Source organism: Olleya sp. NP1-10 (assembly GCF_055804415.1).
The window spans coordinates 1,097,745-1,155,415 of sequence record NZ_CM147840.1 but is presented as its reverse complement, the minus strand read 5'-3'; the positions used below and the strand labels follow the sequence as shown (position 1 = coordinate 1,155,415).

The 57,671-nt window shown below is 31.2% G+C and carries 45 protein-coding genes and 4 pseudogenes (1 of these 49 only partly in view); 13 read left to right on the top strand and 36 right to left on the bottom strand.

The annotated features are described in order from the left end of the window. Positions 1-14: 14 nt before the first annotated feature. From gldD to mutY, 4 genes and pseudogenes are all read right to left on the bottom strand, one after another. On the bottom strand, positions 15-593 hold the full coding sequence (gldD, locus tag AC0L4B_RS05270; RefSeq protein ID WP_473438855.1) for a gliding motility lipoprotein GldD: 579 nt from the start codon (positions 591-593) through the stop codon (positions 15-17). A gap of 35 nt (positions 594-628) precedes the next feature. Next, positions 629-1,933 (bottom strand): gliding motility-associated protein GldE, encoded by a 1,305-nt coding sequence (locus tag AC0L4B_RS05265; protein ID WP_473438854.1) that lies wholly within the window; start codon positions 1,931-1,933, stop codon positions 629-631. 9 nt (positions 1,934-1,942) lie between these two features. After that, entirely contained in the window at positions 1,943-2,386 is a 444-nt protein-coding gene (locus AC0L4B_RS05260) for a single-stranded DNA-binding protein (protein ID WP_473438853.1), read from the bottom strand. Between the two features lie 34 nt (positions 2,387-2,420). Beyond that, positions 2,421-3,517 (bottom strand): annotated as a pseudogene (mutY, locus tag AC0L4B_RS05255) (A/G-specific adenine glycosylase). A 137-nt stretch (positions 3,518-3,654) separates the two neighbouring features. Here mutY and AC0L4B_RS05250 point away from each other — a divergent pair. Both AC0L4B_RS05250 and AC0L4B_RS05245 read left to right on the top strand, forming a co-directional pair. Next, complete coding sequence (locus AC0L4B_RS05250; RefSeq protein WP_028283181.1) at positions 3,655-3,945, top strand: HU family DNA-binding protein; 291 nt, start codon at positions 3,655-3,657, stop codon at positions 3,943-3,945. 344 nt (positions 3,946-4,289) lie between these two features. After that, a complete protein-coding gene (locus AC0L4B_RS05245) occupies positions 4,290-5,834 on the top strand; it encodes an Rne/Rng family ribonuclease (protein ID WP_473438852.1) in 1,545 nt (514 codons plus the stop codon). A 220-nt stretch (positions 5,835-6,054) separates the two neighbouring features. Here AC0L4B_RS05245 and AC0L4B_RS05240 read toward each other — a convergent pair whose 3' ends face one another. The 6 genes and pseudogenes from AC0L4B_RS05240 to AC0L4B_RS05215 all read right to left on the bottom strand — a co-directional run bounded on the left by AC0L4B_RS05240 (position 6,055) and on the right by AC0L4B_RS05215 (position 16,607). Then, the gene (locus tag AC0L4B_RS05240; RefSeq protein ID WP_473438851.1) at positions 6,055-7,962 is read right to left on the bottom strand and encodes an OmpA family protein; all 1,908 of its coding nucleotides are present in this window, start codon (positions 7,960-7,962) and stop codon (positions 6,055-6,057) included. Between the two features lie 21 nt (positions 7,963-7,983). Next, positions 7,984-8,889 (bottom strand): PorP/SprF family type IX secretion system membrane protein, encoded by a 906-nt coding sequence (locus AC0L4B_RS05235; protein ID WP_473438511.1) that lies wholly within the window; start codon positions 8,887-8,889, stop codon positions 7,984-7,986. Positions 8,890-8,916: 27 nt separating this feature from the next. After that, positions 8,917-13,524 (bottom strand): T9SS type B sorting domain-containing protein, encoded by a 4,608-nt coding sequence (locus tag AC0L4B_RS05230; protein ID WP_473438850.1) that lies wholly within the window; start codon positions 13,522-13,524, stop codon positions 8,917-8,919. Between the two features lie 137 nt (positions 13,525-13,661). Then, a pseudogene (locus AC0L4B_RS05225) lies at positions 13,662-14,695 on the bottom strand (aldo/keto reductase). Between the two features lie 180 nt (positions 14,696-14,875). Beyond that, on the bottom strand, positions 14,876-15,829 hold the full coding sequence (locus tag AC0L4B_RS05220; protein ID WP_473438849.1) for an OmpA family protein: 954 nt from the start codon (positions 15,827-15,829) through the stop codon (positions 14,876-14,878). Positions 15,830-15,846: 17 nt separating this feature from the next. Further along, positions 15,847-16,607, bottom strand: a pseudogene (locus AC0L4B_RS05215) (exodeoxyribonuclease III). A gap of 174 nt (positions 16,608-16,781) precedes the next feature. On the opposite strand from AC0L4B_RS05215, the gene AC0L4B_RS05210 reads away from it, so the two are divergent. Together AC0L4B_RS05210 and AC0L4B_RS05205 are read left to right on the top strand one after the other, a co-directional pair. Next, entirely contained in the window at positions 16,782-17,006 is a 225-nt protein-coding gene (locus AC0L4B_RS05210) for a hypothetical protein (RefSeq protein WP_473438848.1), read from the top strand. Between the two features lie 761 nt (positions 17,007-17,767). Next, a complete protein-coding gene (locus AC0L4B_RS05205) occupies positions 17,768-20,224 on the top strand; it encodes a hypothetical protein (RefSeq protein ID WP_473438847.1) in 2,457 nt (818 codons plus the stop codon). 66 nt (positions 20,225-20,290) lie between these two features. Here the strand turns inward: AC0L4B_RS05205 and AC0L4B_RS05200 are convergent, their stop codons facing one another. From AC0L4B_RS05200 to AC0L4B_RS05190, 3 genes are all read right to left on the bottom strand, one after another. After that, complete coding sequence (locus tag AC0L4B_RS05200; RefSeq protein WP_473438846.1) at positions 20,291-21,832, bottom strand: glycine--tRNA ligase; 1,542 nt, start codon at positions 21,830-21,832, stop codon at positions 20,291-20,293. 48 nt (positions 21,833-21,880) lie between these two features. Beyond that, positions 21,881-22,438, bottom strand: a complete 558-nt coding sequence (locus tag AC0L4B_RS05195) for a class I SAM-dependent methyltransferase (protein ID WP_473438845.1) — start codon at positions 22,436-22,438, stop codon at positions 21,881-21,883. A gap of 113 nt (positions 22,439-22,551) precedes the next feature. Beyond that, on the bottom strand, positions 22,552-23,292 hold the full coding sequence (locus tag AC0L4B_RS05190; RefSeq protein WP_473438844.1) for a hypothetical protein: 741 nt from the start codon (positions 23,290-23,292) through the stop codon (positions 22,552-22,554). A 612-nt stretch (positions 23,293-23,904) separates the two neighbouring features. Here AC0L4B_RS05190 and AC0L4B_RS05185 point away from each other — a divergent pair. Genes AC0L4B_RS05185 through AC0L4B_RS05175 form a run of 3 tightly spaced genes read left to right on the top strand, consistent with a single transcriptional unit; the run spans position 23,905 to position 26,030 of the window. Continuing rightward, positions 23,905-24,105, top strand: a complete 201-nt coding sequence (locus tag AC0L4B_RS05185; protein WP_473438843.1) for a ComF family protein — start codon at positions 23,905-23,907, stop codon at positions 24,103-24,105. Then, positions 24,090-24,359 carry a ComF family protein gene (locus AC0L4B_RS05180; protein ID WP_473439401.1) on the top strand — a complete coding sequence of 90 codons (270 nt, stop codon included), beginning with the start codon at positions 24,090-24,092 and terminating at the stop codon, positions 24,357-24,359. The genes AC0L4B_RS05185 and AC0L4B_RS05180 overlap by 16 nt, the downstream gene beginning before the upstream one ends. 57 nt (positions 24,360-24,416) lie before the next feature. Next, positions 24,417-26,030, top strand: a complete 1,614-nt coding sequence (locus AC0L4B_RS05175; RefSeq protein ID WP_473438842.1) for an Ig-like domain-containing domain — start codon at positions 24,417-24,419, stop codon at positions 26,028-26,030. On the opposite strand, the gene AC0L4B_RS05170 is transcribed toward AC0L4B_RS05175, so the two are convergent. From AC0L4B_RS05170 to AC0L4B_RS05150, 5 genes are read right to left on the bottom strand one after another with little or no spacing between them, the layout of a single operon-like run. Continuing rightward, entirely contained in the window at positions 26,017-26,796 is a 780-nt protein-coding gene (locus tag AC0L4B_RS05170) for a nitrilase family protein (RefSeq protein WP_473438841.1), read from the bottom strand. The two genes, AC0L4B_RS05175 and AC0L4B_RS05170, sit on opposite strands and share 14 nt — an antisense overlap. A gap of 4 nt (positions 26,797-26,800) precedes the next feature. After that, on the bottom strand, positions 26,801-27,403 hold the full coding sequence (locus tag AC0L4B_RS05165) for a hypothetical protein (protein WP_473438840.1): 603 nt from the start codon (positions 27,401-27,403) through the stop codon (positions 26,801-26,803). 57 nt (positions 27,404-27,460) lie between these two features. Continuing rightward, on the bottom strand, positions 27,461-28,147 hold the full coding sequence (locus AC0L4B_RS05160; protein WP_473438839.1) for a LytR/AlgR family response regulator transcription factor: 687 nt from the start codon (positions 28,145-28,147) through the stop codon (positions 27,461-27,463). Next, positions 28,147-28,761, bottom strand: coding sequence for a sensor histidine kinase (locus AC0L4B_RS05155; protein WP_473438838.1), 615 nt, complete (start codon positions 28,759-28,761; stop codon positions 28,147-28,149). The genes AC0L4B_RS05160 and AC0L4B_RS05155 overlap by 1 nt, the downstream gene beginning before the upstream one ends. Beyond that, positions 28,743-29,114 carry a hypothetical protein gene (locus AC0L4B_RS05150; RefSeq protein WP_473438837.1) on the bottom strand — a complete coding sequence of 124 codons (372 nt, stop codon included), beginning with the start codon at positions 29,112-29,114 and terminating at the stop codon, positions 28,743-28,745. The genes AC0L4B_RS05155 and AC0L4B_RS05150 overlap by 19 nt, the downstream gene beginning before the upstream one ends. Positions 29,115-29,299: 185 nt before the next feature. On the opposite strand from AC0L4B_RS05150, the gene AC0L4B_RS05145 reads away from it, so the two are divergent. From AC0L4B_RS05145 to AC0L4B_RS05135, 3 genes are all read left to right on the top strand, one after another. Next, the gene (locus AC0L4B_RS05145) at positions 29,300-30,196 is read left to right on the top strand and encodes a thioredoxin family protein (protein ID WP_473438836.1); all 897 of its coding nucleotides are present in this window, start codon (positions 29,300-29,302) and stop codon (positions 30,194-30,196) included. Between the two features lie 112 nt (positions 30,197-30,308). After that, the gene (locus AC0L4B_RS05140; RefSeq protein ID WP_473438835.1) at positions 30,309-32,396 is read left to right on the top strand and encodes a S46 family peptidase; all 2,088 of its coding nucleotides are present in this window, start codon (positions 30,309-30,311) and stop codon (positions 32,394-32,396) included. A gap of 257 nt (positions 32,397-32,653) precedes the next feature. After that, positions 32,654-33,313, top strand: a complete 660-nt coding sequence (locus tag AC0L4B_RS05135) for a hypothetical protein (protein WP_473438834.1) — start codon at positions 32,654-32,656, stop codon at positions 33,311-33,313. Here AC0L4B_RS05135 and AC0L4B_RS05130 read toward each other — a convergent pair. The 14 genes and pseudogenes from AC0L4B_RS05130 to AC0L4B_RS05065 all read right to left on the bottom strand — a co-directional run bounded on the left by AC0L4B_RS05130 (position 33,310) and on the right by AC0L4B_RS05065 (position 51,489). Beyond that, on the bottom strand, positions 33,310-35,079 hold the full coding sequence (locus tag AC0L4B_RS05130; RefSeq protein ID WP_473438833.1) for a MutS-related protein: 1,770 nt from the start codon (positions 35,077-35,079) through the stop codon (positions 33,310-33,312). The genes AC0L4B_RS05135 and AC0L4B_RS05130 overlap by 4 nt on opposite strands. A 5-nt stretch (positions 35,080-35,084) precedes the next feature. Further along, entirely contained in the window at positions 35,085-36,032 is a 948-nt protein-coding gene (locus tag AC0L4B_RS05125; RefSeq protein WP_473438832.1) for a M28 family peptidase, read from the bottom strand. 164 nt (positions 36,033-36,196) lie between these two features. Further along, the gene (locus AC0L4B_RS05120) at positions 36,197-36,478 is read right to left on the bottom strand and encodes a VWA-like domain-containing protein (protein ID WP_473439400.1); all 282 of its coding nucleotides are present in this window, start codon (positions 36,476-36,478) and stop codon (positions 36,197-36,199) included. Positions 36,479-36,630: 152 nt separating this feature from the next. Then, positions 36,631-37,380 (bottom strand): annotated as a pseudogene (locus tag AC0L4B_RS05115) (DUF2201 family putative metallopeptidase); the annotation flags it as partial. 142 nt (positions 37,381-37,522) lie between these two features. Continuing rightward, on the bottom strand, positions 37,523-38,347 hold the full coding sequence (locus tag AC0L4B_RS05110) for an AAA family ATPase (protein WP_473439399.1): 825 nt from the start codon (positions 38,345-38,347) through the stop codon (positions 37,523-37,525). Positions 38,348-38,487: 140 nt separating this feature from the next. After that, the gene (locus AC0L4B_RS05105; RefSeq protein ID WP_473438831.1) at positions 38,488-40,056 is read right to left on the bottom strand and encodes a leucine-rich repeat domain-containing protein; all 1,569 of its coding nucleotides are present in this window, start codon (positions 40,054-40,056) and stop codon (positions 38,488-38,490) included. Positions 40,057-40,058: 2 nt separating this feature from the next. Then, positions 40,059-43,430, bottom strand: coding sequence for a leucine-rich repeat domain-containing protein (locus AC0L4B_RS05100; RefSeq protein WP_473438830.1), 3,372 nt, complete (start codon positions 43,428-43,430; stop codon positions 40,059-40,061). 312 nt (positions 43,431-43,742) lie between these two features. Continuing rightward, on the bottom strand, positions 43,743-44,489 hold the full coding sequence (locus AC0L4B_RS05095) for a succinate dehydrogenase/fumarate reductase iron-sulfur subunit (RefSeq protein ID WP_473439398.1): 747 nt from the start codon (positions 44,487-44,489) through the stop codon (positions 43,743-43,745). A gap of 11 nt (positions 44,490-44,500) precedes the next feature. After that, the gene (locus tag AC0L4B_RS05090) at positions 44,501-46,513 is read right to left on the bottom strand and encodes a fumarate reductase/succinate dehydrogenase flavoprotein subunit (RefSeq protein WP_473438829.1); all 2,013 of its coding nucleotides are present in this window, start codon (positions 46,511-46,513) and stop codon (positions 44,501-44,503) included. A gap of 16 nt (positions 46,514-46,529) precedes the next feature. After that, on the bottom strand, positions 46,530-47,204 hold the full coding sequence (locus AC0L4B_RS05085; RefSeq protein WP_054852150.1) for a succinate dehydrogenase cytochrome b subunit: 675 nt from the start codon (positions 47,202-47,204) through the stop codon (positions 46,530-46,532). 106 nt (positions 47,205-47,310) lie between these two features. After that, entirely contained in the window at positions 47,311-48,198 is an 888-nt protein-coding gene (locus tag AC0L4B_RS05080; RefSeq protein WP_473438828.1) for a hypothetical protein, read from the bottom strand. Continuing rightward, entirely contained in the window at positions 48,177-48,569 is a 393-nt protein-coding gene (locus tag AC0L4B_RS05075) for a hypothetical protein (RefSeq protein ID WP_473438827.1), read from the bottom strand. The genes AC0L4B_RS05080 and AC0L4B_RS05075 overlap by 22 nt, the downstream gene beginning before the upstream one ends. Positions 48,570-48,682: 113 nt before the next feature. Next, positions 48,683-50,581: a hypothetical protein gene (locus AC0L4B_RS05070; protein WP_473438826.1), complete on the bottom strand. Its 1,899-nt coding sequence runs from the start codon at positions 50,579-50,581 to the stop codon at positions 48,683-48,685. Continuing rightward, on the bottom strand, positions 50,578-51,489 hold the full coding sequence (locus AC0L4B_RS05065; protein ID WP_473438825.1) for a WD40/YVTN/BNR-like repeat-containing protein: 912 nt from the start codon (positions 51,487-51,489) through the stop codon (positions 50,578-50,580). The genes AC0L4B_RS05070 and AC0L4B_RS05065 overlap by 4 nt, the downstream gene beginning before the upstream one ends. A gap of 218 nt (positions 51,490-51,707) precedes the next feature. On the opposite strand from AC0L4B_RS05065, the gene AC0L4B_RS05060 reads away from it, so the two are divergent. Together AC0L4B_RS05060 and AC0L4B_RS05055 are read left to right on the top strand one after the other, a co-directional pair. Continuing rightward, positions 51,708-53,003, top strand: a complete 1,296-nt coding sequence (locus AC0L4B_RS05060) for an aminopeptidase P family protein (RefSeq protein ID WP_473438824.1) — start codon at positions 51,708-51,710, stop codon at positions 53,001-53,003. Between the two features lie 73 nt (positions 53,004-53,076). After that, complete coding sequence (locus AC0L4B_RS05055) at positions 53,077-53,727, top strand: peroxiredoxin-like family protein (RefSeq protein ID WP_473438823.1); 651 nt, start codon at positions 53,077-53,079, stop codon at positions 53,725-53,727. 58 nt (positions 53,728-53,785) lie between these two features. On the opposite strand, the gene AC0L4B_RS05050 is transcribed toward AC0L4B_RS05055, so the two are convergent. Further along, positions 53,786-55,114 carry an aspartate kinase gene (locus tag AC0L4B_RS05050; RefSeq protein WP_473438822.1) on the bottom strand — a complete coding sequence of 443 codons (1,329 nt, stop codon included), beginning with the start codon at positions 55,112-55,114 and terminating at the stop codon, positions 53,786-53,788. A 114-nt stretch (positions 55,115-55,228) separates the two neighbouring features. Here AC0L4B_RS05050 and AC0L4B_RS05045 point away from each other — a divergent pair, with 114 nt between their 5' ends. Then, the gene (locus tag AC0L4B_RS05045) at positions 55,229-55,642 is read left to right on the top strand and encodes a hypothetical protein (protein ID WP_473438821.1); all 414 of its coding nucleotides are present in this window, start codon (positions 55,229-55,231) and stop codon (positions 55,640-55,642) included. Between the two features lie 242 nt (positions 55,643-55,884). Here AC0L4B_RS05045 and AC0L4B_RS05040 read toward each other — a convergent pair whose 3' ends face one another. The 3 genes from AC0L4B_RS05040 to AC0L4B_RS05030 form a co-directional block, all read right to left on the bottom strand. Next, on the bottom strand, positions 55,885-56,238 hold the full coding sequence (locus tag AC0L4B_RS05040; RefSeq protein ID WP_473438820.1) for a hypothetical protein: 354 nt from the start codon (positions 56,236-56,238) through the stop codon (positions 55,885-55,887). 55 nt (positions 56,239-56,293) lie between these two features. Further along, entirely contained in the window at positions 56,294-57,505 is a 1,212-nt protein-coding gene (locus AC0L4B_RS05035; RefSeq protein WP_473438819.1) for a branched-chain amino acid transport system II carrier protein, read from the bottom strand. A gap of 76 nt (positions 57,506-57,581) precedes the next feature. Continuing rightward, positions 57,582-57,671, bottom strand: the final stretch of a protein-coding gene (locus AC0L4B_RS05030; protein WP_473438818.1) for a serine hydrolase. 1,458 nt of this gene lie beyond the right edge of the window; the window shows 90 of its 1,548 coding nt (coding positions 1,459-1,548); its start codon lies beyond the right edge, outside the window — the gene reads right to left on this strand; the stop codon is at positions 57,582-57,584.

Sequence of the window (57,671 nt, the reverse complement as noted above, 5' to 3'; positions counted from 1 at the left end):
ACAATAAAACTTATTTATTGCCACCTTACACTTTCCATGATGCGTTTGATATCTTTTTGCAAGTAATTTGCTGCAGGTAATATCGAGTCATAGTTAGGCTTTGCATAAAAATAAAGTGATCCTGTTAAAAAATGATTGATACTATCTGTAATATAAAACTGTGATTGTGATGCTGCATTACCTCCTACTTCATAAAACATTCCGTAAACTTTATTTTCTGGGTTTTCCCAAACCACTTCCTCTATAGCATCAGCTTTTTTTGTGTGCTCTTGTGTAAAATTTTGCGCATTTTTAAGGTATTTAACCAATCGGTCTTGACCATCAATAGCTTTATAAGTTAGGTAAATGGTCCCTTTTAATTTTTTATACTCGATGTTTAAACCAAAACTTGTTACATTGTCTTGTAAGCTTTTAAACTTAATAGTATCACTTAAGGTATTTCTATCAAATGTAAATGGTAAACTCTTATTGTAACTAGTATATTCTGCCTTAGGGTACTCTAAGCGTAAATATCCTTTTGGTTTTGGTAATGGGTCATTACCACAACTAGTTAATGTGACAAAAATTAGTAAGAATAGAATTATATTTTTCATAGATAAGACCAAGCTACTTCATGTAGCTTTATATTTTATGGTAATGTTATTTTAACTCTCTTGATGCGTTTTTTATCTAAAGCTTCAATAGTAAATATGTAGTTTTCAAAATTGATTTTACTGTTTCTTTTAGGAAATCCACCAGAATTTTCTAAAATAAAACCAGCTATAGTTTCAGCTTCACCTTTATTATCTTCAAAAACGGTATCGTCTTCAAGTTTTATAATTTTATAAAAATCTTTTAAAGCTGTTTTTCCTTCAAAAACATAATTTTTGTCATCAAGTTTAGAATAAATTAAGTCCTCATCATCAAACTCGTCACTAATATCACCAACAATTTCTTCAATTATATCTTCTAAAGACACCAATCCAGAAGTCCCACCATACTCATCAACCACTACAGCTAAGTGCACCTTTTTCTCTTGGAACTCTGCCATCAAGTCATCCAATTTTTTGTTTTCAGGAACAAAAAATGGTTCTCTTAATAAAGTGGTCCAGTCAAAGTTTTTCTGATCTATGTATGGTAATAAATCCTTGACGTATAACACACCTATTATAGTGTCCATATTTTCTTTATAAACAGGTATTCTAGAATAACCGTTACTTATTATATCTGGTATAATTTGGTCGTATGGCTGTTCTACATTTAAAGCAAATACATCAATACGTGGTTGCATGACTTGCTTAGTATCTGTATTACCAAAGCTAACAATACCTTGTAGTATTTTTTGTTCTTCTTTAGTAGTATCATACTCACTTGTCAGCTCTAATGCTTGTGATAATTGGTCTACGCTAATATTTGACTTTTGTTTTCCTAACCTATTATGTATACCTAAGGTTATACTTCTCATGGGTAAACTTAAAGGAGCAAACAATACATCCAACACGCGTAATGGATAAGCCATAAAAGTTGAAAACTTTAAGTTATTGCGACTGGCATATATTTTGGGTAAAATTTCACCAAAAAGTAATATCAAAAAAGTTACTACAACCACTTCTAGTATAAATTTAGCTACTGGTGAAATAATATTAGCAAACATATAATTACCTAAAAAGGCAAACAATATTACTATACCAATATTTATAAAGTTATTTGCAACTAAGATGGTGGCTAATAGTTTTTTGGGACGAGCTAATAATTTGGATAGTATTTGTATTTGTTTTTTATCCTGTAGATTTTCGTCTTCTAAATCTGATTTTGTTAACGAAAACAATGCAACTTCTGCTCCAGATATCATTGCAGAACAAATTAATAGTACTATTAAAAGTACAAAGCCAAATATAATATTTAGGTTATCTGTTTGAATAAATGCTAAAAAACTCGTGGGTTCTGGGTCCATAATTAATTATTAAAACGGAAGATCGTCGTCACTGGATACAGGTTTTGGCGATGTGTTTTGTATATTTTGTTGGGTTTGCTGTGTTGTATTAGGTTGTGGTGCTGCTTCTGGATCACGTTTTGTACTTAAAAATGTAAAATCAGACACCTGTATTTCTGTACTATAACGATCGTTACCAGACTCGTCTTGCCATTTTCTGGTTTTAATACGTCCTTCCACATATACTTTATCTCCTTTGGTAAGGTATTTTTCACATACCTCTGCTCCTTTATTGCGGACAACTATATTATGCCATTCTGTATTAGTCACACGTTGGTTAGTTTGCTTACTAACATAAGTCTCGTTAGTAGCTAACGGAAAACGTCCCACGCAACCACCTCCTTCAAAATAGTGCATTTTAACTTCATCTCCCAAATGCCCAATTAGCATTACTTTATTTAATGTTCCTGACATAAATTTATTGTTTTACTGATACAAAATTACAGCTTTACACGTCAATGTAAATAAATTTAAGAAAAAATAACCAAGTCAGACCTGTTAAGGTTTTAAAATTAAATTTTTCTATAAAATTACCTATTAATATAGGAACAGGGTAATTTGTTATTTCATCAAATAATATACCTGATTCTAAATCGTCATTTAAATTAACAATCCAAAACTTAGTATATAAATGTTGATGTGATAGTTTATGAATAATTGCCTTATCATTATATAATGACAACTCTATATTACGACCTTTAAATACATCAAGGTTTTTAATCTGCGATTCAATTATAGTATGTGATGGGCTTTTATATGTTTCAATTAACGGAAATTGATATAAGTTTTGCCAAATACCACTTCCTGTACGCTGTTCTAAAATGGTTTTATTGTCTCTTGACAAGGTTACAATAAAATTAAAATACTTTTTTTGACCTTTACCGTTTTCAGCTTGACTGGTAAATCACTTATTATATTTTTTTGAAGCGCTATACATATAGTATTAAAAGGACAACTATTACAATCTGGATTTTTAGGTTTGCACAACCTTGCACCAAACTCCATTATGGCTTGATTAAAAGTTGCAGGTTGTTTAGGATCCATTAGTTGTTGTGCTAAAGTTTTAAATTCTTTAAAACCTTTACTTGTATTAATAGGTGTGTCGATTCCATAAATTCTAGACAATGCTCTGTACACATTTCCATCTACAACAGCAGTAACTTCATTAAAACAAATAGAGGCTATTGCACTTGCTGTATAATCACCTACACCTTTTAATTTTATAATTTGATCAAAGGTATTAGGGAATTTTCCGTCCAATTCTTTGACAATATACTTAGCAGAAGCATGTAAATTTCGTGCTCTGGAGTAATATCCTAGTCCTTGCCACAATTTTAACACTTCTTGTTCTTCGGCATTGGCTAAGTCATATACAGTAGGAAAAGTAGCGGTAAAACTATCATAATAAGGACGTCCTTGTACGACTTGTGTCTGTTGTAAAATGATTTCGGAAAGCCAAATAAAATAAGGGTTTGTGGTGTTTCGCCAAGGCAAATCTCGTTTATTATCTGTATACCAATTAATTAGTTGTTTAGAAATGTTCATTAAGTAGAAAAAAGTAAGAAAAGCAAAAGTAAAGTTTATCACATTAAATTTTAATGAATTAGGTTTGAAATATTGAATATTAAATGACTATATTTGCCAACCCTTAGAAAAATTAATAACGCAAACAAGAAAAGAAAATGACTAAAGCTGATTTAGTAACAAAGATTTCTGAAAAATTAGGAATAGAAAAAGGAGATGTTCAGGCAACTGTAGAGACTTTCATGGAAGAAGTTAAAACATCTTTAGAAGGTGGTGATAATGTATACCTTAGAGGTTTTGGTAGCTTTATCATTAAAACAAGAGCAGAAAAGACAGGAAGAAATATTTCAAAAAATACGACTATCAAGATTCCTGCTCATAACATACCAGCGTTTAAACCTGCAAAAGTATTTGTAGAGGGTGTAAAAACTAACGTAGACGTAAAGTAAATTTATTATTATAAACGAATTATTAATTTAAAAACATTAACCCTATGCCAAGTGGTAAGAAACGTAAAAGACACAAGGTTGCAACGCATAAGCGTAAAAAACGTAGACGCGCTAATCGTCACAAAAAGAAAAAATAATTCAGAAAAGTAGTTTTTTAACTACTTTTTTGGTTTATTAGAAGTATCGTTCTTTGAAAACAGAGTTTATTTATAATTCGTATAACCTTGCGTAATTATTAAACTCAACCGGATTTAAAAATCCTGTGAAATATTATGACTAATTTTAAGTTATAATATAATGTATAATCCATCTATACTATAAAGTATGGATAAAAATTAACCTAAATGGATAAAGAATTAATTATTAGATCTAGTCCAGATGCTGTTGATTTTGCCTTATTAAAAGATGGAAAATTAATTGAATTACATAAAGAAGAAGATGGGAACAACTTTTCAGTTGGTGATGTGTTTATCGCTAAAATAAGAAAAGCTGTTCCTGGCTTAAATGCTGCATTTGTTAATGTAGGTTATGAAAAAGATGCTTTTTTGCATTATCATGATTTAGGACCAAAAATATCTTCTGTTTTAAAATTCACAAAAAGTGTAAGCACAGGTAAACTAAAAGATTTTTCTTTAAAAAATTACCCATTTGAAAAAGATATTGATAAAGGCGGAAAAATTAATGACGTCTTAAAATCAAATCAGTCTATTTTAGTACAAATAGTAAAAGAACCTATATCTACAAAAGGCCCAAGGATTAGCTCAGAGCTATCTATTGCTGGTAGATATATTGTTTTAGTGCCTTTTTCTGACCGTATTTCTATTTCTCAAAAAATAGAAAGTAAAGAAGAAAAAGAGCGTTTAAAACGATTAGTGAGAAGTATTACTCCTCAAGGTTTTGGAGTTATTGTACGTACAGTAGCAGAAGGCAAAAAAGTAGCCGAACTAGACAAAGATTTACAAAATTTGCTAAGTCGCTGGACTGCAATGTGTAAAAAATTACATAAAGCGCACCATCCTACCAAGGTATTAGGCGAGTTAAATAAAGCCTCTTCTATGTTAAGAGATATATTTAATGACACCTTTACTGGGATTCACGTAGATGATGACGCTTTACATGTACAGGTAAAAGATTATGTGCAAAAAATTGCACCAAAAAAAGAATCAATTGTAAAATTACATCAGTCTAATGTTCCGATTTTTGAAAAATTTGGAATTGAAAGACAAATAAAAACTGCATTTGGTAAAACAGTCTCTATGGCTAAAGGTGCTTACCTTGTTATAGAACATACCGAAGCACTTCACGTCATTGATGTAAATAGTGGTAATAGATCAAACAAATCAAACTCACAAGAAGACACAGCTCTAGAAGTTAACCTTATATCTGCAACAGAAGTTGCTAGACAACTAAGACTTAGAGACATGGGTGGAATAATTGTTGTAGATTTTATTGATTTAAATACTGCTGAACACAGAAAAAAACTATTTAATCATCTTCGTGACGAAATGAAAGATGATCGTGCCAAACACAAAATACTACCTCCTAGTAAGTTTGGATTGATTCAAATTACACGTCAAAGAGTAAGACCAGAAATGAATATTAAAACCAGAGAGGAAAATCCTAACAGTTTTAATGGAGAAGAGGTCGAAGCACCAATTAATATTGTGCCTAAAATAACTCATGACTTAGAACAATTATTAAAAAAAGACTATAAAAAGGTGACCTTAAACACACATCCTTTTATAGCAGCCTTTTTAACCAAAGGTTTTCCATCTATACGTTCAAAATGGTTTGTTGAACACAAAAAATGGGTAAAAATACAACCAAGAGATGCTTACACATACCTTGAATATCATTTTTTTGATAAAAATGGTAAACAAATTAAATAATAAAAAAAGCCTACTATATAATAGTCAGGCTTTTTTTATGCCTAAAAACTAGTTTTAAACATCAAATTAAACCATTTAAGCTACTTTAAATTGTTTTTCTACGATTAATAGACAATTGAATTTAAGTGATATTAAATATCATATAAAGAAAGCTAAAAATAAAATAGCCTTACAAATTGTAAGGCTATTTTTTGGTTTTTTGGTTTGGTTAATCTATAATTTATTGTTGTTCTGGACCACCACTAACTATAGTAAACTCAGATCTACGATTTAATTGGTGTTCTTCTTCTGTACATTTGGACTTACAATCCACTAAATGTTCAGTTTCTCCTTTTCCATCACCACTTATTCTACTTTGATCAATTCCTTTAGATACCACATAAGCTACAGTAGACTTAGCCCTTCTGTCAGATAAGCTTAAGTTATAACTATCCTTACCTCTACTATCTGTATGAGAGGTAGCATAAATTACCATTTCTGGATATTTAGTCATCACTAACACTAACTTGTCTAATTCTAAAGCTCCCTGAGGTGTGATATCAGATTTATCAAATTCAAAATAAATTGGATCTAACACTACTTTATCAGCAATTATAATTTTCTTGATAGGTGTTAAGTCTACGCTTACATTCTGTTTTTCATCTCTAGTTCCGCTTACATTTACAGAGTTATCTTCAAATTCTGATTTAGTGATTTTAAGACTAGTCTCTATCTCACAATCAGTAGTAAATGTAGCTACACCTGCTGCGTTTGTAGTTTGAGTGGCTAAAACGGAACCATTAGCATCAAATAAAGTTACTGTTGAATTTGGTAAAACCTCTCCTGTTTCAGCGTTTTCAACTGTAACAATCATATCAACTTGACATAAAGGCTTAATTTCTTTAATAGCATAAATATCGTCACTTCCCTTACCGCCTTCACGATTAGAAGATACGTAGCCGTTTTTATCTGCATCTATAGTAAAAGCAAAGTCATCTGCTTTACTGTTAATTGGAGCTCCAATATTCTTCACAACAGTATTACCTGAATATTCAGTATAAAAAACATCTAAATTCCCTAAACCTAAATGACCATTAGAAGAAAAATAAAAATATTCGTCATCTCCAGCATACGGGAACATTTCTTGCCCAGCAGTATTAATTTTGTTACCTAAATTTTCAGGTTCACTAAGCATACCGTCAGATTGTATTGTCGCTTTGTAAATATCATATTTACCAAAACCTCCTGGCTTGTCAGAAGCAAAATATAATGTTTTACCATCTTTACTAACAGAAGGATTTTTAACAGAATAACTATTTGTGTTGATGTTTAAAGGTTGAACATTTGTCCAAGAATCACCATTTTTGGTAGCCTTAAATAACTGTAAAACACTAATTTTTGTATTATCACCCTCTAGCTTTTCATACATATTCTCAAAAAAACTTTCTCTAGAAAAATATAATGTATTACCATCAGGTGTAATAGAAACAATACCTTCATGGTGTTTAGTGTTTATCTTACCTGAAAGTAAATTTGCTTCAGAAAAACCACCATCTTCAGACATATTTAATTGATACACATCTAAATATGGTTGATCATTCCAGCCATAATTACGTCTAGAATCGTTTCTTGAAGAGGTTATATAAAGCATTCCATCTTTAAATGTTCCTCCAAAATCAGAAGCTGGTGTATTAATATCTAAATTTTTTGCTGTAAATTTTTCTTCAGACTTTAATATATCATCTAAATAATTAGGATTTAAATTGTAAGCTACCGCACGATCATCGCCAGGAGACATTGCTGCAAATTTGTTCATTTGCACATTAGACGCTTCATATTTTCCATTTGCTTTTAACATTTCAGAATACTTGTAAAGCATTTCTGGTTCTGATGCTCCAGCTTCAATTGCTTTTGCATACCATTTCTCAGCTTCTACTGTATTGAATGTATTATAATTAGCTTCTGCTAGTTTAGAATAAACATAAGTAGACCCTTTACCGTCTTCTACTAACTTAGTATAAGATTTTGCTGCTTCGACAAATTCTAATTTTTGAAAATGTTTATCGGCTTTTTTTGTCGCATCACTTTGAGCAAACACACAAGTGCTGCTTAATAAGATAGCGCATATAAATAGTTGTATTTTTTTCATTGTCTTGGTTAACTTAATGGATTAGAAATAACGTGGTGAACGTGATACTTTTCTTGGTAAATTGATATCAAAATTGATAAAAATCTCATGCGAAGCATTGGTCACTACATCTAATTGTGATTGGATACTGTCATAAGCATAGCCTATTCTTAAGTTTGGTGCAACTAAAAAATTAACCATACCACTAAAAGAATCGTCTAAACGGTAACCTGCTCCTACTTCTACAACGTCATACATAAACAAGTTTAGATTGACATCAAAACTTACTGGTGCATCAAAAGCAACTTTAGCTAAAGCGTGTGGCTTTAGCTTAAAGTTTTCTGATAAATCAAATACGTATCCTGCTGCTCCAAAAAAGTGTTGTGTTTCTGACCCTATTTTGTAGCCATTAGCATCTAAATGTACCGAACTTAATATGTTTGGCATAGAGGCTGAAATGTAATACTTACTTGGCTTATAAAAATATAATCCTGCTCCAATATTTGGTGTCGTCTCATTAATGTTCTCTGAGAAAAATGGATCGTCTGGATCTGTAAGCTCTAATACTGTTAATCCAATATCATGAAAGGTTGCTCCTGCTTTTAATCCAAAAGCTAATTTAGTTGTGTTTCCTACTGGTATGGTATAAGAAAAATCTACGTAAGCATTGGTTTCTTGTACTGGTCCAATTTCGTCACTAATTAAAGAGAAACCTAAACCTACATTTTTTCCTACTGGAGAATGTATCGCTAGTGTACCTGTTGTTGGTGCGCCTTCTAATCCAACCCATTGACTTCTATAAAGTGCACCTATTGATACACTTTCTGTTGAGCCTGCGTAGGCTGGGTTTACCACATTCATGTTATACATATACTGTGTATATTGTGGGTCTTGTTGGGCTTGTACACCTATAAACACTAGGAATACAATATATACTATTTTTTTCATCTGTTGTTTTTTGGTTTTCTAGTTAGTTTATCTGTTTAAATATACCCAAGAGGCTTTTGTTTTGGTACCTTGGTACTTCATAACATAGTAATATGTTCCTACTGGTAGCATATCTCCGCTGTCTGATTGTCCTTCCCATTGGTTTGTATAATTCGTTTTAGAATATACTTTACGTCCATTACGATTAAAAATCTCTAGACTTTGAACATCAAAACTACTTAAATCAAAATTATCATTGAAACCATCATTATTTGGCGAAATACCTTGAGGTATGATACAAGTTTCTAACTCGGTTACTTCTACAAAAGCTGATTGTGAACAACCTGTGTCGTTAAAAGTTACTTCTATTTCGTATTCTCCTGCTGTTAATACAGTGTTTAGTGATAAATCATTAGCTCCTGGTATGATAACACCTTCATTATACCAAACAATACTTACCTCTGAGGCTGTATAATTTACAGCTTCTGCTACAATTGTTATTGGTGAGGTTGCACTTGGACAAACCTCATAAGTTATAGCGCTATCAAAAGTCGTTTCTGGTGCTGTACCATAAATTACATTAAAAGTAGTCGTTGCAAAGCAATCACTTGAAGCATTATTTTCAACTCTAACATAAATAACTTCAGCATCATTTCCAACGGTGTAAGACTCTGGATTAGATATAGCATCAACACCATTTAATGCATCATTTTCAGATGTATGATAAGTAATCGTAACATTTATCTGTGTGCCTAAAATAGTCGCTTCATCTTCTGTTAAATCAAAAATATTACTAACAGAACTATCATCACAGACCTCAATATCTGCAGGTTGATTAGCTTCTGGAGAAGTATTTACTACTAAATTAAAATTAGTGTTAGTTGAAGCACATCCTGACATAGATCCGACAGCATCTACATCTTCAACTCTAACATAAATTGTTGTACCATCAGTAGCCGTATAGTCAGAAACTATCGCACTAACTCCTGATTGTGCATCAGATAAAGTTTCATGATAAGTAACAATAAATTCAGCTGGATCTTGTGTTCCTAAAATTGTTGCTGTTTGACTTTCTAAATCAAAAACACCAACACCACTACCTGTACCATCATCACAAACCTCTAAATCAGAAGCCTGAGTTACTGTTGGATTATCAAAGAAGTTTATGGTTGCAACTAATGATGATGTAAAATCATCACAGATACCGCCTCCAACAATAACCATATATTGACCTGATTCTGTAGCTTCAAATGTTGGTCCTGTAGCTCCATCTTGATAAATATTATTAAAATACCAATCGTAACTATCCACAGCATAAGCTGTATCAGCTGTTAGAGTTACTGATGGATATCCACATAAATTAATATCATCACTAAATCCTTCTGCTGTCGTAGCACCTTGCTCAATTGCAATACCATCATAATCCAATGCAACGTCACAAACAACATCACAATTAGTTCCATCTAAAGGACCTGATTCTTGAGTAAAAACGTATGTACCAGATTCCTGAGAAAAGTTAGTGATTAATATAATATAAACTGAATTTGCTGGTACACCAGTTAATGTAATTGTTTCTGTTGCTGTACCAGAAAAACTACAATCTGCAATACTAGAAGGTAACAATTCAAAACAACCAGTTTCTTGACCTACAAATGGTCCCCAAACTAAAAAGTCAATATCTAATCCTACTCCGGCATCATTAGTTTGCGCTAATTGAAACACGTAATCACCTGGATCATCAAATTGAATAGTATTCCATTGTGGGTCCGGTTGACTACCTAAACAAAAATAATCAATATAAGGCGGCGCCACTTGATCACCAACAATACTTGGATAGAAAATTGTAGGATCCGCACATATTGGTAAAGCTTCTGTACAATATGTTGGTACTCCTAAAGTTTGAATACATAAATCAAAAGTTATTGTTGTTGCTGTTGTTCCAGCAGAAAACACTCTGATATAATATGTATTACCAATTACTAAAGTTGGTGTTAAACTACTATCATCTGTAGTACAGTAAAGTTCTGTTAAATTGTTACAATCAGCACCTTCATAAACTGCGTGATCGACATTAAATCCACCAACAACATTTTGAATTTGAATGATTTGCTGATCATCTATGGCGGTAAACTCATACCAAACATCATCATCTGCACTAGTAGTACAAGATCCATTTGGTACACCAGAATCCGTAGCCTCTAATAAAGTTCCAGAATAAATTACTGTACAAGTTTCATCTGCATTTACAGATGCAACGGTTGCATTACATGGATTATCATTTACTGGTGGACAAGCTGCAAGTGAAATAGAATTACTATTTATGACACAATTCACATCTTGTTCATTTGAAACTGTAAACTGAACATCAACATTAAACGGATAAGGTCCAAATTGTTGGATCCCTGTAGCTGTAATACTAACAGGAGTAGTACCTTGATTATCTTCAATTAATAAAGATGTTGCATCACCTAATGAAGTAATATCAACATCAACTAAAAATTGATCTCCATTATCACAATCATCGACAAAAACAAAAGACGCTGTAGGATTAATACAGGTAGCACAACTTACTGTCAAATTAACAGAAGTGTATCCATTACTTTGACAACTAGCACTTCCATCAGATTCAATAGCAAATGAAATTGTATCACCTGTAGATTGAAAGGTTAAACCTCCTATTTGACCACTATTTCCATATGGGGTAGCAGCATTTAAATTAGTAACCCCATCTGAGTCTAATACAATAACTTCATCAAAATTATTTTCAACTTGACCAGTATTAATAGTTAAGTTTAAAGGTGTACCGTCAGTTGAAGAAAAAGTAAATACATTAGTGTCATTGTTATCGTAACAGTAGTCGATAGTTTGTGGACCATCCGTAGCACAGTCTAATGTAAAATTAAACACTGCTAGAGTAGAAAAATTAAATGGTCCAGCCCATGTACTAGTATCTGCTCCACATACAGCCTGAACATAAACCTCATAGTCAGTTAAAGGAGTTAATCCTGTTTCTGAAATTGTTGTAGTTGTAACTGTCGTTCCTGAAGTTGGAACGCCAGTTCCTGAAGGTTGTATTACATAATTCCATTCTGTTTCGGCACCACTTGGTGTCCAAGAAATATCTGCAGCTGTTTCTGTTATACTAGTTGCTGTAATCGCTGTTGGAGCAACACAAAACGTTCCACATGCTTCAACACGGACTTGATCTATAGCCATGTCACTTTCCCAAGTATCACCTGTTCCAACATAGCTAATTTCAATATATATGACTTGTCCTAAATAAGCATCCAAATTAACACCTATTGGTACCCAAGCTTCATCTGCTGTAGATTGATAGTCTCCAATCCAAGTATATTCATTGGTAAAAGGACCTGTTTGAGAGGCACTAACTCCAATACTTAGAGTTCCCATATCACCACCAAAAGCATGCATGTAAAAAGATAATTCTGCTCCATCTACTGCTGTCGATAAATCAATAGCAGGTGTAATTGCAGAGGCTACATTTGTTGTATTACCAGAACCTTCATATTCTAAATGGGTTCCTGAATTACCATCCCATGTAATATTTGGACCTGTAGATGTTGAATTAGCACTTTCTGTTGTAATTCTCCAATTACCGTTTGAACCATCAAATCCAGTACCTGTCCATCCCGATGGTGCATTCCCCGAAACAGTTCCGAAATCTTCAGTAAATATAAATGTAGAACCTCCTGAAGCACAAGTTACTCCTGTTGGAGCTGGCGGAGGGGTGTTAAATGTTGTAAAGTTTAAAGGGCCAATCCAGGTACTATATCCATTTACTTCACAATTCGATCTGATATAAACTTCATAAGCCGTACTTGGTGTTAATCCTGTTACAGGATAAGGGTCATTTATTGTCGTAACCACGCCATCTGTAGTTGGAACCCCTGTTCCTGCAGATTGCAGCGAAATTTGCCACTCTGTCTCAGTCCCTCCTGCTATCCAAGAGATATCTACTGAGTTTTCAGTTAAACCAGCTATAGTAATAGAATTAGGGCTAGGGCACGTCGTGTTAAATATAGAAATATCATCAAAAGCAAAACCTTCGTCTACAACTGATCCATCAGATCCAAACGCAAATCTTAAAATCACATTAGACTCTCCTGCTAAACCATCTAACAAATGAGAAACACTAATCCAACCATCAGAACCAGAACCGTTTCTTCCAGACCAACCAACTTGCTGACCTCCTGGATTACCGTTAATTGTTCCGTCTGTATACCAGTTTGCATCAGTTAAAACCCCAACGTTTTGCCAAGTAGCACCTCCATCAATAGAACTTTGAAAAACTGTACCATCCCAACTGAATTCTGATTCATACCAAATATTAAATGATATCGTTGGAGCTGTCATAGATGTTAAATCAAAAACCGGACTAACCACATATGAGTCTTCAGAAACATTATATTCTCCAGTTAAATTAGTTACCCAAGAGTTAGCTCCTGATGCAGCACTATTAATAATAATATTATCTGGAAGTCCAAGCTCCCAAGACCCATTATTTGTGTTATCTGCTACCCAACCTCCATCGCCAGATTCAAAATCTTCAGAATAAGGGTATGTTGTAATTTGTGAGTTAGCTTGCCATCCAACTAATAGGAATAGCAACGCTAAAATGAACGTAGTTTTTTTCATTATTTTGAGAAATCGTTAGTTAATTAATTTCCTAAACTATAAAAAACATGTTGTAAAACTGTTAAAAATATTATTATAGACAAAAAGCGTTTTTCATCGGTAAATTGTGTTAAAAGTAAAGTAATTGCCTACATTACTTATGGAGCAGGATTTGGAATAACGCAATGAATTGCATCGATATCTTGTAATATTTCTTTACTTAATGTTAAATTAATAGAATCTATATTCTCTTTTAGTTGATTTAGGTTAGTGGCTCCAATGATATTTGACGTTACGAATGGCTGCTGATTTACGAAGGATAAAGCCATTTGAGCTAAGGAAACATTGTATTTTTCTGCTAATTCTAGATATTTTTTTGTTGCTAAAGTTGATTGCTCACTACTGTATCTTGCAAACCTTGGAAATAAGTTTAATCTTGAGTTTTCATCTTGTTTACCTTTGATATATTTTCCAGAAAGTACACCAAATGCCATAGGAGAATACACCAATAAACCTATATTCTCTCTTAGAGACACCTCAGCTAAATCACCTTCAAAAACACGATTTATTAGCGAGTAGGCATTTTGTATGGTAACTGGTCTTGGTAAATTATTGTTTTTAGATTCTTCTAAATAACGCATTGTTCCCCAAGCTTTTTCGTTTGACAAACCAACTTCTCTTATTTTACCTTGTTTTTTAATATCATTTAAGGTTTCTAAAACTTCTTTAAAATTATCTTCCCAAGGATCATTAGGGTTGTGACTATAGTCTCTAACACCAAAGGTATTGGTTTGACGTTCTGGCCAATGTAATTGATATAAGTCTATATAATCTGTTTGTAGTCTTTTAAGCTCTAAATCTACTGCTTGTTTTATAGCATTAGCTGCGAAACCTGTTGTACGTATGTGTGCTGTATAATCTCCTGTTCCTGCAATTTTAGAAGCGATTACTAAATCTTCTCTTTTTGATGTTTTAACCAAGACCCTATAATTTGACTTGTTCTACCTGATGTTTCTGCAGTTGCAGGAACTGGATACAACTCGGCTGTGTCAATAAAATTAACACCTTGTTGTACTGCATAATCTAGTTGTGCATGCCCTTCAGTTTCGGTATTTTGATTTCCGAAGGTCATTGTACCTAAACAAATTTTACTAACTTTAATATCTGTATTTGGTAGTGTTGTGTATTTCATTGATTTTAAAGATTGGTTATTTAACAAATATAAAAAGACCTTTAGTTATTATTTGTAACTAAAGGTCTTTTTTATATGTCTCTGGTTATGCGTTAAGGATAGTCGTGGCATCCTTTTTTTGCTGCCATAAATGGCAAAAAAAAGATATAACGGATAGCCTGACCCTTGGGTAACGCCCAATTAATTATTTAAAAGATTGGTAATCTTATCTAGTTTTGGTGTTAATATCACCTCTATACGACGGTTTTTTGCTTTACCTTCTGACGTTGTGTTAGTTGCTATTGGTGCATACTCACCACGTCCTGCTGCTGTTAAATTATCTGCTTTTATATTACTATTTTCTTGTAGAATATTAACTATTGCAGTAGCACGTTTGGTGGATAAATCCCAGTTGTTACTTATATTACCTTTTGGCGAATATGGTGCGTTGTCTGTGTGACCTTCTATTAACACTGATATTTCTGGATTATCTCCTAATACTGTACCAAGTTGTTTTACCGCTTTGCGACCTTGTATCCCAACTGCCCAACTACCTGATTGGAATAATAGTTTATTTTCCATGGATACATAAACTTTACCATTACGTTGCTCAACAGTTAAACCTTTTCCTTCAAAGTCTGTTAATGCACTAGATATAGCATTTTTTAAAGCTGTCATTTCGGCTTCTTTTGCTGCAATAACACTTTCTAGGTCTGCTACACGTTGTGAGCGTGATTCTAGCTCTTTTTTAAGTTGTGCTAATCTTGCGTTTTCGGTTGCTAAAGCCTGTTCTTTAGTCTCTAATTGTGCTAAAAGTTCTCGATTTTTTTTGGTGTTTGCTGCTATTGCAGAACTACTGTTTGCGTCCAATGCGTCATAAGATGCTTTTAATGTATCGTATTTATTTTTTGCGACAGTATAATCAGATTCTAATTGATCACGACGGTTTACTGCCTCATCATATTTAGATTGCAATTGTGCTAAGTCAGTTAATGCTTGATTTTTTTGTTGTAATAAATCGGCATTTTCATCTTTTAGGCTTCGGTTTTCTTTTTTTAATTCTGCATAGCTACTTTCTAACTCTTTATAAACTTTTGGAGAGACGCAACTGGTTGCAATTAATACTAATAGGATGATTGTTACTCTGTTTTTCATTTTTATTTATTTGGGGTTTAAGATTCTATTTCGACTAAAATAGGACAGTGATCGCTGTGTTTAGCTTCTGGTAATATAACTGCTCTTTTAATATTTTGTTGTAGTGGTTGACTAACCATTGCATAGTCTAAACGCCAACCTTTATTATTAGCTCTTGCATTTGCACGATAGCTCCACCATGAATATTCTTGACGCTCTGGATTTAAGTATCTAAACGAATCTATAAATCCTGAATCTATAAAATTACCAAGCCACTCACGCTCTGCTGGTAAAAAACCAGAAACCCCTTTCATTTTTGGGTTGTGTATATCTATAGCTTCATGACAAATATTATAATCACCACAAACTACTAGGTTTGGTAATGTTTTTGTAAGGTCGTTTAGATAATTGTGGATTAAATCCATGTATTCAAATTTATGTTCTAATCTTGCTGCATTGGTACCTGATGGTAAATACATACTCATGACTGAAAGCCCATCAAAATCTACACGAATGTTACGTCCTTCAAAATCCATAGACTCTATTCCTGTACCATATTCTACATGATTAGGTTTTGTTTTGCACAAGATTGCAACACCACTATAGCCTTTTTTTGAGCACTAAACCAATAATTATAATGGTAACCAGCGTCTTTAAACAAATTTAAATCCAACTGCTCTTCCATTGCCTTTATCTCTTGCAAACAAACAACATCTGGATTGGCACTTTCAAGCCATTCTATAAATCCTTTATTGATTGCAGCTCTGATTCCGTTTACGTTGTATGAGATAATTTTCATGAGTGTTTATTTATTGTTTTACTTAAGTCAACCTTTATTACAAGATTGTTTAAAGCTTAAAATATTTGTTTCGGCTAAATTAAATAATGGTTTACTTTTACAAGATAAATCACTCTGTTTTTACTGAAAAAATATTAACAAAATAATATAGTAATTATGGTGTTATACTTGTAGATGAAATTAACTTTAACCTGTTTGTTGTTTTTCTTCGGAATTTTTGCGTTTTCGCAAGAACAAACTAATGGGTCAAACCGAAAAACAGTAGCTACAAACATTAGCATACAAATTGATAGTGTTAGTATAAAACAAAATGGTTTTAAAGTTGAAACCAAATCAGGACACCTAATAAACGCTTCTCACTACAAGGTGGATTACGCAAAATCTATACTTACTTTTTAAAACCAATAGAAAGTGACAGTATAATAATTAGCTATCAGAATTATCCTGAGTTTATAACAAGAACCTACAAACAATTTGATAAAAGTATTATCGTTGAAAACACAGATAATCTTAGTAAAATAATCCAGTTAAGACAACCCAATAACAAACAAGCCTATACACCTTTTGATGGCTTAACAACTTCTGGAAGCATTAGTCGTGGTGTCACAATTGGAAACAATCAAAACTCGGTTTTAAATAGCGAGCTTGACTTACAAATTACAGGTAAACTAAACGATAAGGTATCGCTTAGAGCTAGCATACAAGATGCAAACATACCATTACAGGAAAGTGGGTATTCACAACGTTTAGACGAGTTTGATCAAGTTTTTTTAGAATTATTTTCTGACCAATGGTCTATTCGTGCAGGAGATATAGACTTAATTAATGAGCAATCCTACTTTGCTTCTTTTAGCAAACGTGTACAAGGGCTACAGGTTAAGGCTAGATTTGGAAACGAAAGTCAACAAACCAATGTTTTTGCTTCTGGTGCATTAGTAAGAGGACAATTTAGTAATTACCAATTTACAGCTCAAGAAGGAAATCAAGGACCATATAAACTACAGGGACCAAATGGCGAATTATTTGTACTTATTGTTTCTGGTAGCGAAACGGTTTATGTAAATGGTGTCGCTTTAAAACGTGGTGAAAACGAAGATTACATCATAGATTATAATGCTGGCGAAATTATTTTTAACGCGACTTATCCTGTAACATCTGAAATGAGAATTAGTGTAGATTTTCAGTACTCTGAACGTGATTATTCTAGGATAGTAGCTTTTGCAGGAGGTAATCACAACAGTGAAAAATTAAATATTAGCGCTTCTGTATACTCTGAAAGTGACTCTAAGAATAATCCGCTTCAACAAAATTTATCTGAAGATCAAGTTTCTATATTAAGTACTGCAGGAGATGATAGTCAACTTATGGTTGCCTCGTCGGAAGTTCCAGAAACGTTTAACGAAAATAGAATTTTATACAAAAAAGATAATATTAACGGACAAGACGTTTATGTGTTTTCAAATAATCCTGATGATACATTGTTTGGTGTTACTTTTACTTTGGTTGGAGATAATCAAGGCGATTACATTATAACTTCAAACAATGCCATTAATAATATTTATCAATATGTACAACCAATTGCTGGTGTACCTCAAGGTAATTACGCTCCAATTGTACAACTTGCTGCACCAACCTTATTACAAATAGCTACTGTAAATGTCGTATACCAACCGTCAATTAAAACAAAAATTGGTTTTGAAATTGCAGGTAGTAAAAACGACCTAAATTTATTTTCAAACCTTGACGATAACAATAATAATGGATTTGCAAGCAAATTAACAGTTGAGCAAAATCTTATTAAAAATGATAGCACATGGAGCTTAGCTGCTGTTTTAGACACAGATTATATACAGCAAGATTTTAAAACCATACAACGATTATACGAACCTGAATTTAATCGCGATTGGAATTTAAGTCAAACCAATTCTGAACTATTAAACACTAACCTTGGTAATCAAGCCTTAGTATCGGTTGGCCTGAAAAGTTTTCATTTAAAAAAAGGATACGCAAACTATAGTTTTCAGCACTTAAATTATTCTGAAAGTTTTTCTGGAAGCAAGCACAATATAAATGCCAATATTAATATTGGTAAATTACAATTATCAACTACCAGTAATATATTAAAAGCTAAGGGAGACCAAAACTCCTCACAATTTTTCAGAACCTATAATCGTAGCATTTATGATTTAAATAAACAATGGCTTGGTGTTGGTTTTTCGGCTGAAGAAAACAAAGAACGCATTAACGAAACTGAAGCTTTTACGGATCTGACTCAGCGTTTTACAGCTTACGAAGCTTTTACAGGAATTGGAGACAGTACAAATATTTATGCTGAAGTTGGATATAAACATCGTGTTAATGATAGTTTAAGAAATGGAAACTTAGATCGAGTTAACAGCTCCAACACTTATTATTTAGACTCTAGATTAATTAAAAACCAAAAAACCAATTTGTCTTTATATGTCAATTACAGAACTTTAAAAAATGAAGATGAAGACCAGGACAATGAAAACTCATTAAACTCCAGGTTGTTATTTAGTCAACGTTTTTTAAAAAATGGAATACTTTGGAATACTGCTTTTGAAACCAACTCAGGTACGTTACCACAACAAGACTTTACATATGTACAGGTAGAATCTGGGCAAGGTGCTTATACTTGGATTGATTATAACCAAAATGGTATTCAGGAGCTTGAAGAATTTGAAATTGCTCAATTCCAAGATCAAGGAGATTATATTAGAGTTTTATTACCTAATCAAGTCTATATTAAAACGCATCAAAACAGACTGAGTCAAACCTTGACTTTAAACCCAATTAATTGGGTTAATACAGAGCATAGAACCAAACGTTTTTTCTCTAAGTTTTATAATCAGTCCAGTTATTTAATTGATAGAAAAATACAAAGAACTACCGCTGATTTTGATTTAAACCCTTTTAGTGCAGACAAAGACAATCAACTAGGATTAACTTTAAATTTTAGAAATGTATTATTTTTTAATCGTGGAAAGCAACGCTACACAACATCATACACGTATTTATGGAACAGTAGCGAAAACACTTTAAGTTTTGGGTTTATTGAAAACAATTTAAAAAGTCATCAAATTAATTTTATACATAAAATTAAAAATAGCTGGTTAGTCACTGTAACTTCAGCTTTAGAAGAACAATTTAGCAACAGCGAAAATTTTAGCAGTAAAAACTTTGATATAGACACCAAACGTTTTAATCCAAAATTATCGTATTTACTTAATGACAACGTACAATTTGATGTGTTTTACCAGATAACAAATAAGGAAAACACAATTAATAACTTAGAAACTTTAGATCAAAATAAATATGGATTATCCTTTGCTTTTTCTCCAAAAAACAATGCACAAATAGGAGCTGTTTCTGGAGAGTTTAATGTTTTTAATAACACTTTTAATGGAAACGCTAACAGCCCTGTAGCCTACCAAATGTTAGAAGGCCTACAACCAGGAAAAAACTTTACTTGGTCACTATTAGCACAAAAAAAGCTAACCAAATTTTTGGATTTAAACTTGACTTATTTTGGTCGTAAAACAGAAACAAGCACTACGATACACACTGGAAATGTACAACTAAAAGCCTATTTTTAATAGACTATAAAAAAACGCCCAAACTGTTTAGTTGGGCGTTTTTATATAAAATAATAAAAGTGCTAATTACATTTTCATTAACCACTCTTTAACATCTACTTCTTTTTTGATAATATCACGAAGCTCTTCAATTTTAACACGTTTTTGATCCATTGTATCTCTGTGACGAATGGTAACTGTGTTGTCTTCTAAAGTGTCATGATCAACAGTTATACAAAATGGTGTTCCGTTTGCATCCTGACGCCTGTAACGCTTACCTACTGCATCTTTCTCGTCATAAAACACATTAAAATCCCATTTTAAGTCTTCAACAATTTGTTTAGCTACTTCTGGCAATCCATCTTTTTTAACTAAAGGAAAAATAGCTGCTTTTACAGGTGCTAAAACTGCTGGTAATTTAAGTACTGTTCTTGTGGTATTGTTTTCTAATTCTTCTTCAACTAAAGCTTTTGAAAATACTGCCAAAAACATACGATCTAAACCAATAGAGGTTTCTAAAACGTAAGGTGTATAGCTTGCTTTTTCTTCGTGATCAAAATACTGTAGTTTTTTACCAGAAAACTCTTCGTGTTGTTTTAAATCAAAATCTGTACGTGAGTGAATACCTTCTAACTCTTTAAATCCGAACGGGAATTTAAACTCGATATCCGTTGCTGCATCAGCATAATGTGCTAATTTTTCATGGTCATGAAAACGATAGTTATCTTCTCCTAAACCAAGTGATTTATGCCATTTTAATCTTGTTTCTTTCCAGTAATCAAACCATTCTTTTTGTGTACCTGGTTTGATAAAAAATTGCATTTCCATTTGCTCAAACTCACGCATTCTAAAAATAAATTGTCTTGCAACAATCTCGTTTCTAAACGCTTTTCCTGTTTGTGCTATACCAAACGGAATTTTCATTCGACCTGTTTTTTGCACATTAAGAAAGTTAACAAATATTCCTTGAGCTGTCTCTGGACGTAAATACAAATCCATTGCAGTTTCGGCAGAGGCTCCTAATTTTGTGCCAAACATTAGGTTAAATTGCTTAACATCTGTCCAGTTTCTGCTTCCGCTTAATGGACAAGCTATTTCTAACTCTTCGATTAATGCTTTAACATCTGCTAAATCTTCTGCTTCAAGAGATTTTCCTAATCGTTTTAAAATAGTATCAATTTTTTCTTGATAACCTAAAACACGACCATTTGTTGCTAAAAATTCTTCTTTATTAAAAGCTTCTCCAAAACGTTTTTCAGCTTTTTTAACTTCTTTTTCAATTTTGGTTTCAATTTTAGCACAATAATCTTCGACTAAAACATCTGCTCTATACCTTTTTTTAGAATCTTTATTATCTATTAAAGGATCGCTAAAAGCATCTACGTGGCCTGAGGCTTTCCATGTGGTTGGATGCATAAATATTGCTGCATCAATACCAACAATATTATCATTCATTTGCACCATTGCTTTCCACCAATAGTCGCGTATGTTTTTCTTTAATTCTGCTCCGTTTTGAGCGTAATCATATACTGCACTAAGTCCGTCGTAGATTTCACTACTTTGGAATACGTAACCATACTCTTTTGCATGAGAGATTACTTTTTTAAATTGATCGTCGTTGTTTGCCATAATAGTACAAAGATAAACGATAAATAAAAGTGTACAACCAAAAAATGATTAGTCTTTTTGACAAGTGTAAACAAAAGCAGGCGGAAGGTTTAAAGCCTCAAAACCTAAATGGACTTTGCCTTTAAATATTTGCTTTAAAGTGTTGTAATATGTTAGGCTGTATTGGAACTGGAAGAAATAACCCTTTGGCTTTAAACAAGCATAAGCACTGTTTAAAATAGAATTGGTTATTGGCTTAGGTATATTGGTTAATGGTAAGCTAGACACTATGTAATCTGTACTATCAAAACCATATTGCTTGATTACATCCATGACTTGATCTGCAGATTGATTAGTAACAATAAGTCTTGGATCATCAATTTTTAATAACGCGTTATAAAACTTATCATTAATTTCAAATGTAATTAGTTTTGCATTAGGACTTAAGCGCTGTAAAATCTGTTTAGTTATGATACCATTACCTGGACCAAACTCTACTATTAGCTTTGCCTTTTCAAAATCAATTGCACTAAGTAATTTTGAAGCTAAAAATCTTGAACTAGGAAATAAGGTTCCTGAAGTTTTTAAACTTTTGATTGATTCTTTTAAAAAATTGATTTTGTTCAAAAAAAGAGTGGTTTAATAAAATTTTCAACGAATATAAGATAATTATTTAATCGCTTACTAGTAAAACTATACCCTTTAAAGTTGTTTAGTTATAATAGAATCGTTTTTTAACTTTATTTTAATGTTATGGACGTACTCCCTAACCTTTTATTGTCATTAAAGACGTTTACAAAATAAACACCTTCTGTGAATGGTTGATCTATATCTGTGGTAATTATGGTTTCTACTTTTATGTCTTCTTTTTTATAAGCCACTTTTATTTTTTTGGTAAATATTAAAGATTCTTTTCCAAAATTAACAGAACCTTCATCTGCAACTATATTGTTGCTAGGGCTTAATATTTGCAGGTATAAATATTTATCTCCTTCTTCTACAAATTTGTTTTTAGATACTGTAAACGCAACATGTAGTTTATTTGCTTTTTTATATTTTTCAGTACTAACAATTCGTTTTTTTGTAATTCGCTTTACAGCCTGAGCCTCTAATTGTTCTATTTCTAAAAAGCTAGCATTATCAATTTTGTTAGATAACTCTGTATTAACCACAGTTAAATCTTTATTTTTTACTTTTAAATTTTTGGTTGCGCTTTTTATAGATTGGTAATTTAATTTAGCTTCTAATGCGGCTAATTGCAAACGTTTATTTTCTTCTTGAGATTTGGTCAACAAGTCTAAAACCGCATCTTTTTCATTCTGTAAATCTTTAATTTCTGCTCTATAGTAAGATAATAAGGAAGCACTTGGTGCAACAGCTTTGACTGAGTCTAATATACGAATGATTCTAATTTTAGACTGGGTTAATCTTTCGTTTAAAATTTCGTCTTCGGTTCTAATATTTTCATAACGTATTATCATTTCTGACAATTCGTTTTCTAGCAGTTTTTTTCTTGAGAGATATAACTATTATATTCATCTAATTTAGATACACTTACATAACTATAGACACCTAATGCAATAAAGGCGACAAATAGAGAACCAATGATTAACCTATAATTGTAGGCATGTGGGAAAATTATCATATGTCTGTTAGTTACTAAAACACCTATTTAATACTAATTAAATAAATGTTTAATCAATTTTTGGGAAAATATAACACAGCAAAAATATTTTTAAAATCCGTATAACTAACAATTTTTCGATAACTTGGATAAAAACACTGTCAAAATAAGTTTTAATGCAAATAACTTGGTTGATTGACACAATTTTAACAATTATTAAACTAATAGACCACTAATTTATGAGTATAAATGCTTTGATAAATTTATTTTTTCCACTGGTATGTTCAGCATGTAAAAACCAATTATCAGACAACGAGCATTTTATATGTGTAGATTGCAGACATAGTTTACCAACAACAAATTTTCATTTGGATAATAATCCTTTTGTTAAAAAAGTCTTTTATGGTCGAGCAAAAATCGAAGCTGCTACTGCATTACTAAGATTTGAAAAAAAGGTATCGTACAACAATTGTTACATCAATTAAAATACGGTAAAAATGAAGAAGTCAGTGACTTTTTTGGGCTTTGGTTAGGCGAAGAATTAAAAACAAATCAACATTACAAAAACAATATTGACCTTGTAATACCAGTACCATTACACGCTAAAAAACTAAAAAAAGAGGCTACAACCAAGTTACTAAATTTGGTCAAAATATTGCTAAGGCTTTAAAAACTGAATTTAATGACCAATTATTAATTAAGATAACAAATAGTAACCAATCACAAGCTAGAAAAAGCAGATTAGAACGCTGGCAATTAAACAACGAAGCTTTTGCCATAACCCAACCAGATTTATTAGAAAACAAACATATTCTTTTAGTAGATGATGTTATTACTACAGGAAACACTTTAGAAGCCTGTATTATAGAATTAAATAAAGCCGAAAACATTAAAATTAGTATTGCAACTATGGCAATAGCTTAAAGCATTTTTCGTTAAAACATAAATATGTTGTTAATTTGTAACTTCATTAAAAATTATATGCAAAATCGTCTTTTAAATTTTTGTTTTTATAGTGTTTTAGCACTTACATTTATTAATTGTGCTAACAGAGGAACCATTTCTGGAGGCGAGAAGGATATTACTCCTCCTGAGATTGAATACGCTACTCCACCAAACTTTTCTAAAAATTTTAAAAGTAAAGAAATCAGGATATATTTTAACGAGTATGTTAAAACCAAAGATTTAACAAAACAACTTGTTATATCTCCTCCAATGAAAACCAAACCAGAAATCACACCTCTAGGTACTGCAAGTAAATATATAAAAATCAAGATTTTTGACACACTACCACCAAATACAACATTTGCTATAAATTTTGGAAATAGTATTGTTGATAACAATGAAGAAAATCCCTATCCTTATTATAGATATGTATTCTCAACAGGAGATTACATAGATTCCCTATCAGTTAAAGGAAGCGTAATGGATGCACTTGAAAGGGAAACAGATCCATTTATATCTGTTAATTTATATGAAGCTGACACAACCTACACAGATAGCATTGTTTATAAAGACAACCCAAAATACATAACTAACACACTGGACAGCACCACTAATTTTAAATTAGAAAACTTAAAAGCTGGAAAATACAAGTTGGTTGCAATAAAAGACAATAATAGTAATATTACTTTTGAACAAAAAAGTGATAAAATTGGATTTTATGAAGATTTTATTACTGTATCAAATGACACAACCCCTTTTTACAAATTAAAACTGTTTAAAGAGAATTTAGATTATAAAGCTGAAAATGCTAGACTAATTTCTGGAGAAAAAATAGCATTTGGTTTTCAAGGGAAGGATTATAAAAAAATGAAAATTGATATCTTATCCAATGTTCCTGAGGATTTTGAATATAAATATATTAAAGATCAAGAAACCGATAGTTTAAACTACTATTATAAACCTAAACTAGAAGTAGACTCGTTAGTATTTAAGGTAACAAATCGTAAAATCATAGACACTTTTACTGTCAGAATTAAGGATAATAAAAAAGATTCATTACTAATAAAGTCAAGTCCGACCAGCACAATTGGCATGTATGAGCCATTAAAATTATGGAGCAATGTACCAATTACTAAATTTGATAAAAAGCAAATTAAAATTATTGACAAAGACTCTGTAAACATTGCTTTTACCAGTAAATTGGACTCTTTACAAAACACAATTGAGTTACAGTTTGAAAAAACACAAGACCATGGTTATAAAGTACAGTTATTACCAAATACAATAACTGATTTTTTTGAAGCGACTAATGATACTTTAAACTACACATTAAGAACAGAAAAAGAAGCAAGTTTAGGTAGTGCTAGAGTTAATATTAAAAATGCTGAATATCCTTTAATTGTTCAGTTTGTAGATAAAAAAGGAGAAGTAAAGTATGAACAATACACTACTGAAGCACGACCTTTAGATTTTTTCTTTCTTAAACCAGGCGAATACTATTTAAGGGTTATTTTTGACAGTAATAAAAATGGTGTTTTTGATCCTGGTAGCTTTTTACAAAACAGACAAGCAGAGCGCGTTAGCTACAGTAAAAAAGCAGAAGAAATCAGATCAGGATGGGAAGTTATAGTTGACTTTACTTTAGATTAAAAGCATCCTTATCGTTTAAAAATTTCAACTTATCTCTGGTCACAGTAATATGCGATTTGGTTAACACTATTTGCTGTAGTCCCTCTTTATTATTTGGTAAATTAGTTAGCAAACCTCCTAAAGCTGTATATGCTGCTGAATGTCCTGGATAGTTATAATTATTTACATCCAAACCCACTCTATTAACACCAATACAATAACTCATATTTTCAATAGCTCTTGCTTGCAACAAAGTGTCCCAAGCTTTTATGCGTTTTTCAGGCCAATTGGCAACATACAAAAGGATATCATAATCGTCTTGTAGTCTAGCCCAAACAGGAAAACGTAAGTCATAACAAACCAATGGTTTTATTTTAAAACCTTTATAATTTACAATTAATTGTTGCTGACCTTTAGTATATACTTTATCCTCGCCTGCTAAAGTAAAAGTATGTCGTTTATCATAATACTCTATAGTTTGATTAGGACGTACAAAAACTAATCTATTATAAAACTTATCGTTTTGGGTTATAACTAAACTACCTACAATTGCTGCTTGCTTACTTTTTGCTAAATTTAGCATCCATTGTATGGTTGCTCCATCCATGGTTTCTGCAACAGCAGCTGCAGACATTGTAAAACCAGAAGTAAACATTTCTGGTAATACAATTAAATCTACATCTTTGGTTAAACTTTCAATTTTACTTTCAAAATTTAGTCGATTTTGTATTGGGTTTTCCCAAACCAAATCAGACTGAATTAATGCTACGTTTAAAAGACCGTCCAAAAGTTTATGCTTTTTTTAATTTTTGTTGTGCTTTAGTAACTTTAGATTTTAATTTCTCTAGCTTATCCTCCCATTTAACTTTATCGTTAGGAGACAACTTACCTTTACCGTCTAATTTATTGTATTTTTTAGTTTCTTTTTCAAGCTTATCCTCAGCTTTTTCTAATGCTTTTTTCGCACTTTCTTTCTTAGCAATTGCCTTTTCCTTTTTCTTATGCTCTTTTTCTTTTTTCTTACGTTCTTTTTCAGCTTTCTTACGCTCCTTTTCGGCTGCTTTTCTTTCTTTTTCTTGCGCTTTTAGCTCTTTAGCTTCAGCTTTAGCTTGCTTCTCTTTTTGTTTAATTTCTTTTTCAGCTTGTTTCTCTTTTTTCTTTGCTTCTTTTACCGCTAATGCTTCTGCTTTTAATTGCTTATTTTTTGCTTCTGCTAGCTCATAAATTTTAGCAGATTGTTCTTCTGTTAAAGTACTTGATACATCGACCCCATCTTGTTTAATCGTTTTGTTTTTTACAACATATACTTTATCCTCAAGACTAACTTCTTGAGCAATAGAAAAAGACGCTGTTAACACTAAGGCTAACGAAAAAAATAATTGTTTTGATTTCATCTAAAAATTTATTTAAAATTAAATATACAGTTCTAATTACTCAAATATTAGTCCAAATTAAATAATTTTTAATTTTTTAAGTAATTCTGGCTTAAATGTACGACCAATTGGCAAACGTTGAGCACTTATAAATACTTGATTACCAGAAATTTTATCAACACACTTAGTATTAATAATAAATGACTTATGAATTTGAATAAAATAGTGTTCTGGTAATTTTTGCTTCCAGTTTTTAAGTGAATCTATATACGATAATTTTTGTGTTTTTGTTACTACAGTAATATAATTACGATCAGATTCTAGATACAAAACGTCTTCAAATACAATCTTATGAAGCGTTTTATCTACATTTAAAAACATTGAATGGTCTTGCAATTTAGCATTAAGGTTACTACATCTGATTTCTGTTTTTTGAATAGCTTTTAAAAAACGATCAAAACTAAAAGGTTTAACCAAATAGTCTACAATAGTATTTAGCTCGAAACTACTAACAGCATATTCAGAATATGCAGTAGTCATTATTATAGCAGGTGGATTTGTAATAGTTTTAATAAAGTCTAATCCAGAAATATCGGGTAAATTAATATCTAAAAAAACTAAATCTGAAGTCTGATTTTTAAAAAAATCATGAGCTTGGCTAGCAGTTTGAAAAGTAGCAATCAAGTTTACATTTGGCAATTTACTTATATAATTTTTAAGTAAATTTTGTGCAGGCATCTCGTCTTCAACAATTATACAAGTCATTATAAATTTAGTTTTAAAGTAACAACAAATTGCTGTGTACTGGTTATTGATAATTGATGCTTATTTGGATACAATAACAACAGTCTTTTTTTAAGATTAGTTAACCCTATTTTTGTCTGATTATGCTCTGGTGATTTACTGTCAAAAGCATTAGCACATGTACAAATTAATTGTTTATTTTTTTCAGTAATACTTATATCAATTATACTATTAATTGTACTATGTTTAAAAGCATTTTCAATAATGGTAATTAACAATAAAGGCGCAATTTTACTATTTAAATTTTCAATAGCTGTAAGGTATTTTATTTGTTTTACACCTTCAGTTCTAATTTTTTGAAATTTAATGTAATTATCTAAAAACTGTAATTCTTTTTCTAAATCTACAAATTCAGAATTACTTTCATACATTACGTGTTTTAGATTGTCTGATAACATCAAAATTAACTCTGGTGTTTGGTCTGGTTTTTCAATCGAATACGAATAAATTGTATTCAAATTATTAAATAAAACATGAGGGTTAATTTGAGATTTCAAAAACTTTAATTCCATTTCAACATGTTGTTTCTCTAAAATTTCTTTTTGATTTTTTTCATCTAAAAAACGAAATAACATCCATATAAATGAGAAAAAATTAACGGAACCAATGTTTGCCAAAGGTAGTCGCTTAAACATTTCATTATAGAGCAACCACATTGTGCAAAAACATTACAATATAATTGTGTTGCTAAAAACGATATTGCTATAAATAACAATCCGTAAAAGACATACCATTTTCGTTTTACAAAATAAGGTAATAATATAAAATGATTTGTATATACAATGACTCCTAGAATAGACAAATATTGTAAAAATGGATTTTCTGCCCAATAATATCTAGAAAAGATATATAATGACACAAAAATAAATACCATCCAACCAAGAATGTGAACCAGTATTTGTGATGTATGTTTTTTAAGGTCTATCATAATTAGTCATCAAAATAAACCAAAAAGCTAAAACCTTCAAAAAACTAAGTATAAAAGCCCTTAAAAGTTATACAAACAACATTTTTTTACTGTTTGTACTTTTAAAATGGTTGTTGGTTAAAAAAATTAGAAGTCTTAAAATTATCACTATAATTTTAGCTCTAAACACTCTTAAAATCAATATTATGAAATCTATTTTAACTACAACACTCCTTCTTTTTTGTTCTTTAATTTTAAATGCTCAAAATTTAAACCATGAAGTATTAGACGCTAAAGGACAACCTAAATTATTAGGTGAAATTAATAAAAAAGGACTCCTAAAAGAAGGTTATAAAACATGGTTTAACAGTAATTATGACAATTATATAGTCAATGACAAGTTAGTGCAAACTTTTAAAACAAAGTTAGATGATTATACTATTAAAGTGTTTTTAGGCACTTGGTGTGGAGATAGCAAAAAAGAAATTCCGCGTTTTTATAAAGTACTAGAATCTGCAGAATTCAACATGGAGCAACTAAAGGTCTTTGCATTAGACAACACAAAAGACAACTACAAAAAAGGACCTAATGGAGAAGAAAAAGGCTATAATATACATCGTGTGCCTACTTTTATTTTTTATAAGGATGGAAAAGAAATTAATAGAATTGTAGAGCATCCCGTTGAAACTTTTGAGAATGATATAAATAACATAGTAAGCAATACACGTTATTTTCCTAAATACTTTGTTGCCAATGTCACTTTTCATAATCTAAACACATCAGCTTTAGAGAACTTAATAGCCTTAGAATCTCAATTTTTAAGTTATTTCCCAGAATATTCAGAAGGTAGTAAGGAATTAAACACTTTAGGCTATTGGCATTTAAAAGATAAACAACACGCAAAAGCTTTGTACATTTTTGATTTAAACACAAAAATGTTTCCATACAACCCAAATGTTTATGATAGTTTAGGCGAAGCCTTTTACACTACAAATAATTATCAAGAAGCTAAAGTAAATTACAATAAGGTTTTAAGCTTAAAACCAGATGATAAAAATGCAATTGAAATGCTGGCTAAAATTAAAGTCAAACAGCAACAATAAACAGACTTAACAAGTAAATTAAATCCCTTATTAAACCAAGGGATTTAATTTATAGTTTAACATTCTATGTTTTGTTGCTTTTTTATCTTTGACAATACTAAAACTAAACTATATGAGAATTTTAAAATTCATTTTACTATTTATTACCATTCAAGTTTCTGCACAACAAGGTGGTATGTGGATTCCGTCATTATTAGAAGGTATGAACGAAACCGAAATGACAAATCTTGGTAGCAAATTAACTGCTAAAGATATTTATGACGTTAACAACTCAAGTTTAAAAGATGCTATTGGTCATTTTAATGGTGGCTGTACCAGTGAAGTCATAAGTGATAAGGGCTTAATATTAACCAATCACCATTGTGGATTTGGTCAAATACAATCGCACTCGTCCCTTGAAAACGATTATTTAAAAAATGGTTTTTGGGCGATGTCTCTAGACGAAGAATTGCCAAATGATGATTTATACATCGAGTTTATTGTTAGAATTGAAGATGTAACACCACAAGTACTTGCTGGGATTACAGACAGTATGACTGAAAAAGAAAAACAATCTTTAATAGACAAAAACAGTAATACATATCAAAAAACAGTTAAAAAAGAGGCTTGGCAAAACACTAAAATCAAGTCTTTTTATGAAGGCAACCAATATTTTTTATTTGTAATAGAACGTTTTGAAGATATTAGATTAGTTGGTGCGCCACCAACTAGCATTGGTAAATTTGGAAGTGATACAGACAATTGGGTTTTCCCAAGGCACACAGGAGATTTTTCTATGTTTAGAATTTATGCTGATGCCAATAACAGACCCGCAAAATACAGTAAAGACAACAAACCTTACAAGCCAAAACACTTTTTACCAGTCTCTTTAGATGGTGTTGAAGAAGGTGATTTTACAATGGTTTTTGGATTTCCTGGTAGTACATACGAGTATCTTCCTGCTGTAGCAATACAACATATTACAGAAGAGTTTAATCCAACTAACATTGCTATACGTGAGGCTGCATTAAAAGTTATTGATGCTAAAATGAAAGAAAGTGATGCTGTACGTATTAAATATGCTTCTAAACAAGCAAGAATTGCTAATGCTTGGAAAAAATGGATTGGCGAAAATCTTGGAATCAAAAAAAGTGATGCTGTAACAAAAAGACGCGCTTTTGAAGACACTTTTACCAAAGCTTTAAAAGAAAAAAACTTAGAGGACAAATACGGATATATCCTACCTGAATTTGAAAAACTTTACAAAGCATTTGCTCCCGTAAACATTAAAAGAAGAAACTTTATTGAAGTCTTTTTGGTTACTAATGAGCTAATGCAAATGACTTTTAGAGCCTATCAAATGGAACAAGCTATTATTGCTAATCCAGAAACTTTTGACAAAGCTAAAGCTAGTTTTATTTCAAGATTAAAGGGTATTCATAAAAACTATGATGTGACTGTTGATCAAGGTGTATTTAATAATGTAATGCCTTTTTATAACACTAACGTTGATGCTTCTATCTACTCTAAAACTGCGTTTACAAACCTGGATGATGCATTAAAATTATTAGACGGTAATGCTAAAACAGTTTTAAAGAACTTAAACAAAGATGCTGCTTATAAATATGTAAAACCTATGATAGACGAGTTTTTTAATGATTTAAACATCTCTTACCAAGAAAAAAACACACCTATTACTGCATTACAAACTAAATACATGACAGCATTAATGGAAGCGTTGCCTAATACAAGATATTTTCCAGATGCTAACAGTACGCTTCGTGTTACTTATGGTCAAGTTAGAGGGTATTCGCCTAGAGATGCAGTCTATTACAATCCTGTAAGTTATTTAGATGGTGTTGTTGAAAAATATGTACCAGGTGATTATGAGTTTGATGTACCACAAAAACTATTAGACTTACATAAAAACAAAGATTATGGACAATATGCTGATAGCAATGGTAAAGTACCTGTTTGTTTTTTAGGAACAAATCATACTACTGGAGGAAACTCTGGAAGTCCTGCTATTGATGCCAACGGAAACCTTGTAGGTTTAAATTTTGATCGTGTTTGGGAAGGTACAATGAGTGACATGAACTACGATCCAGAAATTTGTCGAAATATCATGGTAGATTTACGCTACATCCTTTTTATTGTAGATAAATATGCTGGGGCAACTCATTTAATAGATGAAATGAAATTAGTACATCCAAAAAAATAACATTTTACACTAGTAGTTATCTATAAAAAACCTCATTAATCTTAAGCGGATTACTGAGGTTTTTTAATTTTTAAAGAAAACAATAATTATATAAATTAGTTGTTTTAACTAACTAAACCAACACCTTTACTGCTATCAAAAACTTAAATTATATTTTTTGCGTCTACTTTGTATTAATCAGTTGCAAGCCTAAAAACAAAGAAGTAGTCATTTCTCATCAAAATATTACTACTAAAACAGAAAAACCAAAACAGGTCATGTTTGGAATAGATAGCACAAAACTAAATATCAATTTTAAACCAGCAGGTGTTTATAACAATATAAAAGCTCAATTAAAAAAAGATAAATCTTATTTTAAATCTATGTACTTAATAGATAGCAATAAAGCTATTGATACTGCATCTAATTACATATACAATCAATTATTAAATAAAATAACACCACATTGGTATGGAACTACTTGGGATTTTAACGGTTACACAAACACACCAAATGACGGATTAATAGCCTGTGGTTATTTTGTCTCGACCACATTAAAACATTTAGGTTTTAATCTAAATCGTTACAAAATGGCACAACAAGCTGGACTGCATGAAGCTATTGCTTTACAACCCAAAAACAAGCTAAAAATATATTCTAATAAAACATTTTTTGAATTAAAAGAAAAACTAAACGCTGTTTATACAGATGGCATTTACTTTGTTGGTTTAGACAATCACGTAGGTTATGTATTAATAAAAAACAAAGACATTTACTTTTTACACTCTAGTTACTGCGATAATAAAGTTGTCATTGAGTTAGCTGAAACCTCACCATGTTTTAGATCTAATTTATATGTTTTTGCTGAAATTACTACAAACGATGATTTGATTAAAAAATGGATATTTAATGAAGCTTTGGTAATTCCGACTAACTAAACAATCTCCATCTTCTTCAATAAGAAACTAGCATTCATGTTTTGACAAATTCCTTTTTTAAAGGTGTAATCAAAATACAATTCGTCATCAATAATTTGAGCATCAAAATAATAGTTTTTAACTGCTTCTAATTGAGCTTCAATTTCACAAAGACTTAAATCGTGTGTTGCAATAATACCTGTTGCATGACTAGCCACTAATTTTTCAACAAACTTACGTGACCCAATAGCTTTGTCTGTGCTGTTTGTTCCTTTAAGGATTTCATCTAAAATAATAAAGTAATTATCCTGCTTAATCGCATCTACAATATATTTTAAGCGTGTTAATTCTGAAAAGAAATAACTACTATCATCTGTTAAACTATCGCTAGTACGCATGCTTGTGATTAATTTAACAGGATTGTAAATAGATTTTTTTGCACAAACAGGCAAACCAATGTTAGCCATAACAATATGTAAAGAAACGGTACGCAAAAAGGTACTTTTACCAGCCATATTTGCTCCTGTAATAATAAAAAATTGTCGATCTTGAATTTTAAAATCATTATCAACTCGTTTATTACTTTTAAGCAACGGATGCCCTAATTGTAAGACATTTGTCTCAGTATTATTATCAGCAATTTGAGGATAAACATAATCTTGATTGTTAAACGCATAGTTACCTAAACTGTTATAAGCATCAAAAAAAGTAACTACTTCAAACCAATCTTCAACTTTATCTTTATAGTTTTCTAACCATCTTTCGATGGTGTAAGTGTGTTTTAAATCTGTTAAGAAGTAACCATTACCAAAAATTGCAGAAATTAAATTATTTCTGTTATCCAAAGCATCCATTGCTTTTGAAAGCTCTTTAATAATTTGTGAGGCTTTTTTATTTTTTAATTGAATTTTAGCCTGTTTCTCAATTAATAATTTGGAAGTGAATGTTTCATTTTCAATTGCATTTAAAAGTGAAGCATATTGACGAAAGATATCTCTCATCTTGTCTGTATTTGCACTTAACACATTTACTTTTTTTACAAAACGACCTGTAATAAACAAACCAACAAACAACCAATAACCAATGATTGCTACAGGAATAATTTTTGCAACAGACAAACCGATAATTAAAATAGATAATACTGAAATTACTAAGGGCAGCAACTTAAACGATTTTGGCAATATACTTTGGTGAGATTTTAAAAACTCAAGAATGGTTTTTGCTTTAGTTTCTGTCTGTATTAAGCTTGCATTAGCTTGAAAATTTTGTCTCCAATCTGCCTTAGCAGCTAATTCTTTTACCGCATTTTGTCTTCTTGTAATAGCTGTGATATTATTAGCTTTTAAGTAATTAGCCAATTGATCAGAGCCTTCCTGTGTAGCAGTACGATTTATAAATTGAAAAAAACTTCCGACACCAAATAAATCAATATCTAAAGCATAATTATGTAATGGATCTTGATAGTTTAAACCTTGAGGTCTATCATGAAATTCTCCAGAGTCAATTTTTAATTCGGCTTCATTAATTTGGACTAACTGCTTTTTTAAATTGAAACTAGACTTAATAGTGGTGTATTTTGATAATAAAAACACAAATAAGCCAATGCCAAATAAAATTATAATTGCAAATAACCACCAAATTCCGAAACTAAAATAAGAACCAATAGCAGTTACAATAAACACCAGCAACCTTATAACACTTAAAGTTATTAGTTGTTTTTGTAGCTTTGAAAGTTGGCTGCTATAATTAGCAACATTAGTATTATAGTAAGAATTATGGTCAATCATTTATATTACAAATCTAAATTATCAAATTGTTTGAATACAGTAATTATAGTTTGAACTGCATCTTTATAAAACTGCTGATCAATATTTTCAAAATCATCTGTAGGCTCATGATAATCTTCATGATCAGCAACTCCAAAATACACAAAAGGTATTTTTGCTTTATGGAACGCTGCATGATCACTAGCAAAAGACCAATCATCAGCTTTTGTTAATCCTTCATGATCAATTAGTAAGTCTACTACTCCAATATCTTTAAAATTAGCAATTGTAGGCTTTAACATTGGGTAGTGACTAGTTCCTACAGCAAATAACTGTTGTTTTTCACTTCGGCTAATCATATCCATATTTAAATTTAACACTAAGTTAAGTTGTTGTGTTAACGCATTGGTTTCAACAAAATGGTAAGCCCCTTTTAAACCTAATTCTTCGGCATCAAAAGCTGCTAAAATCACATTATGTTTGGGTGGATTTATGGCAAAATATTCTGCGAAAGCAAATAAAGCACTAACACCAGAAGCATCATCATCTGCTCCATTATAAATTTTACCATTTTTAATACCTTCATGGTCATAATGTGCAGACAAAACAATATACTTATCGTTTTTTAAAGTCCCTTCAATAAGCCCCAAGACATTAGCTGCTTCATATTTTTTTCGTGTTTCAAAAGAAAAAGGCTGTATGTAATTATCTCCTAAAGGCTTAACCAACAAATCTGTAAAGCGTTTTATAATGTAATCCTTAGCCAATTCTGCACCTTTAGTTCCTGTTCTGCGACCTTCGAAAGCATCAGACGACAGGGTTTTAACCGCTTCAAGTAATGCGTCTGTAGAAAACGAATAATGTACTGAAGTTATTGTTTTATCAACATTTTTTGGTGCTTTGGCAGTTTTAGTTTTACAACTAATAAAGCAGATACTTAGTGACAATAAATATAGAAGGTAGAATCTTTTCATATTAAAAATAACAAGAAGTAAAATTAATAAAAAAAACAAGCTTATTGCTGAGCATTGTATTTATACCACACTGTTATTACTTTAAATTAACAAAACACCAATAATAAAAAAATCTATTTTAATAAACTTGTACTCACTCAAAACACATTTTAAAAGCATGCAAATTAACTTAAAGACAACTTTACTTTTCGCCCAGGAAGTTCATTCCATTTATCATCCAATATAGAAAGTCCATCAGAACTAATAATCCATATAATAGGTGTTCTACTTTTTATACTTGGAGGCTGTGCGTATCCATCTGTAAAATACAATAAAACATCTGGTTTATAGGTGTTAGAAAATTGAATAGGAGGATTAAAATTAGTACCTCCACCTCCTCCAATAATTTTGGGCAATACTCCTTTATAATGGTATTGATCATGTATTTCTGTGTCACATAAAACAATTCGGATATCAGGAGTTTGCTTCCAAACGTAATATATTTCAGAAAAAAATTACTCAAATCACCCTCATCAATACTGCCAGAAGTATCAATAGCAATTAAAATTTTTTGTTTTTGTTTTATTTTAATACCTGGTAAAGTTCCATATCTTCTAGATGGTTTTTTTAGTGTTGTTTTTAAATATGTTTTTCTACTATTTTGCATATAAAGACGAAGTACCCTTTTCCAGTTGACAACAGGGTTCAATCTTTTTTCAACTTCATTTAAGTACGTTATTAATTTACCTGGAAGATCTCCAAAATCTGTTGTTTTTAATCTTTTTGCGCTCATCTGCGCATAAGTATCTAGTTTCTCTTCCGTTATTTGCTTTTCAGTTCCGCTTTGTTGTTGAAAAGCAGACCAACCTTCATGTTCATCTAATAGGGTTGTTTTCTCAAACTTTTCTCCAATACTAGAAGGTATTGTTGAATTTAAATGAGATACCTCTTGTAAACGCTTATAGTAATAGTTAACAGACTCTTTTACTTTTAAATTCAAAAAAGGAAAATCATCCAATACGATCGCATTGTCATCTAACTGAGTATTTTTTAAATATTGATTAACTACAAGGTCCGCAGCAATATTAAATAGTTTAGTATTCCCATATTTCTTTATTTCGTATATGTGCTTGAATACAATATGTAGAATTTGATGCTTAATGCAACCAATTTTTAAATCAACAGATAGGGTTTTCCAATAATCTTCATTTATTTCTAAAAGAATACTACCCGTTTCTGTTAAAGTTATATTTGCCCTTTTTATTTTAGGATTACTTTTTCTTAGTATGTGTGTAAAAAAGTGTCCGTAAAAAGGTTCTTTAATTATAAGTTTAATAGTTGTTTTAGAGATGTCTTGTACTATGTCCATTACATTTTTTGTAATAATAACTTACTTAATTCTGGGTCTAGTAAAATAGCTTTTACAGAGGTTGTTTTGGTTAAATCCCCTAACATAGACAAACGAATATCATTGGGTATGATTTCCATTTTAAGAAACAGTTTTACGTTTTCTAATTGCGCTTTAGAACATTTTTTTCTAATGATTTAAGATATATGGTTAAACGAGTACAAAGTGTCGCCAGAACATCTATTCGATGTTCTTTAGTAACTAATTCATTAAGATGACCTTCAACATCTTTAGCGAATTTTTTTGTATTAATAATTTCCTCTGGACTTATTAATTTACTTTGGTTTTGCTGTACAAAAGAAATAAATGAAGTACTAGCATTACTATCTAAACAAGAGTCTGCCAACATCCTAACTAAAGGAAGTTCTTTTTTTAAATCTTTAATAGAAGAAATTGATGTGAAAAATTGAACTAAAGAACGTGGGGTTGTACGCTCACCAGTTACAATTTCTGGATATGTAAGGACAAAATTAACTCCTCGTTGATCAACGCCATTTTTAAGAGCCCATTCTGCCCAAGCATGTAAATCAAATTCTGCTGTAACATGTAGCATACGTGTTAACATAGCATCATCCATTGGTGTTACAGAATAATCACCACCATCGGGATTGGCTGTTAAAACAATATGCCATTGTTCTGGTAACTTCCAACTTGCTAATTCATGATTTTGAAGCAATTGCATGATTCCTCTTAAAATTCTATCATCTGCTCTATTTACATCATCAATTAAAAGAATACCAGGCTCGTTTACAGTAGGCACCCAAGATGGAGCTACAGTAATCGTTTCATTATCTACAATTTTAGGCATACCCAATAAATCTCCCATTTCTTCAAATTGAGCTGGTGCAATATAGGTGAATTTATACCCGTTTTCTTTTGCAATACTTTCTACTAATTCTGTTTTTCCTATACCGTGTTTACCCCATATACATACGGGTGTTTTTTTCGATTAGAAGTTTTAGCTTGTTTGTTTATATCAAGTGTATGAAGTACAAATTTTTTAATTTCAACAGTATTGGTTTTTGTACCGTAATATATGTATTGATGTTGATTAGTTGTCATAATAGTCTACCTGTATTTATTTTCGACTCTTGTAATATTACAATTTGTTGGGAAAAAGTCTTTTTTCTGTTCTTTAATTTCATCAAACTTATCATCCCATTCCCTAAAAACCATAATTTTACGAAGCTTCTTTAACGCTTTTATTTCTTCAGGAATGCGTTTAAATTGTGTCATACTCATTTCTAACACTTCCAAAGTTGTCATTTGTATTATAACGCTTGGAAATGCTTCCAAATACGTCGGCAAACATAAATGTGTTAAGTTTTTAAATTCGCGAAAGTTTTCTGGTAAATCTATGTCTTGATCATATAAATCAAGACGCGCTATAGGCAACTTAGAAAACCAATCTGGAAAGGCACTCCCTTTATTAAAATGGTTTCTACATATTAATGTTGAAAACCCTTTAAGATCTTTAAGTTCTTCAGGTATTTTATGCAACGGAGTTATATCTAATATACCATTTTTTATGAGCGCTGTTAAAGCTTTTTCGCCCTCTTTTAACTCTTTAGACATTTGGTAATATTTACTCTCACATAATGCAAACGCAATTTGCAGTGCATCCATATAAAGAGTTTCTTTTAAAAAGGAATAAAAATTTTCATCACACGGATAAACTTCATAAGTATTATTGTATCCTGTTTGATTTTCATTTAAAAATGTTAACAGTTTATTTGGAGCGTTCTTTTTAAATAAATTTTTAGCTTTTCTAAAATATTTTTGATTTTGATTACCTCTGTTAAAAAAGATAAAAAGATCTCCCAGTAATCTTTTTGAAACCCCATGGGTTTTCATCATTTGTAATGCTAATTCAATGTTATCAGAGTTATTACTTAATAACATTTCTGATACGTTTTCTAGAGCACCTTCATTTTCCTCATTTTTTTTAGATAAAAACTGAACATCAGCTTCATTTAACCACGCCATAAAGTTATCTTCTGTACTGATTACGGCATTAACAGTCTCTAAACTTATCTTACTTAAATTAGGTTGGTTGCATAAAATAACATGTGTTGTTTTAGAAGTTATTTTTGTTTGGTAATTTACAGACAAATTATCTAAACGATGTGTAATATCATTTAATGATAAAACATTAAACTTCCCCAAGAAAGAAACAACAGAGTGCTTTTCAATATCTTTTAAAGGCAACCAACTATCAAGTATAAGTTGTGTGTTTTTACGTATGGATTCGATACGGTAATCTAAAGCGTCATATAAGCTACTAATGTCTTTTTTAGTAATACTATTTGTTTTGTTTTGTAAAAGTAAAAGGTATATTATTGCTTGTTCTTTAGTTATTTTTTTCCATTGAAAATCAAAAAACAACAAACCTACTTCTTGTATAGCTTCAGGTTTATTATTTTCAAAAAAGATAAAAGTTTTATCTAAATCAAATAGTTCCTTTGGCAAATTTTTAAAGGTGTTATTAATTAATTTTAATTCTGTTAAATTAGTTAACAAACCTATTTCTGGTGGTATGGCTAAATTAACATCTTGTATTGTTAATTTTTCAAGATTTGTATTATTAACAATAGCCTCTTCTATACCATTAGTCTTATTTATAATTAATTCTTTCATGCTTAATAGGTATAATGATATGACGTGGTTACTTCACAATTAGGTAATATTTTTTTACCTTCTTCAACCCAGTTTTTATCTCTTAAATCTCTAGTTCCAGAAATAATCATTTTTTTTAAGAAGGTCATTTGTGATAAATTTTTAAAAGCATTAAATTGATTTGTAGATATCGTTAATTCTTCTAACGAGGTTATTTTCATTAAAATATCAGAAAAATCATTATCATTTTCTTTATTAAAAGAGGTTAATTTTAATTTTTTCAAGGATTTTAAATCGCCAAAACTCTCTGGTAAATTTTTGATTTCATTTAAGTTTAAATCTAAAAATTCCAAAGCATCTAATTCACCAATATCATTAGGTAATAAGGTAATAGGGTTTCGTTTAAGATTTAATATTCGTAATTTTTTCAAATTAGAAATACCTTCTGGTATCACTGATAGTGCTTGACTAGAATCGTGATGTCCTACACCTAGATTTAAATATTCTAATTCTTTTAGTTGATATAGCTCTATTGGGAATTTTTTAAAGGAACAAGAATTTAAGTCTAATTTATTAAGGTTTTTAAAATTTTCTATTTCCTTAGGTAATTTTCTTAGTCGTGTTTTAACTAGACAAATATTTTCTAGGGTTACTAGTTTTGTTAAAAACACAGGAAATTCTTTTAATTTGAGGTTAGATAAATCTAATTTAACAAGTCTCTTTAACTCACCTATTTCCTCTGGTAATGTTCGTATATCGCAATCGTAACCAAAATCTAAGACCCCATCCTTTACCAAAGAATTTAAAATATTGTTTTTTTGCTCTGATGTCCCATTTTCTATAAGGAAATCAACCCCTTTACCACTTAAAACAAATATAGTATTTGCAAATTCTACTTCGTTAAAACCTGCAATTTTTGGAATCTTTTGTATATACTCTTTTACTTTTTTCTCTGAAGCGGTTTTAAATCCATATTTTTTGGCAAATAAATTTATTAGTGTCTCATCGTCTAAATCCTTAATAAGAGATAAAATATTTTTTTTATTGTCTTTATCTGAAGAATATTGATAATTTAAAAATAAATGCATTGCAAACACATTGGCAGATTGTGTCGCTTGAATCATTTCAATTGCCATGGTTAGGTTAGTGTCATCCGTACTTTCTAATAAGGTTTTTATTTGTTGACTCATCATTTCATTAAGCACTACTGTAGGTAAACTCTCCTTTGCCTCTTCAGGTCTTATCTGTTTTTCTGTAATCCAAGAAACAGTTTTATCTAACAAAGGGATAAGTTTGTCTCCTGGTTTTTCACCAATTAAAATATGGGTTGTTTTTGCGCTCCATTTTTTAGCTACAGTATATCCCAAATCTTTAACTTCATTTTTTACGGCAGTAATACTTTTATCAAATTTACCTAAAACCAAAATTTCAGACTTAGCGTTCAAATCAACAGTTAAATCTTGTTTATTAAGTAGTAATAAAGCCTTATTTCTCAGCATGCTTATAGAAGAGTTAAGCGCTAATAAAAAATCTTTAAAAGTTGCGTTTTTTTGAACATAAGCATCATTGTCCTGTAATATAGCAAGAAAAACCTTCATGATTTTTTTATCTATTTTACGCTCTTGTCCCTCTTTAAATAATTTTGTAGCCTCTGTACTAGGAAAACCATTTTTATGAAAAATAACCCGATCTAAATTAGGCATCGTAAAAATATCTTCTGGCAAATATTTAATATTTGGGTTTTCAGAAATGGTTAATTCATTTAATTTTTTTAGTTCTGCAATTTCAACAGGTAAATGAGTTAATGTAGTGTCTCTAATTTCTAAAGTACGTAATTTAGATAAACTTCCTATTTCACGATGAATACTGGTAAGTGCTTTAGCATGTTTAATAGTAAGTGTTATTAAATCTGAAAAGCTTGCAATTTCTTTAGGTATTTCTTGAAATTTAAAGCTACCCAGTTGAAAGTATTCTAAATTTTTTAAACGAGTTAAAGCTACAGGAAATTGTTTTAAAAATTTCAATTCTAAGCTAACAGAATCTATATCCATCTTTAAAAACTCCTCAGGAAAATCTTGAATTGAATTATTAGTAAGCCTTACTTTTTCTAATTTTTTAAAATTAGTAATGAATGTCGGAAAGGTTTTTAAAGCACCATCAAAACTGAACCCAGTTACATTAACTGCTTTCTTTAAAACGTCTTCAAACCCCTTTTCTGTTGGCATTTTATAAAATGAGATATCTTCAATTACTTCAGGATGTTCTTTCAGTATTTCACTTTTATAATGATGTAAATAACGGTTTTCAAAACTATACCTTGCCATTAGTTCTTTAAAAGCTGGTGTTTTTATAAGTTCTTTTAAATCACTATCTTCTTTTATTTTATATCTTTCATAACCATAATATAAGGCTTTTTCTAACCAAATGTTAGCTTCGTCTAATTGGTTTTGTAAAGCATATAAACAACATTTATTAAAATAAGCTGTATTGTCTTTTGGGAATTTACTAATTGCTTCATCTAATATTTTTAAAGCATCATCATGCCTGTTGTTGTGGATGTATAAAACCGCTAAATTATTATGAGCCCTAACATCTGAATTTTGAAAAGCAATAGATTTTAAATAATATTCTTCAGCAAGTTTTATGTCTTCAGGATGATAAATTGCACCTATTTTTAAATAGGCTTCCCAAATATTAGTATTTGAATTTTTCTTTCCAATTTCAATAGCATGATTTAAGTATCTAATAGCTTCCTCTTTAAGTCTTTTATTTTTAGCAATATCTCCAGCTTTAAAAAGTGACTCATAAGTGTTAGCTTTCTGATAATATAAGAACGCATTTGTATAATCTCTATTTTCATAATAAAGATTACCTAATAAAAAATATGAAGTTTTTCCTCCTTTTAAAAAGTATTGTTCTGCTTCTATTAAATTGTTCTTCTGAAAAGCAATTTTACCTGACAAATGATTAGCTATCATCATTTCTTCATCTGATAAATTTAAACTATGTAACTGCTTTGAATAATCCATAGCAGCCATTAACTCATTTCTTTTAATAAGATCTTGTATAATTTTAATCCCATTTTCAAAATCTGCTATCTTAGTACTGCTATTTTGTACTATAACCTTTTCCTCTACGAGTTGCTTTGTTTCATTATCTTCAGTTATTGGAGTTGCTGATAATGTACGATCAGCATCAACATATCCTTTCTTTCGTTTTTGTAAGGTTACTTTATTCGCTTCTTTAATACAGGTTTCTGCATCGTCATGTGTTTTAGTTTTAGAAGTTCCTTTGGTTCCTGTTTTTCCATAAGTTACGGTATATTCATTACCTAATACTTCAATGTTCCAAAATTTATTAGATTTATCGTCCTTATATATAAGCGCGTATTTCATAATTTATTTTTTATTTTAATATTGTTCTATACTATTAAGTTGTTTTCTGTATTCAATCGATTTTCTGTAACTAACTTTTTATTAAACCATACTGTCACCATGCATTATTATTTTTCAAGTTAGTCTGGATATTTTAGCTTGTTAATCAATTATATTTTGCTAAATTATATTTTTCAGATGTTTTATTTACCCCTATTTACCGTGAAAATCAATTAACTTAGAGGTTAACTTTATAAAAAAGTCTTAAACAAAAAAACCCAAGCTTATCGCTTGGGTTTTTAAATATTTAATTTACTGCTATACAGTATAGGCTTATCCTTTTAGGCTTGCTGCAAGGTACTCACGATTCATACGTGCAATGTTCTCTAAAGAAATCCCTTTAGGACATTCAACCTCACAAGCTCCAGTATTGGTACAGTTACCAAAACCTTCTTCGTCCATTTGTTTAACCATGTTTAAAACACGATCTGTAGCTTCTATTTTACCTTGAGGTAATAATGCAAATTGAGACACCTTAGCTCCAACAAATAACATTGCTGAAGAGTTTTTACAAGATGCTACACAAGCACCACATCCAATACAAGTAGCTGCTGAAAACGCATCGTCTGCATCATGTTTGTTAACTGGTATTGAATTTGCATCAATAGTGTTTCCAGATGTATTAACAGAAATAAATCCTCCTGCGTGCTGTATTCTATCAAACGCACCTCTATCGACTACTAAATCTTTTACTACAGGAAAAGCAGTTGCTCTAAATGGCTCAATAGTAATTGTATCTCCATCTTTAAACATACGCATGTGTAACTGACAGGTTGTTACACCACGATCAGGTCCATGCGCTTCTCCATTAATATATAATGAACACATACCACATATACCTTCACGACAATCGTGATCGAAGGCAACTGGTGCTTCATTATTATTTATTAGCTGTTCGTTTAAAACATCTAACATTTCAAGGAAAGACATATCTGGTGAGATATCGGTAACTTTATAGTCTACCATTTTCCCTTTATCACTTGCGTTTTTTTGACGCCAAATTTTAAGTGTTAAATTCATCATAGCTCTCCTTATTTATAACTTCTTTGTTTTAATTCAATATCCTTAAACTCTAGCTCTTCTTTGTGTAAAACAGCATCACTAGGTTCTCCTTTATATTCCCAAGCAGCTACGTATGCATAGTTTTCGTCATCACGTAATGCTTCTCCTTTTTGTTCTCCATCTAACTCTACAGAGTCTTCTCTAAAGTGACCACCACAAGATTCTTCTCTGTTTAGCGCATCTTTAGCAAATAACTCTCCTAATTCTAGGAAGTCAGCTACACGACCTGCTTTTGCAAGCTCTTCATTAAACTCTTCGTTAGTTCCTGGTACTCTAACGTCTTTCCAAAACTCTTCTCTTAAAGCTTTTATTTCAGAAATAGCTTCAGTTAAACCTTGAACATTTCTAGACATACCAACTTTGTTCCACATGATTTTTCCTAATCTCTTATGGAAATAATCAACCGAATGAGACCCTTCGTTGTTTACAAAAAACTCTATTCTTTCACGAACTTCTTTTTCAGCCTCTTCAAATTCTTTTGTTTCAGTTGAAATTGGACCAGTACGAATATCATCAGATAAATAGTCACCAATTGTATATGGTAATACAAAATAACCATCTGCTAAACCTTGCATTAATGCAGAAGCACCAAGTCTGTTTGCACCATGATCAGAGAAGTTAGCTTCTCCAATTGCATATAAACCAGGTACGCTAGTCATCAAGTTATAATCTACCCAAATTCCACCCATTGTATAGTGAACCGCTGGATAAATCATCATTGGTGTGTTGTATGGATCTTGATCTACGATCTTCTCATACATTTGGAATAAGTTTCCGTATTTATTTTTGATAATTTCTTGTCCTAATTTAGTCACAAGAGCAGTATCATTTTCATTTAATCCTTTAACGTGAGCAGCTTCTTTACCGTAACGTTGAATTGCAGAAGCAAAATCTAAGAATACAGCTTCACCAGTTGCATTAACACCATAACCAGCATCACAACGCTCTTTTGCTGCACGAGAGGCAACATCACGAGGCACTAAGTTTCCGAAAGCTGGATAACGACGTTCTAAGTAATAATCTCTATCGTCTTCTGCTAAATCTTTTGGTTTTAATGTTCCTGCTTTAATAGCCTCAACATCTTTCATGTGTTTTGGTACCCAAATACGTCCATCGTTACGTAAAGACTCAGACATCAACGTTAATTTAGACTGATGATCTCCAGAAACAGGAATACATGTTGGGTGAATTTGTGTGTAACATGGGTTTGCAAAGTAAGCACCACGTTTGTGTGCTTTCCAAGCTGCTGTTACATTACTTCCCATCGCGTTTGTTGACAAGAAGAAAACGTTACCATAACCACCAGTACCTAAAACCACAGCGTGAGCTGAGTGTCTTTCGATTTCTCCTGTAATTAAGTTACGTGTTATAATTCCACGAGCTTTTCCATCAACCTTTACAACGTCTAACATTTCGTGACGGTTGTACATTTTGATTTTACCACGACCGATTTGACGGTTCATAGCAGAATATGCTCCTAATAATAATTGTTGTCCAGTTTGTCCAGCTGCGTAAAACGTACGTGATACTAATACACCACCAAAGGAACGGTTGTCTAATAATCCACCATACTCTCTTGCAAAAGGGACACCTTGAGCAACACATTGGTCAATAATATTTGCTGAAACCTCAGCTAAACGATAAACGTTAGCTTCACGAGAACGGTAATCTCCACCTTTTACAGTATCATAAAATAATCTGTAAGTTGAGTCACCATCACCTTGATAATTTTTTGCTGCGTTGATACCTCCTTGTGCTGCAATTGAGTGCGCACGTCTTGGAGAATCTTGAAAACAAAATGCTTTTACGTTATATCCAAGCTCTGCCAAAGTAGCAGCAGCTGATCCACCTGCTAAACCTGTACCAACAACAATAACATCAATGTTACGTTTATTTGCTGGGTTAACTAAGTCGATGTGATTTTTATAATTAGTCCATTTGTCTGCAATTGGACCTTGAGGTATTTTAGAATCTAATGCCATAATATCTCTATATTTTTTAGTGGTTTAAAAAGTGAAAAATAGCAATGAAGATGAATCCTGCTGGAACACCAATTGCATAAACTTTACTAAATCCTTTTAAACCCTTTGTGTATTTGTTATTTGCTCCAACAGATTGGAAAGCAGAATTAAAACCATGTAACAAGTGTAATGCCAAGAAAACAAATCCTACGCAATACAACGCTACACGCCATAAGTCTTTAAATTTATGTACTAACTCTTCATGGTATCTAAACTCACCACTTGGTAATGTACCTGACATATCACCAACAATATATTTGGTGTTTATTTCTGGAATCCAGAAATCGATAAAGTGAATGACTAAAAATACTAAAATGAAACCTCCACTCCAGATCATGTTTCTACTCATCCAACTAGAGTTTGCTGCTCCGTTGTTTTTTGCATAGCTAATCGCTCTTGCCTTATTGTTTTTTATTTCTAAAACAAATCCCATTACAAAATGGAATATAACACCTATTATTAAAACAGGTTGTAATAAATATTGCACAGCCCAAAACGTTCCCATGAAATGTGATGCTTCATTAAAAGCATCTGGACTAATCACAGAAAGGATGTTAATTGCAAAGTGTTGTAAAATAAAAATCATTAGAAAGAGTGCCGAAAGTGCCATAGCAAACTTTCTTCCTATTGAAGAATTTAAAATTCCGCTCATTATAATTGTAGTTAATTATTTGTTATACAAAGATAAGCCACAAGCGATATACTAACAAATTTTACAACTTTTTTGTACTATTTAGAATGAGTATAAGTACGGTGTTTTAATCCATTTCATAAATTGGTATGCTAGCCTCAGAATTGGATATTAATACCGCATAATCAATAAAATCTGTTGTAGATTGACCTTTAACTGCTTCTGTATTGGACTTTTCATCTGTCATTATTACATCAATCAAATCAGGATTATTATCTGTATATAGTGTTTTTGTAGCATTAAGCCTAAATAAGGTCTTGTCCGATAGCTTGGTGTCTTTTAAGTTTTGGATACCTCTAAAATATTCTTTTTCATAATCTCCAATACCAAAACCTGCTTCTGTAGTAAATCCTTTATAATCACCATTTTCATTATACAATTCATCCCAAACAACTTCACTATCTGTAAAATAGGCCATAACAGAAATGACATCTTCTGTTTTATAGATTTCATTTTCTACCAGCCTTGTAAAGAAATAAGGGTAACCATTTGCACCTTCTCTTGATTTACAAATATGAGAAAAACCCATTCTTAGAAACTGTGGATTATTTTTAAAATCATACAGCTTAGTCAATGCCAAATAATTATCATACATGACCTGCTCTCTTTCTGGCGTTGATTTACCAACAGTAGTTTTAAAATTTGCAATGATATGCTCAAACGCATTAACATCACTAATTTTATTTATATACAATGTTTTATTTGCTTCATAATCATCAGTTAATGCTTTTAACTTATGATATGCAAAACTAAGATCACCTCTAACATAACTAGTCGTATCTATATCAACCATATTTTGTATATCTTGTATATATGGCAAAGATTGATCTTTATTATTTACAAGTTCTAGTATATGCCTTGAAGCGTATTTGTAATTGATTTGATAGTCAATACCAATAACGGTAAGCCTATCTTTTTCATCAAAACTATCGTTTATTTTTTTAGCGCTTTCCATTTATTATACATCTGGATAGTACGCTCTTGCTTTACTCTAATACCAGAATTTATAATCAAATCTTTTAAAAGAATTGTGTCTCCTATTTTTAAAAATTTGTTGAAATAATGAGCAAGACTAAAATCCGTTTCAGGAAGATAATATTTAATAGTTTTACGACTTAGTAAATCCTTTAAAAGTAACAATTCTGTGTCCTCAGTTTTTGCACTACCATGATAACCACCAAAACCTAAAATTTTAAAATTGTCTTGCGGAAAGCTAAAAGAACTAATATTTAAATCATATCGATTATCTTTTAAATAGTCTTGCTTGGTTTTAGTACAAGATTGGAAAACAATTAATAATAAGGCTAAAATTAGTAGATTCTTCATTTTACTTTTTTAAGGTTAACAATTGATTAATACATACTATAGATGATAGTTTCTCTAAATTGTTACACCTTAAAAAAATAAAACAGCATTTTTAATAGTAAAAAAAGAATTAACTATTCTACTATAAACCCTTTTTCTACTCCATCAATTTTAATTTTATAATTTCCTTTAGGAATATAATACTTGTCATTTTTAGCTTTATTAATATCCAAAGTCGTATTATCTTTCATCAACGTTTTACGACCTTTTTCAGATAGTGTCAAATCATAATTAACATAGTTAAACCCATTGTCCAAATTAACCTTAAAACTTTGTAATTCCTTATTGCTTTCAGAAAGAATTTCAACCTCTTTTTCACCTGAAGTATTACTAAATAATTGAATAGTTGTACTAGGCTGGAAAGGTTGCATCCATTTACTCCAAGAATTTCCCCAACGTGATGAATATCTAATTTTATTTAAGTCGAAAATTGTAATATTACTTAATTTAATAGTCGAGTTGTAAGCTTGTAATGAAGTTACATTAGTTTTATATATACCACGACCATGAGTCCCTAATAGCAAATCATTACTTTCTTTCTGAGTTTTAATATCATGTACAGCTACAGCTGGCAGATTTTTAGAAAACGCTTCCCATCGTTCTCCATTATCAAAACTAACATATGCACCATTATCCGTACCTAGGTATAAAATATTATCTTTAAATTCATCTTCAATAATAACATTAACTGGTGATGTAGGGATGTTTGCACTAATAGACTCCCATGTTTGCCCATAATTATCACTTTTAAATACATAAGTATTAAAGTTATCAAACCTATACCCATTTAACGTAACATAAACACGCTCTTTTTTATGTCTAGAAGCTACTACACGACTTACCCATAAATCGTTTGGTAAGTTTACCGAAATATCTTCCCAAGTTGCGCCTTGATTTTTTGTTATACTCACAATTCCATCATCACTTCCAACATACATTAAACCAAATTGAAAAGGAGATTCGCTTATAGTCGTTAGCGTACCATAAGCAACGTTTCCTATTTTTCCTCCTTGAGTTAAATCTTGACTTATAGCAGTCCAAGTGTCTCCTTTGTCCAAAGATCTCATTAACTTATTACCACCTAGATATAGAATATCTTGATTATGTTTTGACAACAGGATTGGTGTTTGCCAATTAAAACGATAAGGTTTTTCGCCTAACTCATGTTTAGGTTGAATATACTTTCGATCTCCTGTACCTCTATCAATCCTATAATAATTACCAAATTGATAACCAGTATAAACAATATCCTGATTACGATTATCTATCTGTATTTGCATACCATCTCCTCCCATTATAGATTCCCAAGGATATTGACCTGATTGATGCCAAGCCTTATTTTCTCGAGCATTATTAGCTCCTACCCAAACACCATTATCTTGTAAACCTCCGTAAACGCGATAAGGTTTTTGATTATCTACATTTATTGCATAAAATTGTCCAACTGAAGGCGAATTGTTTTTAATCCAATTTTCTCCATCGTCATAAGTAATATTAACTCCACCATCATTACCATTAATTAAATGATTAGGGTTTTCTGGATTAATCCAAAGTGCATGGTGATCTGCGTGTACGTTTTCAGCACTAATAGATGTAAATGTTTGACCTCCATCTTTAGATTTTAAAATTGGCACACCATAGACATAAATATCATTTTGTTCTGATGGTGACACATATACATGCCCAAAATAGTAACCATAACTGTAATATAAATCGTCTAAATAATCTTTATGTGTTTTAGCCCAAGATAATCCACCATCAGTACTTTTATAAACTTCTGCTCCAATAACTGGTGTATCAAACAGCATAGAATTAGCATCTTCTAAATAATGAGCTAAATCAATAGGCTTAACGTTTCCGCTGCGTACCATTTGCTTAACATTTTCTGATCTATATTTTTCCTGAAAACCATTCATTTTCAAAAAACTATTTAACTTTTTATCTTCTAAACTTAAAAATTCAGAAGTACTCATCTTTTTAAAATCGTCTTTTTGAAGCCCTCTTCTTTTCTCTTTTTTCCGCTTGACGGTCTTCTAAATTGACTATCATGTATAGCATAAATAATATCATTATTGTAAACAGCTAATCCAATACGACCAACGCCTTCACCTGTTGGAAAGCCACTTTTTTCTGTAGATACCTTTACCCAAGTATCTCCAGCATCTGTACTTTTATATATGGCCGAATTATTTCCGCTTCCATCAAAATTCCATGCTTTTCTGTCTTTTGTCCAAGACGTCGCAAACATCGTATTATAATCATTTGGTGCATGTTGCACATCTATTATTCCGCTAGCGTCATCAATAAATAAAGTTTTAGACCAAGTTTGACCTCCATCTTTAGTTTTATACACACCTCTATCTTCTGATTTAGAATACAAAGCACCAGTAACACCAACAGTTACTTCATCTACATTATTAGGGTTTATTAAAATACGTCCTATATGTTGCGAGTTTGGTAACCCTACAAATTGCCAGTTTTGACCATTGTCAGTAGACTTAAACATACCAACTCCAGCGTATGAAGATCTTGACGCATTATTTTCTCCTGTACCAACCCAAATAGTTCCGGTTTTCCAATCTACAGCAATATCACCAATATTTTGGGTTTGCGTAGCATCCATAACTGGACTAAAAGTTGTTCCATTATTTGCAGTATACCACAAACCTCCTGAGGCGTAACCAACATAAAACTCTGATGGTTTTTCTGGGTTAACAGCTAAATCCACAACACGACCACTCATCACTGTTGGACCAATGTTTTGAAAAGCTACATTTTTAACAATGGAGTTAGATTGCAATTGTGCTTTTTGCGTTAGTAAATCCTGTTGCGCATTAACAGAAAATACAATAAATAGGGATAAAATAAATCTTAATTTCATGGTTGAATTTTATAAGGTTTGAAGATACAGATAAAAGTAAATAGTAACAAGCAAATAATTAAATCAGGATAGATTTTAAGATGCTTTTATAACTTATGTATTTTAAAGTTCTTATTTTTACGACTGATTATAATTTCCGCTTGACGGAAAATTTTATAACTTCATTTTATCAATGTTTTTTTCACTACTGTGGAAATTAAAAAACTATATTTTTCCTTATGAAATATCACCAAATAGACTCTGCTCTTTTTATAAAAAATCGTAAAAATTTTGCTTCTCAAATGAAGCCAAAAAGTATTGCTTTTTTTAATTCAAACGATATTTACCCAATTAGTGCAGACAGCACAATGCCTTTTCAACAACACAGAGACATCTTTTATTTAAGTGGTGTTGACCAAGAAGAAAGTGTTTTAGTCCTGTTTCCTGATTGCCCTAATCCTAAAAACAGAGAAGTTTTATTTTTAAAAGAAACAAATGAACATATTGCTGTTTGGGAAGGTGAAAAATTAACTAAAGAAGCAGCATTAAAAACTAGCGGAATTGAAACCGTATACTGGCTACAAGACCTAGAAAAAGTAGTATTTGAAATGATGACACAAGCCGAAACGGTTTACATCAACACCAACGAACATTACAGAGCCAATGTAGAAACCCAAACCAGAGAAGACCGTTTTAGCAAATGGTTAAAAGATAAATATCCTGCACATAGCGTTGCTAAAAGCAACCCAATTTTACAACGTTTAAGATCTGTAAAAGATCAAATTGAATTAGACTTAATCCAAACCGCTTGCGAGATTACAAACAAAGGATTTAGACGTGTTTTAAATTTTGTAAAACCTGGTGTAATGGAATACAATATTGAAGCCGAGTTTATGCATGAGTTTTTAAATAACCGTTCTAAAGGTTTTTCATACACACCTATTGTAGGATCTGGTAACAACGCTAATGTATTACATTACATAGAAAACAATCAAGAGTGTAAAGCTGGCGACTTAATTTTAATTGATGCAGGAGCAGAATACGCTAATTACGCAAGTGACATGACACGTACCATACCTGTTTCTGGACGTTTTAACGACAGACAAAAAGAGGTTTACAACGCTGTTTTAAGGGTTAAAAATGCAGCTACCAAAATGTTAGTTCCTGGAACTATTTGGAAAGATTACCACGTTGAAGTTGGTAAACTAATGACTAGTGAGCTTTTAGGATTAGGCCTATTAGATAAAGCAGATGTACAAAACGAAAATCCAGATTGGCCTGCTTACAAAAAATACTTTATGCATGGTACGTCTCACCATATGGGATTAGACACACATGACTATGGTATTTTAACTGAACCAATGCAAGCTAATAATGTTTTTACAGTTGAACCTGGAATTTATATTCCTGATGAAGGATTTGGTATTAGACTAGAGGATGATGTGGTTATCCAAAAAACCGGAGAACCTTTTAATTTAATGCGTAATATACCTATTGAAGTAGAAGAAATTGAAGACCTAATGAATAAGTCATAATACAATTTACATTAAAAAGCGAGCTTCAAAGCTCGCTTTTTAAATTTTATAATTACCACAATTTAAACACAAAATGAAGACACTTAAAGAGCAAACAGACGCAAAAATTGAATCAGGAAGAAAAAATAATCCTGAATTTATGAAAGGTGTTGATGACATTATAAAACAAGCTAAAGCATTTGAAGACGGAAAAAACGCACTTAAAGTAAATGCTAAAGCTCCTGAATTTAATTTACCAAATCCTAAAGGTGACCAAACCGCTTTATCAGCTTTACTAAATCAAGGTCCAGTTGTTGTTACATTTTATCGTGGTAGCTGGTGTCCTTATTGCAATTTACAACTTAGAGCGTTACAAGCTAAATTAAAGGATATTCATGCTTTAAGTGCGACTTTGGTTGCCATAAGCCCTGAAGTACCTGATGAATCGTTAACTGAAAACGAAATTAACAACATGGACTTTATTGTTTTATCTGATCAGGACGCAAAAGTGGCTTCAAATTATGGTGTAGCCTGGGAAGTTCCTGATTTTTTAATGGACCATATGCGAGTAGACAGAAACCTTGATTTGAAAAAAATCAATAATAGCAACAGTAGTGTGTTACCTATTCCTGCAACTTTTATAATAGGTCAAGATGGCTTAGTAAAGTGGAATTATGTAAACGTAGATTACAGAACACGCTCTGAACCAGAAGAAATTATTGAAGCTTTAAAAAAGCTATCATAAAATAACCTGTTTAATTTATAAAAGAAAAAGCGAACTTAAAAAGTTCGCTTTTTTTATTTTACACTAATACGTTACCGTTTTCAAAAACATAACGCTGTAGTTTTTGCAATGTTTCTAATTTATCACTAGTATTTATTAATAAGGAGATATTATTATTACTTCCACCATAAGAGATCATTCTTACATTAACATCTTGCAAAACTTGAAATAAATTTGGTGTATCGGCATGATAAATAATTGCATTACCAACTAAACACACTATACTCATATAATCATCAACCTCAACTAGAGCAAAACGCTCTAACTCTTCAACAATAGCTTTTAGATGCGTCGTATCATCGATGGTTAATGAGACAGCAATTTCAGATGTTGTAATCATATCTATTGACGTTTCATAACGCTCAAAAATCTCAAAAACTTTCTTTAAAAACCCATGAGCCAATAACATCCTTACGGACTTAATTTTTATTGCAGTTATACCATCCTTTGCTGCTATAGCTTTTATACCTTCACCATGTACTTGATTAGTTATTAATGTACCATGCGCATCTGGAGACATGGTGTTTTTTAATCGTACAGGAATATCAAAAGCACTTACTGGCATTACGGTTTGAGGATGTAATATTTTAGCTCCAAAATAAGCCAACTCTGCAGACTCATCAAAAGACAAATTAGATATGGCCTGTGTATTATCAACATATCTTGGATCGTTGTTATGAAAACCGTCTATATCAGTCCAAATCTGTACTTCTTCTGCTTTAACAACAGCTCCAATTATGGTTGCAGTATAATCACTTCCTCCACGTTGTAAATTACTTACTTCTCCTTCAGCATTTCGACAGATAAAACCTTGTGTGATATAAATTTGTGCATCAGGTTTTTCAGCAATAACTCTATCTAAATTTTGTTGAATGTAAAAATTATCTGGTTCGTTAGTTTTATCAATTCGCATAAAATCTAAAGCAGGTAATAATGTAGCATCTACATTTTCTTGTTGTAAGTAAGCGTTAAAAATATAAGTAGATAGTAATTCGCCTTGAGCGACAATTTGATTATATAGTAAGGTTGTATGAAGCTTATTTACAGAAGCTTCTAATGTATTAAACACATTACTAACGTAAACAAAAACAGATTTATAAATTTCTGGATTAGTTATTAAAGTTTTAATGGTAGTATCATAATTAGATCTAAGCGAAGTAATGATAGCCAAAGCCTGATCTAAATTACCGTTTTTGATATGGTCAGATATACTAACCAAAGTATTAGTTGTACCAGACATAGCAGATAGCACCACTATTTTTTTCTGTCCATCGTTAATAATGTTTTTAACATTAATCATGTTTTTTATTGACCCAACAGATGTACCTCCAAATTTTAATACTAACATATTATTTCTTTTTTATAACACAAAATTAGTCAGCAATACACTGACAGCCATAAAAATGAAAAAATTGTACTACTTTTGCACAAATTGTTAAATAATTAACAAAAAAACATATTTATGAAAACAATAGCCTCTTGTGTTGAAGACATCTTAATTACCCAACCTTTTTTGGAGGAAGCATTATCTAGGAGTATTATTAACTATTCTGCATTAGCAGAAGAACTTAACGCTCCGATTAGTGCTATGTTACGTAAACCTGTTAAGTCTGGAGCCATCATGATGGCATTAAGACGCTATAATACGCCCAATACGTTACGACACTCGTTAAAACTAAAAAGCACATTGCAAAAATTAGGAGACATTACTGTACGCTCTAACTTGAGTGATTTTACATTTCAAAACTCTGAAACACTAATACAGAGCCACACAAAGATTTTAGAGCAAGTCGAAACTGATAAGGATATTTTTTACGCCTTTACACGAGGTATTTATGAAAGTAATATAATAATATCAAGCTCTGAAAAAAAGTAGTTACTAAATGTTTTGCTAACGAAAATCAAATTGGATTACAAGAAAGCTTATCTGCAATAAGTGTACGCTTACCAAAGGACAACTCTAAAATATCGGGATTATACTATCAGATATTTAAGCGTTTGGCTTGGGAAAACATACCGATTTATGAAGTCGTATCTACCACAAACGAATTTACTGTTTTAGTAGAAGATCACGTGGTTGACAAAGCGTTTTCGGTTATTAAAAACCTGAAGAACTAACTATTTTTTAAGGACAACCAATTCACCTGATTCAATTGCTTTGTTATAATTTGCTTCTACTGTTTTATAAAGATTGAAAAATTTAGATTCATCTTTCATTTTTAAAACAACAGTTGTGGTATTATAATTCTGTTCTATAACTTGATCCACAACCACAACTTGATCTATAACAGCATTGTAACTTGCTAAATGACCACGTTTTACTAAAATATTTAATTTAGGAAAATCTACATATTTGTAACTTTCTGATTTAGGTGATTTAACCACTAATTGATCACCAACTTTTGGAGTGTTTTGACCAAAAGACATGAAGGTTACAACTGAAAACATTAAAGTGAAAATAAGATTTTTCATAGCTTAAATTTAAAATAAATTAATGCCACAAAATTAACAAATCAACTTAAAAAAATCAAGCTTTTTGAGTTTTCAAATTAGTTAAAATTAAACCAATACATGCAGGTAAAACCCAACCTAAACTATGTTTAGCAAATGGTATATAACCAACAATAGTAGATAATGTTTCAGATGGACTTAAAAAACCTAAAACATCGGTTATACTAAACATAAATGTTAATAATACAACAACTTTAAATACTAGTGATGAAGTATATTTATCAGGCATTGCATTTAATATAATTAACACAATAGTAATTGGATAAATAAATAACAACACTGGTAAAGCTATTATAATAATATCATTAAAATCCAATTGCCCAACCACCACTCCAAATACAGAAGCTAAAACTGCAGTAATAACATAAACGGTTTGAGAGTCATGTAATAATCCTTTAAAATAATCTGCAGCTCCTGTTACAATACCTACAGCTGTAGTAAAACAAGCTAAAGCAATCAAAACACTTAAAATACTGTAACCAAAACTACCTAAAGCTTTAGAACTAATACCTATTAATAAGTCTGCACGTTGGACATCATTACTTAGCTCGCTATTTAATTCTATTTCAGAACCGTAAAAGGCACCTACAGCAATCAATCCTGCATAAATTACAAATAATCCTAAACCAGCAACAATACCAGACTTTTTTATCAAGTCTTTTTTAGCTTCAAAAGACTGATTAGACTTTATATTAATAGAAATTATAATTACTGCGCCAACCACAACTGCTGCAATAGCATCAAAGGTTTGATAACCTTCCAAAATCCCATCTACTATTGGTGTATCAAAACTAGAATTACTAATATCCATTTGTGCATTAAACAAACCTATACCAATAACTAATAGCAATATTAAAACAATAAAAGGAGTTAAGTATTTACCTATGACATCAAGTATTTTGGAACGGTTTAAGGCAAAAACTAAAACCAAAGCAAAATAAACACTACTTGTTAAAAGCGGAGACGTCCCAAAGTTAGGATGTATAGCGATCTCATGTGTCGCTGCTGCAGTACGAGGAGAAGGTATAGCTACTGCTATAACATAAATTAATATACAATACACCAAACTAAAAAGAGGAGACACTTTTTTACCAAAATCGTACAAAGTCCCTTGTAATTTAGCATGAGCATAGATACCAATAATCGGAATTGCAACAGCAGTAATAACAAAACCTAAAGTAACCCAAAACCAATCTTCGCCAGCATTATACCCTAGCAAAGGCGGCAACAATAAATTTCCTGCCCCAAAAAAAGAGAGAACAAAGCAAAGCTTGTTATTAAAAGGTCTTTTGTATTATTCAAAATTAGTCTTGTTTAATTAGTTTTAAATCTTCAAAATCAAAGCTAAAATCTGTTATTGGAGCTATTGGTTTTAAAGTCGCGCTTACTGCTTG

Coding starts and splice junctions, on each gene's coding strand:
- AC0L4B_RS05245 (WP_473438852.1), top strand. CDS start 4,290: ATGGATAAAGAATTAATTATTAGATCTAGTCCAGATGCTGTTGATTTT.
- AC0L4B_RS05150 (WP_473438837.1), bottom strand. CDS start 29,114: ATGATAGACCTTAAAAAACATACATCACAAATACTGGTTCACATTCTT.
- AC0L4B_RS05190 (WP_473438844.1), bottom strand. CDS start 23,292: ATGATAATACGTTATGAAAATATTAGAACCGAAGACGAAATTTTAAAC.
- AC0L4B_RS05130 (WP_473438833.1), bottom strand. CDS start 35,079: ATGATTGACCATAATTCTTACTATAATACTAATGTTGCTAATTATAGC.
- AC0L4B_RS05050 (WP_473438822.1), bottom strand. CDS start 55,114: ATGTTAGTATTAAAATTTGGAGGTACATCTGTTGGGTCAATAAAAAAC.
- AC0L4B_RS05140 (WP_473438835.1), top strand. CDS start 30,309: ATGAGAATTTTAAAATTCATTTTACTATTTATTACCATTCAAGTTTCT.
- AC0L4B_RS05250 (WP_028283181.1), top strand. CDS start 3,655: ATGACTAAAGCTGATTTAGTAACAAAGATTTCTGAAAAATTAGGAATA.
- AC0L4B_RS05240 (WP_473438851.1), bottom strand. CDS start 7,962: ATGAAAAAAATACAACTATTTATATGCGCTATCTTATTAAGCAGCACT.
- AC0L4B_RS05260 (WP_473438853.1), bottom strand. CDS start 2,386: ATGTCAGGAACATTAAATAAAGTAATGCTAATTGGGCATTTGGGAGAT.
- AC0L4B_RS05040 (WP_473438820.1), bottom strand. CDS start 56,238: ATGAAAAATCTTATTTTCACTTTAATGTTTTCAGTTGTAACCTTCATG.
- AC0L4B_RS05155 (WP_473438838.1), bottom strand. CDS start 28,761: ATGTTATTTCGTTTTTTAGATGAAAAAAATCAAAAAGAAATTTTAGAG.
- AC0L4B_RS05125 (WP_473438832.1), bottom strand. CDS start 36,032: ATGAAAAGATTCTACCTTCTATATTTATTGTCACTAAGTATCTGCTTT.
- AC0L4B_RS05045 (WP_473438821.1), top strand. CDS start 55,229: ATGAAAACAATAGCCTCTTGTGTTGAAGACATCTTAATTACCCAACCT.
- AC0L4B_RS05220 (WP_473438849.1), bottom strand. CDS start 15,829: ATGAAAAACAGAGTAACAATCATCCTATTAGTATTAATTGCAACCAGT.
- AC0L4B_RS05230 (WP_473438850.1), bottom strand. CDS start 13,524: ATGAAAAAAACTACGTTCATTTTAGCGTTGCTATTCCTATTAGTTGGA.
- AC0L4B_RS05205 (WP_473438847.1), top strand. CDS start 17,768: ATGAGAATTAGTGTAGATTTTCAGTACTCTGAACGTGATTATTCTAGG.
- AC0L4B_RS05135 (WP_473438834.1), top strand. CDS start 32,654: ATGTTTGGAATAGATAGCACAAAACTAAATATCAATTTTAAACCAGCA.
- AC0L4B_RS05200 (WP_473438846.1), bottom strand. CDS start 21,832: ATGGCAAACAACGACGATCAATTTAAAAAAGTAATCTCTCATGCAAAA.
- AC0L4B_RS05060 (WP_473438824.1), top strand. CDS start 51,708: ATGAAATATCACCAAATAGACTCTGCTCTTTTTATAAAAAATCGTAAA.
- gldD (WP_473438855.1), bottom strand. CDS start 593: ATGAAAAATATAATTCTATTCTTACTAATTTTTGTCACATTAACTAGT.
- AC0L4B_RS05100 (WP_473438830.1), bottom strand. CDS start 43,430: ATGAAATACGCGCTTATATATAAGGACGATAAATCTAATAAATTTTGG.
- AC0L4B_RS05080 (WP_473438828.1), bottom strand. CDS start 48,198: ATGGAAAGCGCTAAAAAAATAAACGATAGTTTTGATGAAAAAGATAGG.
- AC0L4B_RS05145 (WP_473438836.1), top strand. CDS start 29,300: ATGAAATCTATTTTAACTACAACACTCCTTCTTTTTTGTTCTTTAATT.
- AC0L4B_RS05055 (WP_473438823.1), top strand. CDS start 53,077: ATGAAGACACTTAAAGAGCAAACAGACGCAAAAATTGAATCAGGAAGA.
- AC0L4B_RS05070 (WP_473438826.1), bottom strand. CDS start 50,581: ATGAGTACTTCTGAATTTTTAAGTTTAGAAGATAAAAAGTTAAATAGT.
- AC0L4B_RS05175 (WP_473438842.1), top strand. CDS start 24,417: ATGCAAAATCGTCTTTTAAATTTTTGTTTTTATAGTGTTTTAGCACTT.
- AC0L4B_RS05075 (WP_473438827.1), bottom strand. CDS start 48,569: ATGAAGAATCTACTAATTTTAGCCTTATTATTAATTGTTTTCCAATCT.
- AC0L4B_RS05265 (WP_473438854.1), bottom strand. CDS start 1,933: ATGGACCCAGAACCCACGAGTTTTTTAGCATTTATTCAAACAGATAAC.
- AC0L4B_RS05095 (WP_473439398.1), bottom strand. CDS start 44,489: ATGAATTTAACACTTAAAATTTGGCGTCAAAAAAACGCAAGTGATAAA.
- AC0L4B_RS05105 (WP_473438831.1), bottom strand. CDS start 40,056: ATGAAAGAATTAATTATAAATAAGACTAATGGTATAGAAGAGGCTATT.
- AC0L4B_RS05160 (WP_473438839.1), bottom strand. CDS start 28,147: ATGACTTGTATAATTGTTGAAGACGAGATGCCTGCACAAAATTTACTT.
- AC0L4B_RS05065 (WP_473438825.1), bottom strand. CDS start 51,489: ATGAAATTAAGATTTATTTTATCCCTATTTATTGTATTTTCTGTTAAT.
- AC0L4B_RS05235 (WP_473438511.1), bottom strand. CDS start 8,889: ATGAAAAAAATAGTATATATTGTATTCCTAGTGTTTATAGGTGTACAA.
- AC0L4B_RS05085 (WP_054852150.1), bottom strand. CDS start 47,204: ATGAGCGGAATTTTAAATTCTTCAATAGGAAGAAAGTTTGCTATGGCA.
- AC0L4B_RS05165 (WP_473438840.1), bottom strand. CDS start 27,403: ATGAAATCAAAACAATTATTTTTTTCGTTAGCCTTAGTGTTAACAGCG.
- AC0L4B_RS05210 (WP_473438848.1), top strand. CDS start 16,782: ATGAAATTAACTTTAACCTGTTTGTTGTTTTTCTTCGGAATTTTTGCG.
- AC0L4B_RS05090 (WP_473438829.1), bottom strand. CDS start 46,513: ATGGCATTAGATTCTAAAATACCTCAAGGTCCAATTGCAGACAAATGG.